At 69.1% G+C, this 54,691-nt stretch carries 57 protein-coding genes and 1 pseudogene (1 of these 58 cut by a window edge); 23 read left to right on the forward strand and 35 right to left on the reverse strand.

Features of this window, described 5'->3' with window-relative positions; genetic code table 11:
- Together ACLBX9_RS14190 and ACLBX9_RS14195 are read right to left on the reverse strand one after the other, a co-directional pair.
- Window positions 1-335, reverse strand: a 335-nt coding sequence (locus tag ACLBX9_RS14190) for a helix-turn-helix domain-containing protein (RefSeq protein ID WP_447719371.1), incomplete at its 3' end; no start/stop codon positions are given.
- A 715-nt stretch (window positions 336-1,050) separates the two neighbouring features.
- Window positions 1,051-1,374, reverse strand: coding sequence for a hypothetical protein (locus ACLBX9_RS14195; protein ID WP_447719372.1), 324 nt, complete (start codon window positions 1,372-1,374; stop codon window positions 1,051-1,053).
- 361 nt (window positions 1,375-1,735) lie between these two features.
- Between ACLBX9_RS14195 and ACLBX9_RS14200 the strand changes: the two genes are divergently transcribed.
- The 4 genes from ACLBX9_RS14200 to ACLBX9_RS14215 all read left to right on the forward strand — a co-directional run bounded on the left by ACLBX9_RS14200 (window position 1,736) and on the right by ACLBX9_RS14215 (window position 6,068).
- Complete coding sequence (locus tag ACLBX9_RS14200; protein ID WP_010683064.1) at window positions 1,736-2,353, forward strand: glutathione S-transferase family protein; 618 nt, start codon at window positions 1,736-1,738, stop codon at window positions 2,351-2,353.
- A gap of 58 nt (window positions 2,354-2,411) precedes the next feature.
- On the forward strand, window positions 2,412-4,475 hold the full coding sequence (locus ACLBX9_RS14205) for a 2Fe-2S iron-sulfur cluster-binding protein (RefSeq protein ID WP_447719373.1): 2,064 nt from the start codon (window positions 2,412-2,414) through the stop codon (window positions 4,473-4,475).
- A 105-nt stretch (window positions 4,476-4,580) separates the two neighbouring features.
- A complete protein-coding gene (locus tag ACLBX9_RS14210) occupies window positions 4,581-5,471 on the forward strand; it encodes a LysR family transcriptional regulator (RefSeq protein WP_447719374.1) in 891 nt (296 codons plus the stop codon).
- 90 nt (window positions 5,472-5,561) lie between these two features.
- Window positions 5,562-6,068, forward strand: a complete 507-nt coding sequence (locus ACLBX9_RS14215; protein ID WP_447719375.1) for a peptide deformylase — start codon at window positions 5,562-5,564, stop codon at window positions 6,066-6,068.
- A 33-nt stretch (window positions 6,069-6,101) separates the two neighbouring features.
- Here ACLBX9_RS14215 and ACLBX9_RS14220 read toward each other — a convergent pair whose 3' ends face one another.
- From ACLBX9_RS14220 to ACLBX9_RS14245, 6 genes are read right to left on the reverse strand one after another with little or no spacing between them, the layout of a single operon-like run.
- Window positions 6,102-6,875: a GntR family transcriptional regulator gene (locus ACLBX9_RS14220; RefSeq protein ID WP_010683060.1), complete on the reverse strand. Its 774-nt coding sequence runs from the start codon at window positions 6,873-6,875 to the stop codon at window positions 6,102-6,104.
- Complete coding sequence (locus ACLBX9_RS14225; RefSeq protein WP_447719376.1) at window positions 6,872-7,879, reverse strand: Gfo/Idh/MocA family protein; 1,008 nt, start codon at window positions 7,877-7,879, stop codon at window positions 6,872-6,874. The genes ACLBX9_RS14220 and ACLBX9_RS14225 overlap by 4 nt, the downstream gene beginning before the upstream one ends.
- Window positions 7,876-9,039, reverse strand: a complete 1,164-nt coding sequence (locus tag ACLBX9_RS14230) for an ABC transporter ATP-binding protein (RefSeq protein WP_447719377.1) — start codon at window positions 9,037-9,039, stop codon at window positions 7,876-7,878. Before ACLBX9_RS14230 ends, ACLBX9_RS14225 begins: the two co-directional genes overlap by 4 nt.
- 9 nt (window positions 9,040-9,048) lie before the next feature.
- Window positions 9,049-9,909: a carbohydrate ABC transporter permease gene (locus ACLBX9_RS14235; RefSeq protein ID WP_447719378.1), complete on the reverse strand. Its 861-nt coding sequence runs from the start codon at window positions 9,907-9,909 to the stop codon at window positions 9,049-9,051.
- 1 nt (window position 9,910) lies between these two features.
- A complete protein-coding gene (locus ACLBX9_RS14240; protein WP_447719379.1) occupies window positions 9,911-10,879 on the reverse strand; it encodes a carbohydrate ABC transporter permease in 969 nt (322 codons plus the stop codon).
- A gap of 4 nt (window positions 10,880-10,883) precedes the next feature.
- The gene (locus ACLBX9_RS14245; RefSeq protein WP_447719380.1) at window positions 10,884-12,170 is read right to left on the reverse strand and encodes an ABC transporter substrate-binding protein; all 1,287 of its coding nucleotides are present in this window, start codon (window positions 12,168-12,170) and stop codon (window positions 10,884-10,886) included.
- A 711-nt stretch (window positions 12,171-12,881) separates the two neighbouring features.
- Here ACLBX9_RS14245 and ACLBX9_RS14250 point away from each other — a divergent pair.
- On the forward strand, window positions 12,882-13,121 hold the full coding sequence (locus ACLBX9_RS14250) for a hypothetical protein (protein ID WP_447719381.1): 240 nt from the start codon (window positions 12,882-12,884) through the stop codon (window positions 13,119-13,121).
- Window positions 13,122-13,233: 112 nt separating this feature from the next.
- On the opposite strand, the pseudogene ACLBX9_RS14255 reads toward ACLBX9_RS14250, so the two are convergent.
- Window positions 13,234-13,645 (reverse strand): annotated as a pseudogene (locus ACLBX9_RS14255) (efflux RND transporter permease subunit); the annotation flags it as partial.
- Between the two features lie 461 nt (window positions 13,646-14,106).
- Here ACLBX9_RS14255 and ACLBX9_RS14260 point away from each other — a divergent pair.
- A complete protein-coding gene (locus tag ACLBX9_RS14260; protein ID WP_447719382.1) occupies window positions 14,107-15,252 on the forward strand; it encodes a Hint domain-containing protein in 1,146 nt (381 codons plus the stop codon).
- 386 nt (window positions 15,253-15,638) lie between these two features.
- On the opposite strand, the gene ACLBX9_RS14265 is transcribed toward ACLBX9_RS14260, so the two are convergent.
- Together ACLBX9_RS14265 and aqpZ are read right to left on the reverse strand one after the other, a co-directional pair.
- Window positions 15,639-16,055: an SUMF1/EgtB/PvdO family nonheme iron enzyme gene (locus ACLBX9_RS14265; RefSeq protein ID WP_447719383.1), complete on the reverse strand. Its 417-nt coding sequence runs from the start codon at window positions 16,053-16,055 to the stop codon at window positions 15,639-15,641.
- Window positions 16,052-16,786, reverse strand: a complete 735-nt coding sequence (gene aqpZ, locus ACLBX9_RS14270; protein WP_447719384.1) for an aquaporin Z — start codon at window positions 16,784-16,786, stop codon at window positions 16,052-16,054. Before aqpZ ends, ACLBX9_RS14265 begins: the two co-directional genes overlap by 4 nt.
- 407 nt (window positions 16,787-17,193) lie before the next feature.
- Between aqpZ and ACLBX9_RS14275 the strand changes: the two genes are divergently transcribed.
- On the forward strand, window positions 17,194-17,805 hold the full coding sequence (locus ACLBX9_RS14275; RefSeq protein WP_447719385.1) for an HdeD family acid-resistance protein: 612 nt from the start codon (window positions 17,194-17,196) through the stop codon (window positions 17,803-17,805).
- Window positions 17,806-18,042: 237 nt separating this feature from the next.
- Here ACLBX9_RS14275 and ACLBX9_RS14280 read toward each other — a convergent pair whose 3' ends face one another.
- Window positions 18,043-18,222 (reverse strand): hypothetical protein, encoded by a 180-nt coding sequence (locus ACLBX9_RS14280; RefSeq protein ID WP_447719386.1) that lies wholly within the window; start codon window positions 18,220-18,222, stop codon window positions 18,043-18,045.
- A gap of 116 nt (window positions 18,223-18,338) precedes the next feature.
- Between ACLBX9_RS14280 and ACLBX9_RS14285 the strand changes: the two genes are divergently transcribed.
- Together ACLBX9_RS14285 and ACLBX9_RS14290 are read left to right on the forward strand one after the other, a co-directional pair.
- Window positions 18,339-18,620: a hypothetical protein gene (locus ACLBX9_RS14285; RefSeq protein WP_447719387.1), complete on the forward strand. Its 282-nt coding sequence runs from the start codon at window positions 18,339-18,341 to the stop codon at window positions 18,618-18,620.
- A gap of 143 nt (window positions 18,621-18,763) precedes the next feature.
- The gene (locus tag ACLBX9_RS14290; RefSeq protein WP_447719388.1) at window positions 18,764-20,050 is read left to right on the forward strand and encodes a TAXI family TRAP transporter solute-binding subunit; all 1,287 of its coding nucleotides are present in this window, start codon (window positions 18,764-18,766) and stop codon (window positions 20,048-20,050) included.
- A gap of 33 nt (window positions 20,051-20,083) precedes the next feature.
- On the opposite strand, the gene ACLBX9_RS14295 is transcribed toward ACLBX9_RS14290, so the two are convergent.
- Together ACLBX9_RS14295 and ACLBX9_RS14300 are read right to left on the reverse strand one after the other, a co-directional pair.
- A complete protein-coding gene (locus ACLBX9_RS14295) occupies window positions 20,084-20,692 on the reverse strand; it encodes a hypothetical protein (protein ID WP_447719389.1) in 609 nt (202 codons plus the stop codon).
- An 84-nt stretch (window positions 20,693-20,776) separates the two neighbouring features.
- Window positions 20,777-21,280 carry a DUF892 family protein gene (locus ACLBX9_RS14300; protein WP_010683043.1) on the reverse strand — a complete coding sequence of 168 codons (504 nt, stop codon included), beginning with the start codon at window positions 21,278-21,280 and terminating at the stop codon, window positions 20,777-20,779.
- Between the two features lie 390 nt (window positions 21,281-21,670).
- Between ACLBX9_RS14300 and ACLBX9_RS14305 the strand changes: the two genes are divergently transcribed.
- Together ACLBX9_RS14305 and ACLBX9_RS14310 are read left to right on the forward strand one after the other, a co-directional pair.
- Window positions 21,671-22,093, forward strand: coding sequence for a hypothetical protein (locus tag ACLBX9_RS14305; protein WP_447719390.1), 423 nt, complete (start codon window positions 21,671-21,673; stop codon window positions 22,091-22,093).
- Between the two features lie 104 nt (window positions 22,094-22,197).
- Window positions 22,198-22,611: a hypothetical protein gene (locus ACLBX9_RS14310; protein ID WP_447719391.1), complete on the forward strand. Its 414-nt coding sequence runs from the start codon at window positions 22,198-22,200 to the stop codon at window positions 22,609-22,611.
- Between the two features lie 66 nt (window positions 22,612-22,677).
- On the opposite strand, the gene ACLBX9_RS14315 is transcribed toward ACLBX9_RS14310, so the two are convergent.
- From ACLBX9_RS14315 to ACLBX9_RS14340, 6 genes are all read right to left on the reverse strand, one after another.
- Window positions 22,678-23,031, reverse strand: a complete 354-nt coding sequence (locus ACLBX9_RS14315; protein ID WP_447719392.1) for a GCG_CRPN prefix-to-repeats domain-containing protein — start codon at window positions 23,029-23,031, stop codon at window positions 22,678-22,680.
- A 102-nt stretch (window positions 23,032-23,133) separates the two neighbouring features.
- Window positions 23,134-24,309, reverse strand: a complete 1,176-nt coding sequence (locus tag ACLBX9_RS14320; RefSeq protein WP_447719393.1) for an AraC family transcriptional regulator ligand-binding domain-containing protein — start codon at window positions 24,307-24,309, stop codon at window positions 23,134-23,136.
- A gap of 347 nt (window positions 24,310-24,656) precedes the next feature.
- Window positions 24,657-25,481 (reverse strand): DUF4344 domain-containing metallopeptidase, encoded by an 825-nt coding sequence (locus ACLBX9_RS14325; protein ID WP_447719394.1) that lies wholly within the window; start codon window positions 25,479-25,481, stop codon window positions 24,657-24,659.
- Window positions 25,482-25,505: 24 nt separating this feature from the next.
- On the reverse strand, window positions 25,506-25,901 hold the full coding sequence (locus tag ACLBX9_RS14330; protein ID WP_447719395.1) for a hypothetical protein: 396 nt from the start codon (window positions 25,899-25,901) through the stop codon (window positions 25,506-25,508).
- Between the two features lie 715 nt (window positions 25,902-26,616).
- Window positions 26,617-27,174 carry a hypothetical protein gene (locus tag ACLBX9_RS14335; protein WP_447719529.1) on the reverse strand — a complete coding sequence of 186 codons (558 nt, stop codon included), beginning with the start codon at window positions 27,172-27,174 and terminating at the stop codon, window positions 26,617-26,619.
- A 486-nt stretch (window positions 27,175-27,660) separates the two neighbouring features.
- On the reverse strand, window positions 27,661-28,311 hold the full coding sequence (locus ACLBX9_RS14340; protein ID WP_010683034.1) for a BON domain-containing protein: 651 nt from the start codon (window positions 28,309-28,311) through the stop codon (window positions 27,661-27,663).
- A gap of 178 nt (window positions 28,312-28,489) precedes the next feature.
- Between ACLBX9_RS14340 and ACLBX9_RS14345 the strand changes: the two genes are divergently transcribed.
- Window positions 28,490-28,780 carry a hypothetical protein gene (locus tag ACLBX9_RS14345; RefSeq protein ID WP_158168856.1) on the forward strand — a complete coding sequence of 97 codons (291 nt, stop codon included), beginning with the start codon at window positions 28,490-28,492 and terminating at the stop codon, window positions 28,778-28,780.
- 53 nt (window positions 28,781-28,833) lie between these two features.
- Here ACLBX9_RS14345 and ACLBX9_RS14350 read toward each other — a convergent pair whose 3' ends face one another.
- Genes ACLBX9_RS14350 through ACLBX9_RS14375 form a run of 6 tightly spaced genes read right to left on the reverse strand, consistent with a single transcriptional unit; the run spans window position 28,834 to window position 36,612 of the window.
- Window positions 28,834-29,031 carry a hypothetical protein gene (locus tag ACLBX9_RS14350; protein ID WP_447719396.1) on the reverse strand — a complete coding sequence of 66 codons (198 nt, stop codon included), beginning with the start codon at window positions 29,029-29,031 and terminating at the stop codon, window positions 28,834-28,836.
- Window positions 29,028-30,194: a VWA domain-containing protein gene (locus ACLBX9_RS14355; protein ID WP_447719397.1), complete on the reverse strand. Its 1,167-nt coding sequence runs from the start codon at window positions 30,192-30,194 to the stop codon at window positions 29,028-29,030. Before ACLBX9_RS14355 ends, ACLBX9_RS14350 begins: the two co-directional genes overlap by 4 nt.
- Window positions 30,191-32,536: a DUF5682 family protein gene (locus tag ACLBX9_RS14360; RefSeq protein ID WP_447719398.1), complete on the reverse strand. Its 2,346-nt coding sequence runs from the start codon at window positions 32,534-32,536 to the stop codon at window positions 30,191-30,193. Before ACLBX9_RS14360 ends, ACLBX9_RS14355 begins: the two co-directional genes overlap by 4 nt.
- 10 nt (window positions 32,537-32,546) lie before the next feature.
- A complete protein-coding gene (locus ACLBX9_RS14365) occupies window positions 32,547-33,656 on the reverse strand; it encodes an ATP-binding protein (RefSeq protein WP_010683030.1) in 1,110 nt (369 codons plus the stop codon).
- Window positions 33,653-35,251, reverse strand: a complete 1,599-nt coding sequence (locus ACLBX9_RS14370) for a DUF5691 domain-containing protein (RefSeq protein WP_010683029.1) — start codon at window positions 35,249-35,251, stop codon at window positions 33,653-33,655. The genes ACLBX9_RS14365 and ACLBX9_RS14370 overlap by 4 nt, the downstream gene beginning before the upstream one ends.
- Window positions 35,251-36,612 carry an SWIM zinc finger family protein gene (locus tag ACLBX9_RS14375; protein WP_447719399.1) on the reverse strand — a complete coding sequence of 454 codons (1,362 nt, stop codon included), beginning with the start codon at window positions 36,610-36,612 and terminating at the stop codon, window positions 35,251-35,253. Before ACLBX9_RS14375 ends, ACLBX9_RS14370 begins: the two co-directional genes overlap by 1 nt.
- 1,041 nt (window positions 36,613-37,653) lie before the next feature.
- Here ACLBX9_RS14375 and ACLBX9_RS14380 point away from each other — a divergent pair.
- The 10 genes from ACLBX9_RS14380 (at window position 37,654) to ACLBX9_RS14425 (ending at window position 45,996) form a co-directional block, all read left to right on the forward strand.
- Window positions 37,654-38,463: an N-acyl homoserine lactonase family protein gene (locus ACLBX9_RS14380; RefSeq protein WP_447719400.1), complete on the forward strand. Its 810-nt coding sequence runs from the start codon at window positions 37,654-37,656 to the stop codon at window positions 38,461-38,463.
- Between the two features lie 12 nt (window positions 38,464-38,475).
- Complete coding sequence (locus tag ACLBX9_RS14385; RefSeq protein WP_447719401.1) at window positions 38,476-38,802, forward strand: NIPSNAP family protein; 327 nt, start codon at window positions 38,476-38,478, stop codon at window positions 38,800-38,802.
- Between the two features lie 50 nt (window positions 38,803-38,852).
- Window positions 38,853-39,725 carry an NAD(P)-dependent oxidoreductase gene (locus ACLBX9_RS14390; protein ID WP_447719402.1) on the forward strand — a complete coding sequence of 291 codons (873 nt, stop codon included), beginning with the start codon at window positions 38,853-38,855 and terminating at the stop codon, window positions 39,723-39,725.
- A gap of 4 nt (window positions 39,726-39,729) precedes the next feature.
- Window positions 39,730-41,166: an aldehyde dehydrogenase family protein gene (locus tag ACLBX9_RS14395; protein WP_447719403.1), complete on the forward strand. Its 1,437-nt coding sequence runs from the start codon at window positions 39,730-39,732 to the stop codon at window positions 41,164-41,166.
- A gap of 58 nt (window positions 41,167-41,224) precedes the next feature.
- Window positions 41,225-41,626, forward strand: coding sequence for a carboxymuconolactone decarboxylase family protein (locus ACLBX9_RS14400; protein ID WP_010683022.1), 402 nt, complete (start codon window positions 41,225-41,227; stop codon window positions 41,624-41,626).
- A gap of 87 nt (window positions 41,627-41,713) precedes the next feature.
- A complete protein-coding gene (locus tag ACLBX9_RS14405) occupies window positions 41,714-43,090 on the forward strand; it encodes an MFS transporter (protein ID WP_447719404.1) in 1,377 nt (458 codons plus the stop codon).
- Entirely contained in the window at window positions 43,087-44,022 is a 936-nt protein-coding gene (locus tag ACLBX9_RS14410; protein WP_447719530.1) for an NAD(P)-dependent oxidoreductase, read from the forward strand. The genes ACLBX9_RS14405 and ACLBX9_RS14410 overlap by 4 nt, the downstream gene beginning before the upstream one ends.
- Window positions 44,023-44,031: 9 nt before the next feature.
- A complete protein-coding gene (locus ACLBX9_RS14415; RefSeq protein WP_447719405.1) occupies window positions 44,032-44,421 on the forward strand; it encodes a cupin domain-containing protein in 390 nt (129 codons plus the stop codon).
- Window positions 44,418-45,182 carry a carboxymuconolactone decarboxylase family protein gene (locus ACLBX9_RS14420; protein ID WP_010683018.1) on the forward strand — a complete coding sequence of 255 codons (765 nt, stop codon included), beginning with the start codon at window positions 44,418-44,420 and terminating at the stop codon, window positions 45,180-45,182. Before ACLBX9_RS14415 ends, ACLBX9_RS14420 begins: the two co-directional genes overlap by 4 nt.
- A 121-nt stretch (window positions 45,183-45,303) precedes the next feature.
- Window positions 45,304-45,996: a GntR family transcriptional regulator gene (locus ACLBX9_RS14425; protein ID WP_447719406.1), complete on the forward strand. Its 693-nt coding sequence runs from the start codon at window positions 45,304-45,306 to the stop codon at window positions 45,994-45,996.
- Window positions 45,997-46,163: 167 nt separating this feature from the next.
- Here ACLBX9_RS14425 and ACLBX9_RS14430 read toward each other — a convergent pair whose 3' ends face one another.
- The 8 genes from ACLBX9_RS14430 to ACLBX9_RS14465 form a co-directional block, all read right to left on the reverse strand.
- Window positions 46,164-47,126 (reverse strand): amidohydrolase family protein, encoded by a 963-nt coding sequence (locus ACLBX9_RS14430; protein ID WP_447719407.1) that lies wholly within the window; start codon window positions 47,124-47,126, stop codon window positions 46,164-46,166.
- Between the two features lie 29 nt (window positions 47,127-47,155).
- Window positions 47,156-48,094, reverse strand: a complete 939-nt coding sequence (locus ACLBX9_RS14435; protein ID WP_447719408.1) for an amidohydrolase family protein — start codon at window positions 48,092-48,094, stop codon at window positions 47,156-47,158.
- 13 nt (window positions 48,095-48,107) lie between these two features.
- Window positions 48,108-49,028 (reverse strand): SMP-30/gluconolactonase/LRE family protein, encoded by a 921-nt coding sequence (locus tag ACLBX9_RS14440; protein WP_447719409.1) that lies wholly within the window; start codon window positions 49,026-49,028, stop codon window positions 48,108-48,110.
- A gap of 34 nt (window positions 49,029-49,062) precedes the next feature.
- On the reverse strand, window positions 49,063-50,382 hold the full coding sequence (locus tag ACLBX9_RS14445; RefSeq protein WP_447719410.1) for an MFS transporter: 1,320 nt from the start codon (window positions 50,380-50,382) through the stop codon (window positions 49,063-49,065).
- A gap of 87 nt (window positions 50,383-50,469) precedes the next feature.
- Window positions 50,470-51,144: an RraA family protein gene (locus ACLBX9_RS14450; RefSeq protein ID WP_447719411.1), complete on the reverse strand. Its 675-nt coding sequence runs from the start codon at window positions 51,142-51,144 to the stop codon at window positions 50,470-50,472.
- 38 nt (window positions 51,145-51,182) lie between these two features.
- Window positions 51,183-52,091 carry a DUF1932 domain-containing protein gene (locus tag ACLBX9_RS14455; protein ID WP_447719412.1) on the reverse strand — a complete coding sequence of 303 codons (909 nt, stop codon included), beginning with the start codon at window positions 52,089-52,091 and terminating at the stop codon, window positions 51,183-51,185.
- Window positions 52,092-52,108: 17 nt separating this feature from the next.
- Window positions 52,109-52,255: a hypothetical protein gene (locus ACLBX9_RS14460; RefSeq protein WP_447719413.1), complete on the reverse strand. Its 147-nt coding sequence runs from the start codon at window positions 52,253-52,255 to the stop codon at window positions 52,109-52,111.
- A 73-nt stretch (window positions 52,256-52,328) separates the two neighbouring features.
- The gene (locus ACLBX9_RS14465) at window positions 52,329-53,654 is read right to left on the reverse strand and encodes an MFS transporter (RefSeq protein ID WP_447719414.1); all 1,326 of its coding nucleotides are present in this window, start codon (window positions 53,652-53,654) and stop codon (window positions 52,329-52,331) included.
- 173 nt (window positions 53,655-53,827) lie between these two features.
- Here ACLBX9_RS14465 and ACLBX9_RS14470 point away from each other — a divergent pair, with 173 nt between their 5' ends.
- A complete protein-coding gene (locus ACLBX9_RS14470) occupies window positions 53,828-54,532 on the forward strand; it encodes an IclR family transcriptional regulator (RefSeq protein WP_447719415.1) in 705 nt (234 codons plus the stop codon).
- Between the two features lie 91 nt (window positions 54,533-54,623).
- Here the strand turns inward: ACLBX9_RS14470 and ACLBX9_RS14475 are convergent, their stop codons facing one another.
- Window positions 54,624-54,691 carry the final stretch of an HlyD family type I secretion periplasmic adaptor subunit gene (locus tag ACLBX9_RS14475; protein WP_447719416.1) on the reverse strand. The gene runs 1,261 nt beyond the window's last position, so 68 of the gene's 1,329 nt are visible here — the last part of the coding sequence; the start codon falls outside the window, past its right edge; it ends in the stop codon at window positions 54,624-54,626.

Here is a 54,691-nt window from a genome sequence, read left to right on the forward strand (position 1 = left end):
GTCTCGTCGGCGATGCTGGTGAACGCCATGACGAGTTCCATGACCTGCGGGTCCTCGAAGAACGTCCGCGTCCCCGTCTCCTCGGAGTCCGACCCCGCCTGCCCGACGAAGAACGTCTCCACCGGCACGTGGAGCACGTCGGCGATCGCCTGCAGCCGGCCGACCCCGATCCGGTTGCGGCCTTTCTCGTACTTCTGGACCTGCTGGAAGCTGACGCCCAGCGCCTGACCCAGCGCGGACTGGCTGAGACCCTGAGCCTTGCGCAGCGCGGCGACCAGGCCGCCGATCGTGCGGTCGGCCTCGGTGGTGAGCTTCGGGCTATTAGTCGTCGTCATGTCGGGTGAGGCTTCCTGCAAGAAGGCTCGTCTCGCGGTCGAGAAAGGCCACGCTCAATAACATGCGATTGTGCTGTGCACCACACAACAATCCTAAGATGCGCCAGCAAGGTAGCTTAAGTATCCTCTACCCACAATCCGTCCGTGCCTGTCGGTCTCCGATCCGCCATTTCGTAGGCTCACCGCAGGCACGACCGACGCCGGGCCTCTCCCAAATCTGTCAGCCCATCGGCAGGCCGGCTGCGGAGTTGGTGATTTCCAACCAGAATGAGGCTCCGGGCGCATGTGCACCATTCGGGTAAAGGAACGGTATGTCCGGGCCGCGTCCGGGCGCGGCGAAGATCCGTCGCACGCGTACGCTCAGGGCTGAATCGTTGCAGACGTGGCTGACCGGCAGGCCGACGCGGGACGGGGGTCTCCCACTCAGCGGCATCGCTGCGAGCAGGTATTGGTGCTGTCCAACCGATGTTTCCAAGTGGTCGGGTAATCGATCGGGATAGAGATGTCGAGTATATGAATCATCACGCCCGGGTTTAGGTGCGTCGGAATTTCAAAGACAACTGCGCAAGAAAATCTTCGGTTTGAGCACCTCGATCCTTAAGCGAGCAGCATGCCGTGAAGGCAATTTCAAGTCGAAACGTCGTCGTTATTAGGCGACCCTGCCTCCAAAGTTCCGCTCGACAGTAATGTGCGCGCGGTCGCCCTGACGTTTGGTCTAGGCCTGATCGGCTGCCGCCTCTGCGAGGCGCAAAATGCGCTGACGCGTCTCAGGGTCGCCGATACGTCGAAAGGCCTCGAGCAAGGCGATGCCTTCGTTCTCGCGTTCGGCGCTCTCTGACGCATCAGGCGCCGACGACCGAACCGACGGGCGCGCGTTCGGCAAGTCGTAGAGCGCGGCCTCCGGGACTTGCAGCACCTTCGCGATGCGGCTCACGAGACGCCTTGCCGATGAGCGGGCCGGCGCGGTTTCGCTGCCCGGAAATTCGTCCTCCGGCCGATCAGCGTCCAACTCGATCGGGGGCGGAGACTTCGACATCATGGAACCCCCGTTCGGACGCGCGTGATCGCCTCCTGCGAGAGCGAACTTCGCTCGCGTCCTAATTGATCGCGCGCCACACGCCAGGACTGCAATTACTTAGGCGCACTTACCTCCAGTCGCATGATCACCCGTGCGGCGCGGCTCCGAAATGCCGGGTCGTGCGGCGGACACGCAGAGCTGACCACTCATGGCCCCATCGAAAGGGTGATCGGCCTGCAACGGCGCGGTCCAGCGCCGACGATTATTCCGCTGTCGACAACAATGAACTGTCTAGAAGGAGCATTCCGCCGCTTGTCCGGCAAGGTCACTCTATGACGGCGGTTCGGGACGGATCCCGGCCGGCGCGTCAGGGAGCACGATCATGAAACTCTATCACCATCCGCTGTCGGGCCACGCCCACCGGGCCCGGCTGTTCCTGTCGCTGCTTGGCGTGCCGCACGACGCGATCGAGGTCGATCTGAAGGCCGGCGCTCATAAGCGTCCGGAATTCCTGGCGCTCAATCCGTTCGGCCAAGTTCCGGTGCTCGACGACGACGGCACTGTCGTTTCCGACTCGAACGCGATCCTCGTCTACGTCGCCCGCAAGCTCGGCAGAACCGATTGGCTGCCGGAGGATGCGGCCGACGCGGCGGCCGTGCAGCGCTGGCTCTCCGTCGCGGCCGGCGAACTGGCCTACGGTCCGGCTGCCGCGCGACTCGTTACGGTCTTCGACGCCGATTTCCGGCCCGCGGAGGTGATCGGCCGGGCGCATACGCTGCTGGGCCGCCTGGAGAGCCATCTCGCCGGCCGTCACTGGCTGGTGGCCGAGCGGCCCACCGTCGCGGACGTCGCGCTCTACAGCTACCTGGCGCGGGCGCCCGAGGGCAACGTCGACCTCTCGCCCTACCCCAACGTGAAAGCCTTCCTTCGTCGGATCGAAGGTCTGCCGGGCTTCGTGCCCTTCGCGCAGACGCCCGCCGGGCTCACGGCAGCCGCGTGACCGAGCGAGTCCGGGTCTGCCGAACGGCCGGCCCGACCAAGCAGGATGGGAGAGCATCATGAGCGAGGGTCTGACGCTGTCGAAGCTCCCGACGTGGCACCCGGGCGAGACGGCCATCCAGGAGCAGGTCGGCGTGTCCGCGCGGATGGCAGAGGTCGGCCGGCGCGTGGTTCGGGATTACATGCCCGACCAGCATCGGGCATTCTATGAGCAGATCTCCTTCATCGTGGCCGGCAGCGTCGATCCTCAGGGCGATCCCTGGGCGACGCTGATCGCCGGCACGCCGGGCTTCATCCGCGCGCCGACCTCCAGGGAACTGGATATCGCAGTCCAGCCCGATCCAGGTGACCCGGCGCGCGCGGGGATGGCCGACGGCGATGCGCTCGGGCTTCTGGGCATCGAGCTGCACACGCGCCGCCGCAACCGCGTCAACGGCCTCATCCGCGCGTCGGACGGCGGCAACCTCCACGTCGCGGTCGATCAGAGCTTCGGCAACTGTCCGCAATACATCCAGCTGCGCGATTTCGCCTTCGTCCGCGAGCCGCATTTGCCCTGTGCGGGATCCGTCGAAGAGAGCGTCGGCCTCGACGGGACGGCACGAGCCATGATCGAGGCCGCCGACACGTTCTTCGTCGCCTCCTACGCCGAGCGCGACGATCGGCGCCAAGTCGACGTCTCCCATCGGGGCGGAAAGACCGGCTTCGTGCGCGTCGCCGCCGACGGGACGCTCACGGTCCCGGATTTCGCCGGCAACCTCTTCTTCGCCACGCTGGGCAACATCCTGTCGAACGGCCGAGCGGGTCTGGTCTTCGCCGATTTCGGCACAGGCGACCTGCTTCAAATGACGGGTGACGCGCAGGTCATCCTGTCCTCGCCTGAGATCGCTGCCTTCCAGGGGGCCGAGCGACTCTGGACGTTCAAGCCCCGCCGGGTGGTGCGGCGGCGGGACGCGCTGCCGGTGCGCTGGACTTTCCGGGCGGATGGCTGGTCGCCCAACGCCCTGATGACCGGCGACTGGCAGCAGGCAGCCGAACGCGTGCGCGCCGCCGACCTTGCCACGCAATGGCGTCCGCTCCGGGTGACCAGGATCGTGGATGAGAGCCGATCCATTCGATCCCTCTACCTCCAGCCGGCGGATGGTTCCGGTCTTATCCCGCACCGCGCCGGGCAGCATCTGCCGATCCGCGTCACGCTGCCGGGGTCCGATGCGCCGGTCATCCGGACCTACACCCTGTCGGTCGCGCCGTCCGACGCCGTGTACCGGATCAGCATCAGGCGCGACGGCGTGGTGTCCGGCCATCTGCACGACGGGGTCCGGGTCGGCGACGTGATCGAAGCGCGGGCGCCGGCCGGTGCCTTCACCATCGACGCGCGAACGGCGCGTCCGGCCGTCCTGCTCGCTGGAGGAGTCGGCATCACACCGCTGCTCGCGATGCTGCGCCACATCGTCTACGAGGGCCTCCGGACCCGGCGCGTCAGGCCGACAATCCTGATCCAGGCCGCCCGCACCGGGAAGGACATGGCCTTCCGAGATGAATTGGCTGAACGTGCGGCGGCCGCCGGCGGCGCCGTCCGGATCGTGCGCGTGCTGAGTCGACCGGGCGATGCCGTAGAGGGCGTCGACTACGACGCCGCCGGACACGTCGACATGGCGCTGCTCGCGCGCATTCTGCCCTTCGGCGATTACGACTTCTATCTCTGCGGGCCGCCGACCTTCTCGCAGGCGCTCTACGAGGGCCTGCGCGGGCTCAACATCGCGGAGGACCGGATTCACGCGGAGGCGTTCGGCCCCGCCTCCCTCGTGCGCCGGGTGGAAGCTGCCAAGACGGCACCGAAGCGACCTCCCGCGTCGGAGGAGCCGATTCCGGTCGCGTTTCTGAAGTCATCGAAGGAGGCGCGCTGGACATCGGACGCCGGAACGCTGCTGGAACTCGCCGAGGCCCGCGGCCTCAGCCCGGAATTCAGCTGCCGGACCGGCAGCTGCGGGACGTGCAGGACGAAGCTTTCGGCCGGGGCGGTTGCCTACGTGCGAGAGCCCACGGCGCCGGTCGGACCGGACGACGTGCTGATCTGCAGCGCCGTTCCGGCCAAGGGCTCAGGACTTGTCCATCTCGACCTCTGACGTCCGGCATGTCGGGGAGCGAAGTGAGCTAGCCCTTTGACCCGCAGCCCGACAGAGACATGACGGCGTCATCTTCGAACCGCAGACGCCGACAGGAGCGCGATCATGGACCGCTGGCAGGCCATGCGGATCTTCGCGAAGGTGGCCGAGACGGCGAGTTTCGCCGAGGCTGCGCGCCTGATGCACATGAGTCCGCCGGCCGTGACGCGCGCGGTGGCGGCGCTTGAGGAGACCATCGGCGCACGGCTGTTCGTTCGGACCACGCGGTCCGTGAAGCTCACCGAGGCGGGCGGGCGCTATTACGAGGATTGCCGGCGTATCCTCACCGATATCGCCGAGGCCGAGGCCGCGGCCGCCGGTTCCTACACGACGCCGTCCGGAACGCTCTCCGTAACGGCGCCACTTCTGTTCGGCCGCATCCACGTGCTGCCGATCGTGATCGACTATCTGGACGCCTACCCGACCATGACAGCGCGGACGCTCTTCGTCGATCGTCAGGTCAACATCGTGGAGGAAGGCATCGATGTCGCCGTCCGCATCGGCCATCTCTTGGATTCCGGCTTCACCGCCGTACGGGTCGGCGCCGTGCGGCGCGTCATCTGCGGCGCGCCCGCCTATCTCGATCGGCTCGGAACTCCCAAACGGCCGGCGGACCTGAAGGATCACCGCATCGCGGTCTCGACCGGCGCCTTCGCGGCGTCGGAGTGGCGCTTCGCGGATGACGAGCGCGTCGCCATCCGCCCTGCCCTGCAGAGCAACACCAACGAGGCCGGCATCGCGGCCGCGCGCGCCGGCTGGGGCCTCACACGGGTCCTGCATTACCAGATCGGTTCCGATCTGCTCGACGACCGCCTGCGCATCGTGCTCGCCGACTTCGAGGAGCCGCCGCTGCCCATTCACGTGGTGTATCCGGAGGGACGGCGGGCACCCGCGAAGGTCAGGACCTTCGTCGACCTCGCCGTTGCGCGGCTTCGTGCGAGCTCTCTGCTCAACTGACCGGAGAAGCAGGAAGCGTGGCATCGCTTCGGCCTCGGACTGCGATAAGAGTGGCGGAATCCCGCCTCACCGCCGTTGGACTGACCGACCATGCCGGCCCGCCCCCTCGTTCTCTATCCCGATCCCGGTCTGTCTCGCCCCGCCGATCCCGTTGAGACGTTCGGGGCAGGCCTGAAGGCGCTCGTCGAAGATGTGTCGGATACGCTCCGTGCCGCGAGCGCCATCGGTCTTACGGCCCCGCATATCGGCGTTCCGACCCGTGTCGTGGTGATCCGGATGTCCCCTGAGGAGCGCCCGCGCTGTTACGTCAACCCGATGCTCCTCTGGACGTCCGCCGATACGGCCACGCACGAAGAGGGCAGCGTCAGCATGCCGGGCATGCGTGAACGGATCACGCGCCCCGCCGCCGTGAGGTTCGGCTACAGCGACCTCGACGGATCCGTCCACGAGGCTGAGGCGGACGGATTTCTGGCTGCGGTCGTCCAGCACGAGATCGATCAGCTCGACGGCATCTTCTGGATCGACCGCCTGTCCCGCCTGAAGCGCGAGCGACTGCTGAAGCGGTTCAGCAAGGTGCGACCGAGTATGGAACGGTGATTCGAAGCCGGAGGAGAACGGCTCAAAACCGGATCATGAGGTTTGGGTCACCATCGATGACTGCTTCCGGGCGGGCGCAGTCGAGGACGCCCCACGCGACGGGGGCGTCGATGACCGAGCGCGCCCGCACGCGTCGTCAGCGATGCGCGCAAGGTAATCGACCTTGCTCGCCTGCATGTGTTCGACGCAGAGCTGCGCGAGCGCCCAGCGGTCGCGCCCGCCAAGAAGGTCGATCATGGTCCGATGATGATCGATGGAGACGCGAAGACCCTCGGCATCCGCCAGGTTCTTGGCGCGCATCGCCAGGGTCAGGCCCATGTAGTCGATGAGCGTCCGCACGAGGTACGGGTTCCCGCACGCCTCGAACAGGGCGACGTGGAAGGCGTCGTTCGCCTCATGAATGCCGCGCAGGTCACGCTTCTCCACCGTGTCGCGGTAGGCGTGCTGGAGCGCTTCCAGCTGGGCGATCAGCGCGGGCTCGGCCGGCAGCGCGATCATCAGCATCGCCTGCCGCGTCAGCATCTCCCGGACCTCGTAGATCTGCCGCACCTCCGCGGCGGAGTAGGAACGGACCGTCGCGCCGATGTTCCGCTCCCGCCGTACGACGCCCCGACGCTCCATCTCGACCAGAGCCTGTCGGATGAAGTGGCGAGACGTCCCGAAGCGGGCCATCAGGGCGTCCTCGGTCAGGCGGGCGCCGGGGGCCAGCCGACCGAAGATGATGTCCTCCTCCAGACGCGCCAGGATGACGCCGATGCCCTCGCGCCGGAGAAGCGGTACGGGATCTCCTGTCCCATCGCCGGTCATCGCGCCTCCGCCCGGCCCGCGAGCCGGTAGCAATCCTCCACGAGCCGCAGAGTCTCGAGATTGTCGGCCGGTGCCGTCTCGAACGGCGCGCCGTCGTCCAGGCGATCGATGAAGTGGGCGATCGCGGCCGCATAGGAGTCGGTGTAGGCGGCGGCGAGGTCGAAGGTCCGCGTCCGCGGTTCCCGCCCCGTCATCGACAGTTCGGCTCCCTGAAGGCGGATCGCGCCGTCCCGGCCCAGGATCTCGAGGCGATCGGGGGACGCGGGCGGAGCGCCATGAGCCGCGAAGGTCGCGAACACCTGCACGGCGACCCCATCGGGGCCGGCAAGCTGGATCAGCGCCGTGTCCTCGCCGGCGAGGTCCGGACAAGTGCGGCTGGTCGCGCAGGCGACGACCCGCAGCGGCCCGAGCAGAAGGCGCAGCGTGTCGAGGTGGTGGATCAGGACCTCGGCGACGAGCATCCGGGCTTCGTCGCGCATGAACGGCTGACGCTCCAGGGCGGGAAACAGGCCCGCCTCATCCGGAAGGGTACCGCTCGTCACGAGCTCCAGCCGCGCCGCGAAGGGCTGCCCGATGCAGCCCGCGCGCAGCCACGCCGCGGCCTCCCGGTAGTAGGCGCGGAACCGCCAGTTCTCGTGCACCATCAGGCGCGCCCGGCCCTCCACCGCGGCGACCAGCGCCCGCGCCTCCGCGAGGGTCGGGGCCAGGGGCTTCTGGCACAGGATCGGCAAACCCCGCTCGGCCGCCAGTCGGACGAGCTCGGCATGCACCGCCCGGGGCGCCGCGACATCGATCGCGTCGAGCCCGCCCGCGTCGAGCATCGCGCCCGCGTCCGCGTAGGTGTTCGGGATGTCGAACGCCTGGGCTCGATCCATGCGCCGCTCGGCCGACGGGTCGGCGATCGCGACGACCTCGGCGCGCCCCCTCAGGGTAGCCCAGCCCGCCAGATGATGCTGCGCGACCCATCCGGCCCCGATCAGGCCGATCCGCCGGACGGCGCTCACGGCATCGCTCCGGCAGACACCGGCCCGCCCGCCGGCACGGTGCCGGCGGGCCTGACCTGCGCGGGAATGGCCGCGGTGGTCCGCGCGTCGAACAGGAAGGCGGCGTCGGGCCGGAAGAACAGGTCGACGACCGCGCCCACGTCGGCCCGCGTGTCCCGCAGCAGGCGCGCCGTGCATTCGGCTCCGCCCTCCGTCTCCACGGCGAGGAGCGTCTCCGCGCCGAGCGGTTCGACGGCGAAGACCCGTCCGCGGATGCGGCCCGCCTCCGCGCTCCCGGTGGCGGCGGCCGCGAGGTGCAGGTCCTCCGCCCGGACGCCGAGGACGACCTCCTGGCCGGCGAGCGGAGCCAGCGCGGCCGGCGTCCAGCGCGTGAGCGCGGTGTCGATCGCGGGCGTGCGGATCCGGTCCCCGGCGGGCAGCGGCACGGTGAACAGGTTCATGGGCGGCGAACCGAGGAAGCGGGCCACGAAGGTGTCGGCCGGGTTCCAGTAGACGTCGAGCGGCCTGCCGACCTGGGCGACGCGCCCGCCGTTCATGACGCAGATCCGCGTCCCCATGGTCATCGCCTCGACCTGGTCGTGGGTCACGTAGATCATCGTGGAGGCGAGCCGGTGATGCTGCTTGATCAGCTCGTTGCGCGTGTTGACGCGCAGCGCCGCGTCGAGGTTCGACAGCGGCTCGTCGAACAGGAACACCATCGGCTCGCGCACCATCGCGCGCCCCAGGGCAACGCGCTGGCGCTGCCCGCCCGACAGGGCCTGGGGCTTGCGGTCGAGGTAGGGCACGAGCCCCAGCATCGCCGCGGTCTCGCCGACCCGCCGCTTGATCTCGGCGGGTGCCGTGCTGCGGCGCTTCAGGCCGAAGGCGAGATTCTCGGCGACCGTCATGTGCGGGTAGAGGGCGTAGGACTGGAACACCATCGCGATGTCGCGGTCCTTGGCGGGCACGTCGTTCATCGTCCGGCCGTTGATCGAGAGCGTGCCGGACGAGATGGTCTCGAGGCCCGCGATCATGCGCAGGGTCGTGGACTTGCCGCAGCCGGACGGGCCGAGCAGCACCATGAACTCGCCGTCCCCGATCGTGACGTCGACGTTGTCGACCACGACAGGCCCGCCGGAGCCGTAGCGCTTGCAGATCTTCGAGAGCTGAACGACGGCCATGCCGGCCCCTTACTTGACGGCGCCCGCGGTCATGCCGCGGATCAGCTTCTCGGAGAAGAAGACGTAGGCGACGATCACCGGCACGACCGAGATCATGACCCCGGCCGCGATCATGCCGATGTCCTGGAAGTGGTCGCCCATGAAGGCCCGGATGCCGATCGGCAGGGTGCGCTTGTCCGGATCGGTGATCAGCACCACCGCGAACAGGAACTCGTTCCAGAGCTGGATGAAGTTCAGGATCAGGGTTGTGGCGATCGCCGGCATGCCGATCGGCAGGACGATGCGGCGGAAGATCTCGATGTCGCCGTAGCCGTCCATCTTGGCGGCGTCGAAGAGGTCCTGCGGGATCCGGGCGAAGAATCCCTCCAGCAGGTACACCGTCAGCGGCAGCTGGAGCGAGACGTAGACGAGGGTCAGCCCGAGGAGGCTGTTGTAGAGCCCGTAATCGACCAGGATCTGATAGAGCGAGATCAGGGTGATCTGCGGCGGGAAGATGATCGACGAGAACAGGATGCCGTAGAGAAGCCGGTTGCCGCGGAAGCGGTAGCGGGCCAGCGCGTGGGCGGCTGCGGCGCCGACCAGCGTCACCACCGCGACCGCGGCGACCACGACCACGGTCGAGTTCCAGAAATACGTGGCGAAGTCGGAATCGACCCAGGCGATCCGGAACTGCTCCCAGTGGAACGGGCGGGGCCAGGCGTAATGGTCGGCCGAGATCTCGCCCGTGGTTCGGACCGACATGGTGGCCAGCCACAGGAACGGCCCCAGCGTGTAGGCGGTGTAGGCGGCGATGGCGACCGCGAGGGCGGCCCGGCTCGCCAGGAAGCCGCCGCGCCCGGCGGCCGGGGGCAGCGTCGCGTCGGCGCTCACGTCAGTACTCCAGCCGTTCGCGGGACTTGAAGATCCGGTTGAGGACGATGACGGCGGCGCAGACCACGCCGAACCAGACCGTCGCGATCGCCGACGGGTAGCCGAGATCGAACGTGTTCCAGTTGAAGGCGCGCTTGTAGACGTAGGTCGAGACCGTCTCGGTCGCCCAGAGCGGTCCCCCGCCGGTCATGATCCAGACGAGGTCGAAGACCTTCATCTTGCCGATGAAGGCGAGGACGTAGAGGTTGAGCAGCGTGGGCCGCAGCATCGGCACGATGACGTGGCGCAGCTTCGCGGCCCAGCCGCAATTGTCGAGTTCGGCCGCCTCCAGCACCTCGGACGGCAGGGCGTGGATCGCCGCGAGGCAGACCACCATGTTGAACCCGGCCCACTTCCAGGCATGCGTCACGATCAGGGATGCCAGCGCCGTGTTCGGGTCGCCGAGCCAGGAGCGGGCCAGGGCGCCGAGCCCGACGGCCCGGAGGCCCTCGTTCACCACCCCCCAGTCGTAGTTGTAGATCCACATCCAGAGGATCGCGACGACAACGTAGGAGAGCAGGACGGGCGTGAACCACGCGACCCGGAGGAACCGCGCGAAGGGGACCCCGGCATAGAGGGCGAGCGCCAGGAGGAGCCCCGTCGCCACGTCCAGGATCGGGGCGACGAAGGCCCACACGAAGGTATTGCGGACCGCGATCCAGAAGGTCTCGTCGCTGAGGAGGTCGCGGTAGTTGGCGAGCCCGACAAAGCTGCGCTCCGCCCCCTCGATCGTGAACAGGCTGTCGTAGATCGTCCGGAAGGCCGGATAAGCCGTCAGGCCGAGATAGACGACGAGCGCGGGGGCGAGGAAGACCAGCAGGACCGGCCAGGAGGCCCGCCGCGGATCCGACACGCGACCGGAGGCCGGCACGCTCTCCGGCAACCCCGTCTTCGCCGCGAGGGCCGACGTGCCGGCCACACTGCCCGCCACCGCGTCAGCTCCCCTTGCGGCAGGCCGCATCCATCTTGTCAGCGGCCTCGTTCACGCCGATCAGGCCGGCCGGGAAGGCGTTGTTCATGACCTGCGTGTAGGTCTCGGCACACTTGGAGCGATAGTACATGAGCGGCGTGCCGAAGAAGTACGTGGCGTCCTTGTTGCGGGCATTCAGCTCGGCGAAATACTCCGCATGACTTGATCTGATCTTCGTCGGATCGGATCTGAGGCCGGTCTGCAGGGAGACCTGCTCGACCCACTTGTCGCCGTTGCCGGCCGTGGCCATAGAGTCGAGCAGCGCGCCCGCACAGGCCTTGTTCTTCCCGCGCGCGTACATCACGAAACTGCCGGCCACCGCCAGCGTCTTGCAGGTGGGGCACTGGCCCTGGTCCATGGCCGGGAATTGCATGATCCCGAGCGGGAAGTCAGCCGGCATGCCCCCGCTCTCGGGCGACGCGAAGGCGCGGCCCGTGAACCAGCTCGGATCCGGGAATGTCAAAGCTCCCGGCTTCTGGTAGAAATAGTAGTGGGACTCGCCGAGCTTCAGCGTCGCGAAGCTCTTCGGATAGGCGCCGGCATCTACCAGTCCCTTGAACCAGGTCATCACTTCGAGGACACGCGGGTCCTTGAAAGGCAGCGTCCCATTCAGGAGCTTGCCGTAATCCTCCGTGCCGAGCTTACGCAGGAGGGACTCGAAGAGCAGCAACCCGCCGGGGAATGGCCGGTCGCCGACGCCCTGTGATATAGGCGTAATGCCGGCGGCGGCACCCTTCCTGACCAAGTCCGCGAAGTCGGACTGCGTGAGCTGGAACGAGGGCGGGACCTCGACCCCGACTTTCTTGACCAGATCCTTGTTGTAGTACAACTCGACCGTGTAAGCCTCGACTGGCAGGCCGTAGATCTTGCCTTTCGAAGTCCAGGCCGGCTTGGCCCAGTCCTCGAATTTTGCCAGATCGACATAGTTGTCGAGCGGTTCGAGGAAGCCGCCCGCCAGGAATTCGGGCTGGTCGGGCTCCAGATAGAAAACGTCGGGTGCCTGGCCGGTGCGGACGGCGGATTTGGCCTGCGTGTAGATGTCGGCCTTCGGGATGAAGCTCAGCTTGACCGCGCACTGCTTGTTCGCGGCCTCGAAGTCTCGGACGCGTGCGCTCACCCACTCCTTCTTGGCCGGCTCGTCGGGCCAGTTCGACCACATCGTGATCTGAACGGGCTCCGCCGCCGCGACAGACCCGGCCGCCATGAGGTTCAGGCCGAACAGGGCCGCGATCCCGGTGCCCGCTCTGCGCATCACACCTTCCTCCCGTGTCGTTGTTGTGCCGGATGGTCCGCGACCGGTTGAAGGTTGTCAATAAAAATGCGGACTCGCGGGCTGGACTCACCGATGCAGGCCCCTGTTTCCCGCATTTTATCGATAATCGGGCCACGGGCCGAGATCCGCGGCTGCCAGCCACTCTTGAGCCAGGGCTCCGGCCTGATCGGACGCGGAGCCCCGTTGGGCATCATCGAGCCATTGCGGACAAACGCCGTGGGCGACCATCGACGGATGCTGCGATCATCCGCGCCGCTTCATGAGGCCGTGAGCCCTAGGGCTTCGTCCGCACCTCAGGGTGTGTCCCGCGTGAAGACATATCCCGGCTCCCGACGCGCGCCTCATGGCAGGCGAAGCAGGTTCGGTGCTGCGCTTCGTCTACCGCTACACCGTTGCCGATACGGCAGAAGCCCCCGCGACCGGTCGCGACAACCATCGGGACTGGTGATGCCGAAGATCGGCGCGACCGATTTCCCGTCTCCCCCGCCGCCCAGGCGGCCGCGACGGGAAGGCGTGGGGCGGCGCATGACAGGAGAAAACCGCGACGCCTGCGGAGGCGTCAGTGAAAGGGCATCGACAACCACCATGGCCTGCGAAGGCCTGCGGGGGCCTCCTGCGGAAGGTTGTGACCGATGCCAATGGAAATCATGCGGTGCTGAGCCCGCCCGGGGAACATCTTGGCGGCCGGAAGTGAAAGCCTTCGCGGATCGCCTGTGCAAGGAGATCGTCACGGCGCTCGCGCGCCTGACCGGCCTGTTCGTGATCGCGCGCGACTCCGCGTTCACAGACGAAGGCTTGGCGATTGACGTGCGCCGCGTCGGCGCGAGGCTCGGCGTCGGCGACGTGCTTGAGGGCGATGCACGCCGCAGCGGCGACCGGTTGCGCATCGTCGGGCAGTGCGTCGACGCGGTTACGGGCGCCCACCTCTGATCCGGCCGGTTCGACGGTGACGTTCAGGACGCCTCCGCATCAGCCCATCCCGATCGCGGGGACGTAGGGCGCGTCTGCATCGCGGCGCTCCGCACGCACCGTGCTGCAGCCTTCAATGACTATGCGCGACAGCGACAGCAGCAGGTTGCGCGATGGTGGTTTCAGAGCCGATCGACGCGCCGCCATGTTGCTTCAGCGGCCGGTTGCCCGAAAGGCGGCGCAGCAGCACGTAGAAAACCGGGGTGAGGAACAGGCCGAAGGCAGTCACGCCGATCATGCCGGAGAAGACCGCGACACCCATGGCCCTGCGCATCTCCGAGCCGGCCCCGGTGGCGGTGATTAGCGGCAGCACGCCCATGATGAAGGCCATCGAGGTCATCAGGATCGGCCGCAGCCGCAGCCGGCTCGCCTCGATGGCCGCCTGAATCGGGCTCCGGCCGGCGAATTCCAGCTCGCGGGCGAATATCCACGATCAGGATGGCGTTCTTGGCCGAGAGGCCGACCAGCACGGACAGGCCGATCTGGGTGGCAGGCGTGCAGCCGAAGGACGATCGATGCTTTGAGTTCCGCTCTTGGTTCAACGGCGCAGCGACGATCGAACCAGCATCGGCCTCGCACCCATGGGCCGAGCTGAAATCGAAGGGCCGGTCGCAAACGGCTCGCGAGGGCCCGGCGGCAGAACCTTCCTCTCGGCCTGCTCGCTGGCTACCCACCCGATACGGCGCGCCGGCTGTCAATTATATCACAGCCGGACACTTTACTGATCTTCGTTAAAGCTGCGATTTCTTATTGTGTAGACTTAGTTCACAAACAAACCCATATATGTCGCCTTCCAGATCTCTGGCCAAATTCAATCGACGACGGGATTGTAACAAATTATTCTGCGGGGCGCGCTATGGATGACACAAGATTCTTTAATGATTCTCCCGTCGATATCTACATACAGATAAGTCGGGGCGACGAAATTATAGACCGGACCAAGCTCATGCCGGGGGGCGTTTTGGCTTTCCGCGCACCCGAGAGTGCCAATTTCTATCCGCCATCGACGGAATTCCGGGCGGAGTTCTCCACGTCCCCGCTGAGCCAGAACGACCCGAACACGATCGGCATCGCTTTTTTGCCGAGATCCAACGACATTTTCACGGTCTCCCAGACCTTCAATCGAGAACTTACGGTCAAGGAAACAAGAGCGGCGTCGGACGCTGCCGGGATCGATCCTGTTGGCAGAGTTCCTTGCTTTGTCGCGGGGACATCGATCTCGACGCATGGCGGACCGTTCGCCGTAGAGCGCATGGCAGTCGGAGACATGGTCGTCACGCAAGCCGGCGAGTTTCGTCCCATCCGTTGGATCGGCTCGAGGCACTATGGGGGGCTTTCTGCGCCGGCCGCTGACCGACCCGTGCGTGTCCGGGCGAACGCCATTGCCGATGGCGTGCCCTGTCGCGATCTGCTGGTCTCGCCCGATCACGCGCTGTTCGTCGACGGTCTGCTCGCGGCCGCCGGGCACCTGGTCAACGGCACGAGTATCACGCGCGGCGAGGCGATGGCGGACCTGACCTACTGGCACATCGAGTTGGACAGCCACGACCTCCTTCTGGCCGAGAACATGCCGGCCGAGAGCTTCCTAGCATCCCCGGGCGTGCGAGCGGGCTTCGACGCGGTGCAGACCTCGGATGCGGGCTCGGCGCCCAAGGCTTATGCCATGCGGGCAGGGCTCGGTCCTGAACTCGCGGCTCTACGCGGACGGCTCGCCCGTCGCGCCACCGCCGTGCAGGAGGCCAGCGACCTCGGCCCCGTACGGGCATGGTTGGACCGGTGCGTGATCGGAGCCGACGACGTGCTGCACGTGGGCGGTTGGGCGCAGGATGTGACCCGACCCAATGTCCCGGTGTGCCTGGATCTCGTGGTCGACGGGGCAATCGTCGCGTTCACCGTGGCAAACGAGCTTCGGGCCGACCTCGCCGCCGCCGGGATGGGCGATGGCAGCCACGGCTTCGACCTCGGCGTGGATGTCAGGCTGTCTCCCGGGATGTCGCACGTCGTCGAGGTGCGACGGTCCGCCGACGGAGCCCTGGTCTGCGCCAAGCAGATCGATGCGGCGGGCGCATGGACGCCGTTACTGGCGGCCTGAGTCACACCTGCCGCGGTCGTCAGCGTCGATGGGGGCCGCGTCAGCTTCCAGACCCACGCTTACGACGTGATCGGGCCCGTCGTCCGCGAGCGTTGCAGGGAGGCGGTTTTGACGAGCAACGGCGCGGTCCACCTTCGGGCTGACTGATCACGGCTGGGGGTTGGCGTCGACCCGTTCGAGAGGACTACCCGCTTTGAGCAACCGCCGCAGGGGATGCCCCCCTGGCGCTGGATCGAGGTCACGCCAAGCGACCAGCCGCCTCTGAACGGCCCCGTGGCGCCCGCGCAGAGATCTCGATGAGAGCCGAGCAGGCTCGGCGACCCGAACGGAAGGGTCGAAGCAGCGCTTCGCGTGGCTCTCGAAAGCCGAGTCTCTCTGACCGTGGACTATCCCGGTGGCTCCGAGAGCGTGTCACCGGCTCGGAACGTCCATGGCCTGCCTCGTCGTTTCGGGGAGTTGCTCGATGCTGAAGTTCGCCGCCGCTGGCAGGAAAAAATTTCGCGAGACCTGGCGCGACACCGCCCGGCCGGCGGATCATGCACGGTACCCGGAAAGCCCCCTGGGTTTCGCTCCGCGACCGTCACGTGGCCTGTGGCGCGGACGAGGACACGGAACCGGGCGTTGGTGACGGGCGCTCGGTCGATCCAGAAACCGTCGTCGGTTACGCGGTGTGCGGGCGCCGCTTCCGGGTCGTAGCGGTCCGAGCCCGTGCGGGAGGTACTGCCCGGGACGAAGACCATGTCGTCGCCCGGAGCAGGACAGGTGGATCGGTCGAGGCCGGCTGCGCGACCCATGCGGCTCATTCCGCTGGCGTCGGCGGCGCCATGCCGGTGACTTGAACCGACGGCTGCTCGCTCAGCCAGCGATAGAGGACGCCTCCGAGCACGCCGCCGACGAGCGGGGCAACCCAGAACAGCCAGAGCTGGGCGACGGCCCAGCCGCCCACGAACAGGGCGGGCCCGGTGCTGCGCGCCGGATTGACCGACAGGTTCGTGACCGGGATGCCGACGAGGTGGACGAGGGTGAGGCAGAGCCCGATGGCCAGCGGCGCGAAGCCGACGGGCGCCTTGCCGTGGGTCGCGCCCATGATGACGAACAGAAACATCATCGTGAGCACCGCCTCCGATAGGAAGCAGGCGATCAGGGAGTAATGCCCCGGGGAGTGATCGCCGTAGCCGTTGGCGGCGAAGCCCTTCGCGAGATCGAAATCGGGCGCGCCGCTCGCGATGGCGTAGAGCAGGATCGCGCCGACGACGCCGCCCACGACCTGGGCGAGCACGTACGGCACGATGTCGTGGATCGGAAACCGGCCCCCTGCCGCGAGGCCGCAGGTGACTGCCGGATTGAGATGGCATCCCGAGATGTGGCCGACCGCGTAGGCCATGGTGACGACCGTCAGTCCGAAGGCCAGCGCCACGCCCAGGAGGCCGATGCCGACCTGTGGAAAAGCTGCTGCGATCACGGCGCTGCCGCAGCCGGCGAAGGCGAGCCAGAAGGTGCCGATGGCCTCGGCAGCGCACTTGCGGATGTCCATGGAAACCTCCAGCGGTGGGACCGGCCGAACATTCCGCGACTTCCGCCAGCGTCGACGGGCGTTCGCGCGCGGGACCGTTCTCGAAGGTCGGCACGCCGCGGTATCGGCGTGTCGGGAGCGTCACGTGCCGGGTATGGACGGCCCTCGGCAGCCGGCGCGGCGCCCTCAGCCTCGGGGCGGTCCGGCGACTGTAATCGCGCTCTGACGCGGCCGGGTTGAGATAGGTCAAGGCACAGCCGTGCGATCTGGGGATCGAACCAGGCCAGGCCTCAGAACTTCGGCGTCGCCCGGCGCCAGTGGCTGTTTTGATTCACATCAATCCGTTGGGCAGTCCTTCGCGCTGAATAAGCGAGTCAGTTGTGTGTTCGTCTTTGACCAACATTCGTCAAACATGATGGAGGTCTCGCATGGCCAGCATCGCGACCTTTGATGGCACGACCGATGAGTCGGGGCGCGGCCGATGGTGGTTCGTCGGGATCGGCACCCTGCTGCTCGTTCTCGGAATTGCCGGCCTGTTCATGGTGATCACGCTCACGATCGCCAGCACGCTCTGGTACGGGGCGCTCCTGCTCACGGCCGGGATCGTCGAGATCGTCGAGGCCCTGGTCAAACCGAGAGAGGCCGAGGCCTGGGGCTCGCGCGCCGTCCGGTTCCTGGCGGGCTTGCTCTACCTGCTGGGCGGGCTCTACGCGGTCTTCCGGCCGCTCGAAGCCTCGCTCGCGCTCACGCTCGTTCTCGGCGCGATCCTGATCGCCTCGGGCCTCGCCCGTGCGATCTGGGCGATCGCGCACGAGGTACAGGCCTCCCGCGCCGCGGTGATCCTGTTCGCTCTGCTGTCGGTGCTCCTGGGCGGGGCCATCATCGCGCAATGGCCGTATTCCGGTCTCTGGGCGATCGGGCTGTTCGTTTCGTGCGACCTGCTGGCCGCGGGCCTGTCATGGCTCTGGGTCGGCCTGTTCGGAAAGCCCCAGATCGCACCGGTCGCCGCACCGTATCGGATCGGCATGGGCGCGCGGTGAGGATCGCCAGGGGACGAGAAGGACACGAGCCATGAGTTCGATGATCGAATCTATGAACCGGCGTGCCGTCCTCGTCGGCGCTTCGTCCGCCGCACCGGCGACGGTCGGCGCGGCCCCGCTGACGGGTGCGGCCCGGATACGGGCCGGCGATGCCGATCCGGCCCGGCGAAGCAGCGATCGCGACCTCCGGTGCCGCGGGGGCAAGCCGATGATCGGCTGAGCGTCCGTCGGCGAAGATCACGCGCCGATGTGCAGCTGGGCATGGAAGCTGAACGCGACCGCACCGGCGAGCAGGCACTGTTTGAGCGGCTCACGCACGAGGGCGGCGTTCCAGGAAGCGGCCCGCGCGTCTTTCGCCCGGCCGATGCGGTCCGCCCCGGTCGCTACGGCCGGGGCGTGTGCAGGGCCGAGCGGCATGAGCCTAGTCGTACCGCTCGAGCGGCCCCTCCTGTCTCGTTCGGTCAAGCGGCGCGCGGCGTCGCCGGCTAGGTTGGCCGCCATCCATCCGTCCCGCGGCTGCCCCGGAGGCCGTCATGACACGCTGTCGGGTCTTCATCGCCGCCCTGATACTGTCCTTCCCCGCCGGGTCACGGGGCGGGTCTGTCGGCGTGGAGGCGCGTGACCGCCCCGCACAGGGCACCGTCACCATCCCCAGCGATGCGGACCTCAACCGGCTCGAACGCGAGGCCATCACCACGCCGCCGCTCGACGTGAGCGATACGCCGCCGCGTGGTGGAACCGGGGCACCGGACAGGCGGCAGCGCCACATCGAGCGGCCATCGCCGGCACGCGGCAGCGCCTGCGACGATTGCTGACCGGACCCGGGCGCGAGATCGCCATGCAGGACGCCGAGCCCGTATCCGCCGGTCACGACCGGATGTGGTCGCGAAGTCCTGCACGTCGTGCACCTCGGAACCGGCGGTGGAGCCGCGCCCTCCTGGCCGCGGGTGTCCTGCTCGTGGCCGCGGCCGGCTTCGCGCTCGCGCATGTCTGGTCGCCGCACGCCAACCTGCGCGTCACGATCGGACCGCCCGGCAGCACGGCCGAGCGTTTCATCACGGCATTCGCGGCCGTCTCCAAGGCGCAGCATCCCCGCGTCAACCTGGATCTCGTCCGGGTCGATGACCTCACCGGCAGCGCCAGGGCGCTCGAGGAACGCAGGACCGACCTGGCCATCGTCCGCAGCGACGCCGCGGTGCCCGCCAACGCCCAGACCATCGTGATCCTGCGCCGGGACGTCGTCGCCTTCATCCTGCCGCCGCACAGCGCCGTGACATCGGTCGCCGGCTTGGCGGGCAAGACCGTCGGCATCGTGGCCGGGCCCCTGCAAACCGCCAACGCGCGCCTCCTCGACACGGTGCTGAGCTATTTCAACATCCCGGCCAAAGATGTCGGCAGGACGGTTCTGCCGGTCGACGCGCTGGCCCAATCCGTCCGAGAGAAGAAGCTGGCGGCCGTTCTGGCGGTTGGTCCCATGGCGCCCGGCGAGGTCGTGGACGTCGTCGGCGCGATCGCGCGCGCCACCAGAGGGACTCCGAGAGTCCTCGCCCTCGACGAGGCGGAGGCGATCGGCAAGCGGTTCCCGGGCTTCGAATCGATCGACGTGCCCATGGGCGCGTTCCGGGCGCGTCCCGCGACGCCGAGCGAGACCGTCACGACGCTGGCGGTCACCTTCCGCTTCGCCGCTTCGGAACTGATGCCCAACGTGGTCGCGGCGGCGATCGCCCGCTCGATCCTGACGACCAAGACGAAGCTCATCGCGATCACGCCGCTGGCCGCGCAGATCGAGGCACCCGATCCGGACGACAAGAGCCCGATTCTGCCTGTCCACCCGGGCGTGGCCGCTTACCTGAGCAATGGAGACCAGACCTTCTTCGATCAGGTCCAGCAGTATTTCTATCTCGGCGGCCTCGTGGTCAGCCTCGCCGGATCGCTCCTCGCCGCCGCCTCGGCGGGCTGGAACAGGCGCCGGTCGGAGGCGGGGTGGCGTCCGGTCCGGCGCCTGGTCGAGATCGCCGACGCGGCGGCAGGGGTCGACCGCGCCGGGCTCGCCGCGCTGGAGGACGAGTACCGGGCGATCGTCGCGGCGATGCTGAGCTGTTCGTCCGGGCTCGTCGGCACCGATTGCCTGTCGGCTTTTTCCACGGCCCTGGCGCATGCGCGTCACGCCCTCGATCACCGCCGCGCGAGTCTTGAGCCGGAGACGGCGGTTCCGTCCGGGCCGACGCTGGTCGTCGCGCGGTGACGGCGCGCCCGGCCGGAGCGCCTCCGAGGGGCCTCACTCGGTCGCCGGCACACGCAGCAGCAGGTCGCGCAGGCGTCCGGCGCCCAGCACGCGGTCGATCTCTTGGAATGCGAAGTACGGGAGCAGCACCACGAACATCACCCAGGCGAAGGTGAGAACACCCCGCGGGCCGCCGGCCATCTCCGGGAGCACGGCGCTCGGTGCCCGTCCGTGCCACGCCCCCACCAGAACCTCCTCCAGCCCGTAGGCGGCTACGAGGACGACCGTGAACAGGAGCGCGCGGTACAGAACCACGTAGACCAGGGGCCTGCGTACGAGCCGCCGGCCGAGGCTCAGGGATCCGAGCTTCGTCGCCTCGGCGATCAGCATGAACTTGGCCAAGACCAGGGCATTGATCAGCCCGAGCGCGTAGAAATGGTAGCCGGGATAGTGCGGGATATCCTGATCGATCCGGGCGTAGATGTTGATGCTGAACAGGATCAGGGTGCCGAAGACCACGATCAGATAGGTGGCAAAGGCAAGGTAGCGCTTGGCTTCGGCGGTTGCTCTCTGCCACAGGGATCCGGCTCCTTCGCGCGCGTCGGCGCGCGGAAGACCTTGCGGGCCGGTACCGGCAGCCTCCCGGGACGTGGCAGGGGGCATGGCGCAACCTCCGTGGGTCCGGTCCGCGCACCGTCCGGCGCAGGTCCGGATCGCTTGAGCGATCCGGCGCCGTCCCGGCTGTAGTCACGCCGCCAGCTTGACCGCGTGCTTGCTCTCGATCGTGCGGCGGATCAGGCGGCGGGTCCGCTCCGTGAACGCGAGCTTGTCCGCCAGGCAGCTTTCCAGCAGGACCCCGACCCCGAAATGCCCGCTCACGTCGGCCATGGCGACAAGGGCCACGTACTCGGCGATGCGCAGATGCATCAGGTGATTGGCCTTGATCAGGATGAACAGGGCCTTGGCGGCGGGCGCCTGGATCTCGGCCAGCTCGCGCCGGAAATCTTCAAGGAAGACTTCTTGGAGCCGGCCGTTCGCGGTGATCGGTTTCTCGCCGATCAGCTGAAAGCAGCGGTCGAGCGACTTGATCGTCTTGTCCTGGATGAAGGCGCGCGACTGGAGCGCCTCCTGGATCGCCGGATCCTGCGCGACCTGTCCCAATTCCTCGTAGATCTTCGTCGCGCGTTCCGCATGGTGCCGCGCATCGCTCAGCATGCGCACGAAAAGCTCCTTCGGCGTCTTAACCGGCATGGCAACCTCCTCACCTTTCTTGGCTGTCGATCGAGGCATCTCTCGAATGCCGACTTCGCTTCGCGCGCCCTTGGCGCGACCGAAAGCAGCATCCTGCCGGTCGCCGGGACGAGCCGTTCGCTCACCGCGCTGAAGCGTGGGGCATTATGCGTCCGCGCCGAGTGCCTGCTTGATCGGGCGAGACACCGGCCGGGCCGGGCATCCGCCATGCCCGGCGGCTCAAGCGCAGCAGGGAAGGGGCACGCTCCGCGAGCCGGGCGCGTCCCCGCGGATCAAGCGGCGTCGCCGGCTCGGCCTTACTGTTCGGTCGGTGCGTATCCGAGGGGCTGAAGGCTTGATGCCGCACTCAGCCCATCTCGGCAGGTCCTTCTGCAGAGCGGAGATCATCCCATGAGGATTCTACGGATTGCGTCCTTGGCCGGTGCCGCCCTCGTCCTGAGCGGTCTGACCGTCGAGGCGCGTGGCTTCCACGGCGGGGGCGGCTTCCGCGGCGGCGGAGTCCGTGCCGGCGGCTTCCATGGCGTAAGGGCCGGCAGGGTCGGCGGCTATCGCGGGGCGGTGGGGTATCGCGGCCGCTACGGCGCCGTCGGACGTTACGGCGGGGTCGGGCGCTACGGCGCCGTCGGCCGCTACGGCAGGGTCGGGCGCTACGGTTACGGCTACGGCCGCTACGGTTACGGCGCCCGTCCCTACGGCTACGGTCTGGGGGCGGCTGCCGTCGGAGCCGCGGCCGCGGGCTACGGCGCCACCTACGGCCGCTGCGGTCCCTACGCCTATTACGATGCCTATGCGGGCGTCTGCCGTCCGTACTGAGCCCGCTGAACATGGCCGAGGCCGTCAGGCCCCGGCTCCCTCATCCGGCCTGAACCGATCGTCCGCTCCGGCACAGGGTCTGAAAACAGGATTGGTCGAACACCATGACCTTCCGTTCTGTCGCCCCGCTCCTGGTGATCTGTTCAGGCGCGCCCGCGCTGGCACAACCGTACGGCCTGCAGCAGCCGGCCGCCCTGTTCCACGGCAATTACTGCGGCTTCGGCAACAACGGCCCCTTGCCGCCCATCGATGCGCTGGATGCCGCCTGCGCCCGCCACGACGCCTGTTCCCCCTTGGGCCGATTGCCATCCCTGGCGTGCAATGCTCGGCTCTCTTGGGAAACCGGCCGCATATCGCGCGATCCGCGGCAACCGGACGATCTCCGGGCGCTGGCGGGCTTCGTTGCCGCGGGCGCCGCCCTTTTGCCGTTCGACCCAACTGCGCCAGTGGTCGCCGTCGGGATCCCCGCCACCGCGCGACCGGCTCGGTCCGACCGGGCCGTCTATCACGCTTATTAGCGCACGCTGCCGGATCCGACCGCGAGGAAGCCGGGTCCGGCGTCCGGTAAAGGCGTTCAAAACCGGTCAGCGGCGGAATCCGCCGCGGTACCCGCCGACGCGGCGTCCGTAGACCGCCCGGCCACCGTAGGCACGGCCACCCCGATAGACTGCTCCGCCCCGATAGACCGCACCGCCCCGATAACCGTACCGGACGGCGCCCGGATGACCGTAGATCGCCCTGCCCCGGTATCCGTAATAGCCGGGCGCCCCGTAGACGTTGGGTCGGCAGCCTCCGTAGGGGCCGCGGTGTAAGCCAGGGCCGCATCCGCCGGCGGCTTGAGCCGGCGCGATCCCAAGGACACCCGGCCCGGGAGCGTTCAGGCCCAGCATGACACCGAGCACGAGAGTAGCGAGCGAAATAATCCGTATCGATGGCATTGTTTCCTCCTTTAAGTCCTTTTGGCAAAAGTCAAAGTGAGTTTGTCGATATATTTTACAATGAATTTTTAATACTGATCGTTGGCGCTAAATTCGATACGATTATTCTCGAGAATGCTGGAAACCATATGCTCGATCGGGACCCGTTGCAGGTCGAGAGAGGCTCGGGAGCATCGCTTCGGCTGCCGTTTCCAGAGGCCGGCACCGGTGCCTCCAGATGCTCGGTGACAGGCCGGACCAGCGTCGGAACGCGTGCGTGAATGCGGCCGCTTCGGAGAAGCCCAGACAGGCGGAGATTTGCGCCAAGGTCATGTTGGTCTCGGCCAGGAGCTGCTTCGCCGTCTCGAACCGGATCTGTGTGGTCACCGACCGGAAGCTCGTGCCTTCGGCCCTCAGGCGACGGCTGAGCGTGCGCCGATGGACCGCCAGATGGCGCGCCACGGCTTGGCCTGACCACGGACTCTGGATGAACTCCATGCGGAGAAGGCACCGCAGCTGGTCGGATATCTGGATCGGCGCCGCCTCGCCGATCTGGCGGATGCGACGTTCCGCGGTCGCGAGCGAATCTCGGTCGGCGCCCGCGATCGGTTGTTCGAGGATACTTGATGGAAACGCGATGGCTGCCCATTCCTGATCAAAACGGAGGGGTGCGCGGAAGAAATGCCGATAGGGATCCGTCTGACGCGGTGGCGCACGCGGCAACAGGACTTCCGATGGCGACCATTGGGCACCTGACAGGGCGCGCACGATATTGACGATCGTGGCGAGTGCCCCCTCCGACTGGAGGCCCACCGCTGTCGCCCCGGCTTCGTAGGGAAAGTAGTGAAGCAGAGCCAGATCGGTCTCGACGCTGAGCCTGACCGCAGAGCCGCACGTCCAGGCCCAGGGACGATTCTCCAGAACACGCAGGGCGGCGCCGACGGTCCCAGCGTTCCGCACCAGCGTGCCGCTTGGTCCGAGCTTGGCGAGAGCGATACGCCGTCCCACGAGCAGGCCGAGATGGCCGCACCGCGTGCGATTCGCACCCAGCTGAAGCAGCCGGCCGAGCGCGGCATTCGAGACCGGCGTATCGCCGTCCCGGGATGCCCGCGGGTCGCAGCCCGCGTTCCGGAGGATTTCGACAGGATCTGAACCGAGTTCCGAGATAACGGCGCAGGCTGCGCTCGCAACGTCGCCATGGAAGTCGTCGGCGCCGGGGGTGCGTTCCGCATCCAGCCGCCGATCGGGCTCAAGTCGATCGCAAGTGTCTTCGCGCGCCAGCGCCAGGCGGTTGGCCATCGCAGGACTCCGTTCCTTCCCGATGCGCGAAGAATTCACAGCCGTCGCAGGATCCGCACATTGCGCTGGATCAATCTGCCTATCGTCGACTGCACGCGCCGCGGACCTGCTCGATCAATACAAGATTGGAATTAGAGGGATCGGTCCAAGCTGCCGTCTCGTGTTGCGGATCCGGGATTCGAGGGCGTGGCCAGTTGTCCTCAAGATCCGCGAAGCTCGGGTGCGATCGAGGGCGGTTCGCGCCGGACGTCGGGGCGTGTCGATCCTGGTCGAACCGATCGTTCGTCTGACGATTTCATACGGCAGACGGGGTGCGGGTCGCGGCGTTGGCCGATCCCTGCACCGCTTCAGAACATCCATCGGAACGCGCGCCGGACGCGCGCGCGCCCGATCCGGCCATCGCGCAAATGGGGCCGGAAGAGCTTCTGCAGGGCGTAGGCCGCGAGGTCGTACTCGGCCCGACAATTCGCGGCGCGTGCCTTAGGCAGGGCACCCGCTTCGACGAGATAGCCGAAGGCCCTGCGGTCGGCGCCGTAGGCGAGGCAGAGCAGGTTGTAGAGGCGCTGCCCGGCGAGGCTGTGATCATCGGCCAGAACCGCTTGATCGGGCGTCTCCTCGGCGGCTTGGGTGCGCAGGAGATAGGCCGCGCCGTCGATCGCGTGCCGTGCCTGAGCGGGCGGCAGTTCGAGCAGGACGAGCGCGGCGAACTGGTCGGCCGCGTCCTCCTCGCGGCCGAGTACGGGCACGTCGAGGAGATCGTACAGGGCATGGCCGAGTTCGTGCAGGAAGATCTGTGCGACGGGGCCGAAGATCGCGTCGCGTTGGGTGACACCGGTCTCGGGGTGGTTCCTGGACGCACGATCCCGCACCTCCCGGACGTACTCGTAGCAGACCGTGACCGTCCGGCTTCTGGGTGCATACCAGGCGTTGGCCTCGCCGCAGGCAGCCAGTCGCAGCGTCAGCGAGCGCGGCGGACGCATGGCTTTGACGATCGCCTGAAGGCCTTCCAGGACCCGGCGCGCCTTGAGCTCCCGGTGGAGCGCGCGTGTCTCCTCGTCAATGGGACGCTGATAGGCGATCCGGATCGCCGCGCCCGTCGAGCGGGCCGCATGGGTCGGCGGAGCGCCGATCACGAGCGCCAGGCTCGCCGCGAGTCCGACGGCACGCCACATCCGGCACCCTCTGGGCCACGGGTTTCACTGCGTCAGGACGCGCACGATCCGGTGTGATCCAAGATCGACGATGACGGCCTTTCCATCCGGCGAGATGAAGTAGCCGTAATGACCCATTGGCGTGAGGCCGGGGATCGACTGGTTGCGGAAGGATCCCATCTCGATCCAGTCGGGGATGCTGCTGCCGATCCCGACCCGCCGGCCGATCCCGTTCTCCGCGGTGTATCGGGGTCCCGTCTCGAACAGGGCGGCGATCGTGACCGGGACGCCGCCGAGTTCGATCTCCCCGGTCAAGCCGCCGCGCGGATTGACCTGCAGGGTGAGCGGCTGCGCGTGAAGCGGCGCACAGATCGCCACGGCAAGGATGCCGACAGTGACCTGCGGTAAAATTCGTCGCTTGCTTTGTGTCTCCATTGACATGGCAACCTCCAAAACATGCCCACTGAGGAGCGGGTGTCGTTAAATCCTCCAGATTATTAGATCATCCCAAAGCACGTGCTTGATCGCCTGCGACAGGATCCCCGCTCCGCCGCTCCGATGCTCGCCGACCGCGGCCTGCACCGTCCTGCTGGATGAGGGTCGCGATCATCTGCGCGGCGCCGGAGCCCTCACGTCCGAGAGCCGAAGCCTGATGACGAGCGGCCGGCCCTGCGCTGAATCAAGGCTGGAGCTTCAGCGGCGGGTACGATCGGCGGGCAGCAGGAGGCGAAGCCATCATGAAGCGCGAGCTCCCCGCGAGCCTGAGCGAGGACGACGTGAACTCCACCCATCTGGATCGGGATTACGCCGCAACGGACTCGTTCAACGGGGTGATCGCGCACAGTCTGTGAAGCGGATCGCTGATCTCGGCGGTAGTCGGCACGGAGCTGCCCGAGCGCGCTCCGCCGAAAGGGGTGCCGGTTCGGCGGAGAGCGCGCGGCGGCGCGAGGGCGCGAGGGCGCGAGGGCGTTCTCCGAATTTGAGCCTGACGCGGCGAGCGACAAGCCTCTCACCAACTGAGAGATGCGCACCTGACGGTGGACCTCGCTCGGACCCCCACCAAGCCTGGAGCCGTTCCCGATCGGGAACGGCTCCAACGTCCTGACTCGACGGACTCCTTAGCATCGAGCCGATGCTCCCGGTGGCCGAACGCGCTCTAGCTGCCCGCGAGCGTCTCGGGCTCCGTCTCGCTCGCTTTCCCGAGACCCAACCACGCCTTCATGGCTGCAGGTAACGAGCGGATATGCTTCTTCGTGAGCTGGTCCAGCGCGCGCGCCGCGTCCAGCCGGGACGCCGCCACGTCCATGCCGAGCGGGTCCGCCTGTCGGCCGATCGCCAGGACGCCTTCGAGGATGGCGAGCCCCCTGTCGAAGGAAGATGGGTCCCAATGCATCCGGTCGTTGCCGACGCGCCTGTCGATAAACCGGGCGCGCTCCAGCTCCACTTGGCGCGAATCCGCGCAGGCCAGGCGGGTCACGAACGGCAGCAGCCGCTGCCGGTCCGCATCGGTCGCCTCGTCGTTCAGGCGCAGGGCCAGTTGGCAGATCGGACGCGAGAAGCAGTTCGGCATGCGGCTGACCGAGGCGACCGGTTGGTATGGGAAGCCGCAGGCGACGATGGCCGCCTCGTTGATGCAAGTGCCGCCGTCGGGGCCGGGAAACCGGTGCGAGCCTCGCAGGAGCTTCCAGTTCAGGAGATGATCGAAGCCGTCCATGGCGAAGAACTCCTTCGGCTGCATTCCAACATCACATCCGCTCGGGCCGGACGGGGTCTCAGATCTCCCGCCGGGTCCAAGCTACCCGTTCGCTGCCGTGGCTCATCCGGCGCGCGCCGTCGTCGGTCCGATGCCAGTGCTGGCTGAAAATCAGCCAAACCGAAGCCGACGCCACCGGCCGCGCACAACGCCGTCAGCGCGGCCGGATCCCGGCCGTTGTCCATGCGGCGGCTCGACGGGCGCTCGTGCTGTCTCGACAGCATCGCCTGCCGCAGGGCGTTGGGATTCCTCACAAGGTCCTGCAGGCCCCGTCCGGCAGGGTCGGAGATCCGGCCGGCCAGCTGGTCGTCCCCGGGGTGATGCGGGCCGCGTCTGCCGTCAGGCTTTCCGACCTCGCGGGAATGGCCGTTCGTCATAGTGCGTCTTCGTGGCTGTCTGCGGATAAGGCGACGGCCGGTCGGGTCTCGGCCTGTCGGAACGCTCGCGTCAGGCAAGGGCGACGATACGGTCCTCGACGGCGCGCACGCCCGGCACCGACCAAGCCGCGCGTTCCGCCGAGTCCCGCTCCGCCCAGGCCGAGACGGCCCCCTCTAGGATGACCCGGTCACCCGAGACGCTGACCTTGATCGCGTCGGCCTCGAACATCGCGCTGCGCCGGAACGCCTGAAGGATCTTGTCCTTGACCGCCGTCGGCGGAATCCGCGGCCTGACCTCGATCAGGTTCGTCACCCCGTGCACGCCCGACAGCTTCCGAACCGCCGCCTCGGCGCCGGCCATCTGGTACTGCCAGTCGACCGTCCCGGTCAGCGTCACCCAGCCACCCGAGACCTTCACCTGGATGCAGTCTTTGGGCAGATGCACCGACCAGTCGATGATGGCCAGCGCCCGCCCGGCGATCTGGTCGTCGGCGACCTTCCTGTCATCTGCGTAACGGACCGCGATGTCCTGGGCGATGGCGCGCACGCCCCGCACCCGGCGCACGGCGCGCTCGGCCGCCACCTTCTCGGCATAGCTTCCGACGTGGCCCGTAAGGGTGACGACACCGTCAGCCACCGCCACACCGATGTCGCCTGCCTGGAGGCTCGGTTCGAAGTCGAGCTCGTCGAGCACGTCGCGGCGAAGATCCTTGTCGATCATCGCGTCCCTCCTGGCATTCCTCCGGGAGGTTTCTCGCGGAGTATGCCGCGGACTCTGCCCGCCCCGCGCCGATGGGCGTTGATCTAGCGCAACGTCGACGCCTTCAGCCTGAGCGGACACGCACCATCCGCCAGCGCCCCCTGCGCGGCAGCGCAGTGCCACCAGTCCGGGCCCTGACTTGACGGAGATCAAGGCTGCCGGATCGCGCCTCAGCTTCAAGCCATCCTGTCAGGAGGACGCCAAGAGGACAAACGCAATGTCGCCAACCGATATTCGTCTCGCGGTCGAAGCGCACAGAGAGGCGGTCGACGCATTGGCCGGATACTGCGCCGATTATCCCATGATCCCGCGGTACATCATCGCGAACCACATCGCCTTCGAGGTGGCTCATCGGATCCGCTCGGGCATCAGATCGCGGGAGCGGCTGGTGCGCTACGGGATCGAGGCGGTTCTGATGGACAAGTATTGAGCGATTGCGTCCAGCCGCTGCTCTGCGCGTAGGGGGTATGCGCCGGTGCCGCGTCAGGTCAGTGGCGGTTCGGATTCGCCGCGTAGGGCCGCCACCGTCCCGGCGAAGCCGTCGAGCAGGGCGGCGCGGCGCAACCTCAGGGTGGAGGTGAGCGGGCCGGCCTCGACGGTCCAGGGCGTGTACAGAGCCGTACGGCTTGCACCCTGGGGGCTGCTCGCGCAGTCCCGCTTTCGCCACCGGGTCGCGGTCACGCGGTGCGGGGACCGGCATCGGCCGCCACCGCCGCGATGCCGGCCGACGCCGCCCAGGCCTCAAGGTCCGCCTTTCGGATCGCGGCCGCCATGAGGTCCGGGAAGAGATCGGGCGTGCACGCGAAGGCGGGCACGCCGAGGGCGGCGAGGCGGGCCGCCAGCGACCGGTCGTAGGCGGGCGCGCCCTCGTCGGAGAGCGCCAGCAGCGCCACCACCTGCACGCCCGACGCCACGAGGCGCTGGGCCTGCGCCAGCAGGCCGGCCTCCACCCCACCCTCGTAAAGGTCGGAGATCAGCACCAGCACCGTGTCCTCCGGCCGCGTGATCCGCGACGCGCAGTAGCCGACGGCCCGGTTGATGTCGGTGCCGCCGCCGAGCTGCACCGAGAACAGCACCTCCACGGGATCGTCGAGGTCGTCGGTCAGATCGACGACTTCCGTGTCGAAGACCACCAGCCGGGTCGCGACGGCGGGCAGCGATGCCATCACGGCGCCGAAGATACTGGAATAGACCACCGAGTTGGCCATCGAGCCGGACTGGTCGATGCAGAGGATCACGTCCTTGAGCGAGCCGCGGCTCTTGCGGCCGTGGCCGAGGCGCGTCTCGGGGATGATCGTGCGGTACTCGGCCTGATAGTGGCGCAGGTTCGCGCGGATCGTCCGGTTCCAGTCGATCTCGGCGTGGCGGGGACGGCGGTTGACGCTGGCGCGGTCGATGGCGCCGTTGACCGCCTGCCGCAGCGGCTCCTCCAGCTTGGCGAGGAGCGCGTCCACGACCTTGCGGACCACGAGGCGGGCCGTCTCCTTGGTGCGGCCGGACAGCACCCCGCGCATCGAGATCAGTGTCGAGACGAGGGCGACGTCGGGGACCACCGCCTCCAGCATCTCGGGCTCGGTGAGCATGCGCTTCAGGTCGAGCCGGTCGAGGGCGTCGCGCTGCATCACCTGCACGACGGCCGCGGGGAAATAGTCGCGGATGTCGCCGAGCCAGCGCGGTACGGAGGGGGCCGAGGAGCCCAGTCCGCCCTGGCGGTCGGAATCGTAGAGGGCGCCGAGCGCCCGATCGAGGCGCAGGTCGCGCTCCGCGAGGGCGTGGCCCGTCCCCTCCGCCGGGCCGCCGCCCAGGACGAGGCGCCAGCGGCGCAGGCGTTCGGTCTCGCTCATGGGGCCGCCTCCGGCGTCTCCAGGCCGGACTCCGCCGGCACGGGCGCGAACAGCAGGCGCAGGATCGGCATGACCGTCGCGGCCCGCGCGGCATCGTGGAAGCGACCGGGCAGCGCCTCTCCCGCGCCCGCGCGTCCCGGATTGCCCAGGACGGCCCCGATCGCGCGTCGCTCCGCGGGCAGGATCGTCGCGAAAGTGCGGCGCAGCAGGGGGAGGAGCTCGGTGAAATGCTCCTCGTCCAGGGCGCAGAGCCAGTTGTCGAGGACGGCGAGCAGGTCCTGCCCGTGGAGCAGCGCCGTGCCGCTGTCCTCGAGAAAGCCCTCGATCCAGGCGGCGGCCGCGGCGGCACTGGCCGCGCGCGACAGGGCACGGCCGAGGCGCGCACCGGCCTGCGCGGCGTCGAGGACCCGCGCGTCGAAGAGCAGGCGCACGGCCCGGCCGACGACGCGGCCATGCACGTGCTCCTGGTCGGCGAGCGCCCCGAGCGCCTCGCGCCAGGGATCCGTGAGCTCCGGATCGTCGAGGAGGGCGAGCGCGCCGGTGACGGCGGCGATGCGCGCCTTGGCGGCGGCGGCCGCGTCGTCGTCGAGGCTCTGGCAGGCGGCGACCAGTCCCGCAGCGGCGCGCGGCACCAGACCGCGCACGGCCGCGCGCACGGGGGCGGTGTCGGCACTGCGCACGGACCCGTAGCGGGCGAGCTCGGCGAGCGGCGGCAGGGCCTCCATCAGGTCGAACACGTCGGCCGACAGGGCGGCGCGGTCCTCGATCGCCCCGATCACCGCGGCGGTGGCCTCCGCCAGATCGGCGTCGAGGAGGGTTCCGATAAGCGCCGCGAGGTCGGCGACCCGGGTCGCCTCCTTGGCCCGGCGGGTCACCTGCGCGGCGGCGGCCTCGGCCACCGTCCCGCCATCCGCCGAAGCCGCCACGAGGTCCACCACCCATTCGGGCTGCCAGCTGAGGAACCACGCCTCCTTGAAGGTGCCCCGCCCGCGCGCCGTCCGCCGGGTGCCCCAGGGTATGCCGAGCAGCGCGAGCCGGTTGAGGAAGTGGCTGCGGGCGAGATCGGTCTCCTTGCGCAGGTCGAGGACGATCTCGCCCGCATCCGAGCCGGGCTTCAGGCGCAGGCTCTTGCAAGCCCGCGCGAAGTCCATCTCGACGGGGGTACCGGGGCTGTCCGGCGGCGTGGCGCCGAGGCGCTCGCCGATCACCAGCTTGCGCCGGATCAGCGCCATCGGCGCGGGGTCGGCGAAGCACAGCGTCGCCTGCGCGGCCTCGTCGAGATCCTCCAGGGAGGGGCGGGCCCGACCGCGGAGGCCGGCGAGCGCGTCGGCAAGGCGCGCGGCCTCGATCACCGAGGCCGGCGAGGCGTCGAGATCCTCCGCGCGCAGCAGCGCGGCGGCGCGCGCCAGCCAGCGGGACGCGATCTGCTCCCCGTGGTTCCAGAGCGTGTCGTACCATTCGGGGGAGAGCACGCCCGCGCGGTAGCCGCTCGCGGTGGCCAGCCGCTCGTAGGACCAGGGCGCCCAGGCGCTCGCGACCTTGGTCTTCGGCAGTCCCTTGAGGGTCGCGGCATCGGCGGCGGATTGCCCCCGCGCATCGTGGCGCGCCAGGGCCGGCACGTGCCATGCGCCGCACACGACGGCGATCCGCGCGAAGCCGTCTCGCCCGGCCCGGCGGATGGCGCCGCGCATATGCGCCTCGCGCGCCTCCTCGCGGGCATCCGGCTCCGATCCGGTCTCCCGCGGCTCCGGCCCGGTCGTCGCCCGCAGGGCCGCCATCGCCTCTCCGATGGCGGCAAACACGTCCGCGTCGGTGCCTGAACGGCTCTCCACGAAGGCGTCCCACCAGCGCTCGCCGTCGGGGTAGCCCGCGGCCTGCGCGAGTTCGCCCAGCGGGTCGCGCCGCAGCGCGGCCGAAGCCGCCTCCGCCGACGCGACGGCCGCGCCGGGCGGCCCGGCCCCGTCGGGCGCCTCACCCGGCACCGCCTCCGCGGAGTCTTCTTCCGCCGGCTTGCCGAACCCGTCCGCGAGCTGGATCGCGTGCGGCAGGTCGATGAAGCGCACTGCCGCGCCCGCCGCGATCCCGTGGCGCAGCGCGACCCATTCGGGGGAGAATCCCGCGAAGGGGAAGAACGCGCAGTCGCGGGGCCGGTCCGGACGGTAGACGAGGATCGCCACCGGCGGCGCCATGCCGGCCTGCGCGGCGAGCGGGATCAGACTGTCCGCGTCCGGCGGCCCCTCGATCAGGACGCAGTCCGGGACGAAGGCGTCGAGGGCCGCCGCCAACGAGCGCGCGGAGCCCGGCCCGTGATGGCGGATCCCGAAGAGGCGGATGTCGGGCATCGACCCCCGCTCACGCGCTCGCGCGGGCGGCGCGGTAGAAGTCGCGCCAGCCCTCGCGCTCCTTGACCACGGTCTCGAGATACTCCCGCCAGACAACCGCATCCTGCACGGGATCCTTCACCACGGCGCCCGCGATGCCCGACACGAGGTCTTCCGCCGAGAGCCGGCCGTCGCCGAAATGGGCGGCGAGCGCGAGGCCGTTGCCGACGACGCTGATCGCCTCGGCCGTCGAGAGCGTGCCGGAAGGCTGCTTCACCTTGGACTTGCCGTCCTCGGTGACACCCTCGCGCAGCTCGCGGAAGATCGTGACGACGCGGCGGATCTCGTCGGCGCCCGGCGGCTCGGCCGGGATCTCAAAGGCGCGGCCGAGCGAGGCCACGCGGGTCTCCACGATCGCGATCTCCGCCTCGATCGTGGCGGGCGGCGGCAGCACCACGGTGTTGAAGCGGCGCTTCAGGGCGCTGGACAGCTCGTTGACACCGCGGTCGCGGTTGTTGGCCGTGGCAATAAGGTTGAAGCCCTTCCGGGCCGACACCTCCGCGTTGAGTTCGGGAATCGGCAGGGTCTTCTCCGAGAGGACCGTGATGAAGCTGTCCTGCGTCTCGGACGGGATCCGGGTCAGCTCCTCGACGCGGGCGATCGTCCCCGCCTCCATGGCCCGCATGATCGGCGACGCGACGACCGCCTCCCGGCTCGGCCCCTTGGCCAGCAGCAGCGCGTAGTTCCAGCCATAGCGGATCGCCTCCTCGCTCGTGCCCGCCGTGCCCTGCACGATCAGCCGCGATGTGCCGCAGATCGCGGCGGCGAGGTGCTCGCTGACCCAGCTCTTGGCCGTGCCGGGCACGCCGAGGAGCAGGAGCGCCCGGTCGGTGGCGAGCGTCGCCACCGCCACCTCCATCAGGCGCCGCTCGCCGATGTATTTCGGCGTCACCTCGAATCCGGAGCGGAGACGGCCGCCGAGCAGATAGGTGACGACCGCCTGGGGGGAGAGCAGCCAGTTCGGCGGGCGCGGCCGGTCGTCCGCGGCCTTGAGCGCCGCGATCTCCTCGGCGAAGGCATCCTCGGCAGCCTGGCGCAGCCGCGCCCCACCCTGCTGCGTCTGCGTCACGTCCGTCGTCATGTCCGAAGCGCCCTCCCCTCCGCGATCTGGTTACCGAACTCGCGCCGCATGGCGGCGCGCAGTTCCAGGGTCTCGGCCAAGCTGGCGAGTTGCCCGCGCAGGCGACTGCCCTCCCCTTCCGGCAGCCCGGCGAGGATCGACGCGGCCGCCGCAGCGGCCCGCTCGGTCGGGGCCGCGCTGTTGCCGAAGCGCCCGATGATCCAGGCGCGTGTGAGGGCCTCCTGCGCCGCGCCGGTGCCGCGGCTGACGGCGGCGATCCACGACATCAGCGCGTCGGTGAACGTGGGTGAGAAGTGCGGCGGTGCCTTGGCGAGCAGCGGGAGCGCGCCGACCCCGTGGCTGTGCAGCAGGGACGCGACGGCCTCCTCCCACGCCGGGGCCGGCATCAAGCCCACGCTCCTTGCCCACAGGTCGGTGAGCGCGTCGGCCCGCTTCACGCCCGGCAGGCGCCCGTTCCAGGCCATGAACAGGCCTTCGGCCATGGCGTGGATCCACACCGGGTCGCGCTCCCGGCTGACGCAGCGGAGAAAGCCTTCGAGAAGCGGGATCGACCACTCGCTCTGCAGGGCGAGATCGACCCAGAGCCGCGGCGGGTGGTCGGCGAAGGCGCCGAGCGGCGCCGCCGCCAGGATGTCGCGGAGCAGCCCGGCCCGCCGGCCGCCGTCGTCGCGCGCGTAGGCGTTCGGCTCGATCCCGTCGCGGACCAGGTCCGGCGCCTCCTCTGGCAAGGTGACGACGAGCGCGTGCCGCGTGCGGATGAGGAGGTGGCGCCGGCTCTCGATGGCGAGGGCCGTCCGGGCCCGCTCGGCCATGCGAGCCCCCAGCCGTGAGCCTGGCAAACGCGTGAGCAGCCTTTGCGCGCAGGCGCGCACCTCGGCCGCACGGTCGTCGAGGCAGCCTTCGAGGAACGGCTCATCCGCGGGGTTCAGGCCCTCGTCGAGGGCCGACAGGAGTTGGGCGCGCAGCTTCGCCTTCTCGGCCTTGAAGCCGGAGACCAGGGCGTCGCGAGCACCGTCCGGATCGCGTTGGCGGAGGGCGATCAGGGCCCGATAGCGATCGGCGGGTGAGTCATCGACCCTGTTCTCAGCCTCGCCTTCGGCCGCAGCCGCGGCCGCGTCCGGCGCGGCGATCTCCGCGCCGCAGGCTCGCGCGAGCCAGTCGAGTTCCGCACCGGCGATGGATCGGGCCAGCGCGGCCTCGCCGCCGCGCACGCCCGCGAGTTCCGCATGCAACCAGGACGGGGCGCGAAGGCCGGCCTCCGCGGCGAGCGCGAACCACTCCCGCCGCCGCGGTTCCGCGGACGATCCGGCAGCCAAGAGGGCCTGAAGGCGTCGCGCCGCGGCCGGCGGGCATTCCGGGCCGTCCACCGGCCGCTCCGGTGCGGCCCGCAGGGCCTCCGGTCCGAGGCCGGCGGCGGCACGGTGGACAAGGCCTTGCACGGCGATCTGCGCCAGGAGGGCGCCTCCCGGCGCGCCGACGGGATCGAGGCCGGGCAGCGGGGCGTTCGACGCGGCGGATGGAACGCGGTCGGCGCCAAGCAGTGCAGCGGCCAGGGCTGCATCCCAATCCGGATCCGACGCGGCGACGGCCTCCATCAGGCCGCCTGAAGCAGGATCGGACGCATCTCCTGGGGCGGCACCGTGTAGAGCCGCCCGTGCGCGACCAGCGCCAGGGGCGCGAGTCCGATCCCGTCGTACAGGCCGAACAGGTCCACCGGATGTCCTGCCGCGACGGCGAGGAGTGCCGGCAGGTGCGGTGATGCGCGCAGGGGCAGGCAGCCGGTGGCGTCCCCGACCGCGAAGGCCGAATCGTCCGCGAGGCGCCCGAGGCGAACGCCGCAGAGGCGCAGGGGCCACCGCTCAGTCCAGGGCGCCCGTGCCAGCACCGCGGCGAAGACGTCGCGGGCTACTTCGACCGTGCCGCCCCCCGGCAGCGCGACCGACGCCGCCGCGACGGGCCTCCCGTCGCGCAGGACCGCGCGCAGGGCCGGATCGCCGGGATGGAAGGCGAGCGTACCGGAAAAGTCCTGGCCGGCAGCGGGGGTCTCGGGAAGCGGCGTCCCCGGCGGCCCGTACGCGATCACCTGCGCGACGGCGCCCGTGCGGCGGCCCGCGAGCCAGACCGAGCGGGCGACGAGCCGATCCTCCTCCTCGACCGAATGGGCGAGCACCGCCCAGTCATCGTCGTGTCCCGGGCGGGTCGCCAGGGTCTCCGCCGTCACGGGCAGGCCGAGCGCAGCGCGGACGCCGGCAGCCTGCTCGGGGTCCAGAAGGCTGAGGCGACGCGCGGCACGGACGAGGAGGGCGATCTGGCCGACGGCCAGCGCCAGCGCCGCCTCGGGTTTGGGCGCGCCGGGTACCGGGCCCGCGGCTGCGAGCCCTGGCAGGGCCCGCACCCGCCGCGCGAGGCCGGGCACCTGTCCATCCACGAGCCGACCGGCCATCCGGTCGAATACCGCGTAGGGCTCGGCACGCGCTGCCGCGAGCCCCCGGCGCATCAGGTCGGAGAGCCAGAGATCGAGCTCGTCCAACGCTGCGGCGACGCGGTCGGCGCGCGCCTGCCGCCGCTTGGCCTGTGCCTTGAGATCCACCGGCCGATCCGGCTCGCGAGCCCGGCTCTCTGCGGCCGCGGCGCGGTTCTCGCGCCCGGCCATCCAGGCGCTCACCCAGTCCGGCGGCGGGACCTCCGGGAGCGGCGTCGCGGCGTCGATCAGCATCAGCCCGAGGGCATGCTTGCAGGGGAACTTGCGGCTCGGGCAGGTGCATTTCGAGGTCGCCTTCGCGGGATCGGCGACCGTGCGGTAAGGGCTCGCGCCGCTGCCCTTCACCTCGCCGAAGATCGCCGCGCCCGCCCGGCCGAGCCCGCTCCACGTCGCGGGCTTCGCCAGACCTTGGCCCGCCTTGCGGCTCGACGCGTCCGGGGCGAGCGCGAGGATCTGGTCGACGGTGAGGCTCATGCGTCGGCGGATCAACTCATGTCGGGCAGCGTCCGGCGCGACAATCTGCACAATCCGCCTCGGGCGGCAAGCGGAACCGTGAGCAACGTGCAAGATCAGCCAGACTTTGGATCGCTTCCAATAAGGATGTTCGACACGCACATGCGCTGATGGCGCTGACGATGTGGCTCGCTTTGCCGGCAAGCTTGTGAGGCGCGGCGGCCTCAAGCTGCCGATACAAATCTGTTCCGGACCCCGCGACTTTCAGGGCAGCGAGGAGGCGGGTCGAGCGAGTCCCAGGGCTGATGGATCGTCAAGCTCAGGATTTGCAGGCGACGCCGCGCGAAGCCCGGGGCAGTCAATTCGATCTTGGGTCGGCGTTCAGCCAGATCGTGACCTACGCGCCCTGCTGAGATCCAAGAAAAACGAAACGGAAATTGCAGGGTCGGCCCAGATCCAGACAACTTGCTCGAAAGCTGATGTATTCGTAGCGGGAAGGCATGATCAAGTCGGTTCGCTACTTTTAAACTTCGCCGTCTTTCATGGCTCTTTTTCCAAAGCATCTTTGACCTTAGCGCAGACGGAGCAGGTTGGCCGAGGCGCGCACGTGCCGGGTTATCCGGCCCATGCCGTCGTCGATCACAGCGGCGCGCTCATCAATCCGCGCTGCTTCAATGGGTTGTCCTCACCGTGCGCAGAGCCGGCCGGATGCATGTCCGTCCGCGAACGATCCAGAGTTCGCTGATGGGGTGCGCATTTGAGAGCGTCCCCGATCCTGAGCGGCGTCGGTGCGCCGACGGCGTTTCACCAATCCCTCCACGGGGATGCTGGCTCAACACGCGGCCGCGTCAGACTTGGCGGTCCTGTCATGCACGCAGGACCGGACCGAGATCTCGGTTGCCGAAACTCTGGGAAGCCCGGTCAACCCCGAGAACCGATCCCACTTCAGAACCAAAATGACTGATTGACAGATTGTCTGACGAAATGCTCTTTAGCGGTTGCGGATGGCACGCATCCGCGAGGGAGAGCCGAGCGAATTGGCCGCCTGAAGGAAACGCCCGCATGGACGCTGAGATCTTCGAGATCTACGCGATCAAATACGCTCATCATCACCGTATGGCCCGCGAGAACTTCATCGGCGGGGATATCCACGACGGTCCGATGCCGATCGATTATTTTGTCTGGGTCATTCGTGGAGGCGCCAGGACAGTCGTTGTCGACACGGGCTTCGACCGAGCGATGGCCATGAAACGAGGTCGCAACATCGTCAGGCCGATCGAGGAGGGCTTGGCGCGGATCGGCGTCGACCCGCGAAAGGTCGAAGACGTCGTCCTGACCCATCTGCACTACGACCACGCCGGAAACCACGACCTGTTTCCGAACGCCCGCTTCCATGTCCAGGAACGCGAGATGGCCTTCTGCACCGGCCGGTGCATGTGCCACCCGGAGGTGCGCCACCCCTTCGCCGCCGAGGACGTGAAGGCGATGGTGGACCGGCTGTTCCAGGACCGCGTCTGCTTCCGCGAGGCGACCGACACGCTCTATCCGGGGATTACCCTCCACCGGATCGGCGGCCACTCGGACGGCCTACAGATCGTCCGGGTCAGGACCGCCCGCGGCTGGGTCGTGCTGGCCTCCGACGCCGCGCACTTCTTCGCCAATATCGGCCGCCGGCTCGCCTATCCGATCGTCTACAACGTCGGCGACATGTTCGAGGGCTACCGGACGGTCCGGCGTCTGGCCGAGTCCGAGGATCACATCGTCCCGGGTCACGATCCGCAGGTTCTCGCGATCTACCCGCAGGCGTTCGAAGACGCCGCAGGCTGGATCGTGCGCGTCGACCAGCCACCGACTGCCTCACCGACCTACTGACCGGAGGATTCCATGATCGTCGAGATGCGCGTCTACTACTGCGCCCCGACACGACTGCCGGCCCTGCTGGAGCGGTTCCGCTCCACGACGCTCGGCTTTTTCCAGAAATACGGCATCGAGCAGATCGGCTTCTGGACCACGCTCGTCGGTCCCGACAACCACGCGCTCACCTACCTGCTCAAGTGGGACGACATGACCCAGCGCGAGGCGCGCTGGAACGCTTTCCAGGCCGATCCGGACTGGATCGCCGCCCGCGCTGAGACCGAGAAGGACCGGCCGATCGTCGCCCGGATCGAGAACACCTTCCTCGCCCCCACGGACTTCTCCGCCCTGCGCTGACGGGCACACGCGACGCCAGTCGGGTGATCGCCCAGAGGGACATTTACGGCATGGAACAGAGAACCATCGGCGTCGTCGGCCTCGGCATGATGGGCGACCCCATGAGCCGGTGCCTCGCCAAGGCGGGGCACGCGCTCCGCCTGCTCGACGCGGATACGGCCCGGACCGACGCGCTCGCCCGGGACCTCGGCGCGACGGCGCTCACGCGGGAGAATGCGGCCGGGCTCGACCTGCTGATCACGATGCTGCCGAACTCGGCCATCGTGGAGGCGGTGCTGCTTGACGAGGGCTGGGCCGACGCGCTCCCGGCCGGCGCCACCGTGATCGACATGAGCTCATCGGAGCCGGTGCGGTCCCGGGCGCTTGGCGAGACGCTCGCCGGGAAGGGGCTCGGTTATCTCGACGCGCCGGTCTCGGGCGGCGTGCGGCGGGCGGTGGACGGCACGCTCGCGATCCTCGTCGGCGGCGAGGCGGATCTCCTCGCCCGCTGGCGGCCGGTGCTGGAGGCGATGGGCTCATCCGTCCTGCATATCGGCCCGGCCGGGTCGGGCCATGCCGCCAAGGCGCTGAACAATTTCGTCTCCGCCGCGGGCCTGCTCGCCACCGTCGAGGCGCTCCACGTGGCGCAGCGCTTCGGCATCGCGCCGGAGGCCATGACGGACGTGCTCAACGCCTCGTCCGGGCGCAGCAACACCTCCGAGAACAAGGTCAAGCAGTTCATGCTCAGCGGCAGCTTCGCCTCGGGCTTCTCGCTGAAGCTGATGGACAAGGATCTCGGCATCGCCGGAGCTCTGGCCCAATCGGTCGACTACCCGCTCGGGTTCGGCCGGCACTGCATCGAGACCTGGCACGCGATCGCCGGCGGGGTCGGGCCCGCGGCCGACCACACCGAGATGTACCGCCTGCTGGCCGAGGGAGCCTGACACGATGGCGCTCCCGGACCTGAGCCGCTTCTACATCGACGGCGTTTGGGTCGAGCCGGTCGCGGCCCGGCCGTTCCCGCTGATCGACCCCGCCACCGAGACGGCGTTCGGCACCCTCGCGCTCGGCAATGCCGAGGATGTCGACCGGGCCGTGCGCGCGGCCCGCGCCGCCTTCCCGGCCTTCTCGGAGACGGCGCCCGCCGAACGCGTGGCGCTGCTGCGCCGGATCCTGGCGCTCTTCGAGGAGCGGTTCGAGACCTTCGCCGAAACGATCCGGCAGGAGATGGGCTCGCCCATCGGCTTCGCCCGCAAGGGGCAGGCGGCGCGGGGACCGGCGCACCTCAACGCGCTCATCGCGGTGATGGAGCGCTTCGCCTTCGAGGAGGATCGCGGCACCACCCGGATCCGGCGCGAGCCGATCGGCGTCTGCGGCCTGATCACCCCCTGGAACTGGCCGATCAACCAGATCGTCGTGAAGATCGCCCCCGCGCTCGCGGCCGGCTGCACGATGGTGCTCAAGCCCAGCGAGTACTCGGCGGTCAGCGCGATGCTGTTCGCGCAGGTCCTGCACGACGCGGGCGTGCCGCCGGGCGTGTTCAACCTCGTGAACGGGGAAGGCCCCGGCGTCGGCGCCGCGATCGCCGCCCATCCGGGGATCGACATGGTCTCGTTCACCGGGTCGACCCGCGCCGGGATCGAGATCGCCCGGGCGGCGGCCCCGACCATCAAGCGCGTCGCGCAGGAACTCGGCGGCAAGTCCGCCAACATCCTGCTGGAGGACGTCGACTTCGATCAGGCGGTCCGGCGCGGCGTCGCGGCCTGCTGCACCAATTCCGGCCAGTCCTGCTCGATCCCGACGCGGATGCTCGTGCCCCGGGCCCGGATGGACGAGGCGGCCGCCATCGCGGCCGAGGCGGCGGCAGACTTCCGGCTCGGCCCGACCGCGGACCCCGAGACGGATCTCGGCCCGGTGGTCAACCGCACCCAGTACGAGCGCGTCGTCGGCCTGATCCGCACCGGCATCGCGGAGGGCGCGCGGCTCGTCGCCGGCGGTCCGGACCGGCCGGACCACCTCGACCGCGGCTTCTACGTCCGCCCGACAATCTTCGCCGACGTGACGCCCGACATGACCATCGCGCGGGAGGAGATCTTCGGCCCGGTCCTGTCGATCCTCGCCTACGACAGCGAGGACGAGGCGATCGCGATCGCCAACGGCTCGCGCTACGGGCTCGCCGCCTACGTCCAGGGGCGGGACCGCGACCGGGCGCGCGCCGTGGCGCGGCGGCTCATCGGCGGCCAGGTCCACATCAACTACCCGCCCCCGGACGTCCACGCGCCGTTCGGCGGCTACCGCCAGTCCGGCAACGGCCGGGAATGGGGCGAGGCCGGTCTCCAGGAATACCTCGAGACCAAGGCGATGATCGGCTTCGGCCTCGACTGAACCGCCCCGCGCGATGCGGCCGGCGCCCGCGCGCGTCGGCCCCGACCAGGAGAATCAGATGTCCGACGAGAGCGAGCTGTTCGGCCAGGGTTTCGAGAACCGCAAGACCGTCCTCGGCGCCGCCCATGTCGAGAAGTCCTGGGCCAATGCCGACGCGTTCAACCGCCCGGTCCAGCGCCTGGTGACCGAGTATTGCTGGGGCGCGGTCTGGGGCGACGAGACGCTGCCGTTCAAGACCCGCAGCATGCTCAACCTCGCGATGCTGACGGCGATGAACCAGCATCACGAGCTCGGCGTCCACGTCAAAGGCGCGCTCAACAACGGCGTGACCCGGGACGAGATCCAGGCCGTGCTGATGCAGGCGCTCGTCTATTGCGGCGCCCCGGCGGCCCTGGCCGCCTTCCGGACCGCCTCCGCGGCGATCGCCGCGTGGGACGAGGAACACGCCGGCGGGCGCTGATCCCGCGAACGCATGCGCGGGCGCGAGCCCGCACACGGACCGACGCAGTCAAAAAATGCGCGGCACGATCACAGGGAGGGAGACGCCATGACGGTCACGTCGGCAGCCTTGGCAACGGACGCAGCGGGCGCGCGCCCGGCCTCGTCCCAGTCGATCGAGGAGAAGCGCAAGAGCGCCATCCGGGGCGCGTTCTTCTCCGAATACATCGACATGTTCGACATCTACCTGCCGGTGGTCGCGCTGGCACCGGTGATGTTCATGTTCCAGCCGAAGAACCTGTCTCCCCAAGTGGAGACGGTGCTGGCCTCGCTGGTGTTCATCACCACGCTGCTCGGCCGCCCGATCGGCGCCCTCATCTTCGGCCTGATCGCCGACAAGGTCGGACGCCGGGCCGCCTCGATCTATTCGGTGGCGGGCTTCGGCGTGATCACGCTGCTGATCGGCCTGCTCCCGGGCTACGAGACGCTCGGCCTCGCCTCGTACATCCTGCTGGTGCTGCTGCGATTCCTCGACGGGATCTTCCTCGGGGGCGGCTACACGGGCGCGATGCCGCTCGCCATCGAGTATTCCAAGAAGGACAAGCGCGGCTTCGTCGGCGGCCTGATCATCGCGGGCTTCCCGGCCGCCTATGTGAGCATCAACCTCATCACGATGCTGATGTTCTACCTGTTCCCGCTCGACGGGCCCGGGTCGCCCTACACGGTCTGGGGCTGGCGCATCCCCTTCATCGTCGGCGCGGCGCTCGCCGGCCTGCTCGCCCTCTACTACGTCCACAAGGTCTCGGAATCGGAGGTCTGGAAGAAGGAGGCCGCCGCCGGGGCCGAACAGGCCGAGGCATCGCCCATGGCGGGCCTGTTCTCCGGGAAGGGCGGCCGCGACCTCCTGCAGGTCCTGCTGCTGATGACCGGCTTCTGGACGACGCAGAACATCATCACGATCTACATGCCGACCGGGTTGCTGGTGAAGACCCTGCACCTCAACGGCTTCGCGCTGACCGCGACGCTGATGATCTGCTACACGATCCTGTTCTTCAGCTACATCGGCTCCGGCCTGCTGGGGCAGGTCATCGGCCGCCGGCGCTTCTTCGTGATCGTCGGCCCGCTGATCGCGACCGTCGGCGCGTACATCCTCTACACGCTGACGGTCACGCCCGAGATGGCGTTCGGCACCCGCGTACTGCTGGTCAGCCTCCTGGCGGTGATCGTGACCTCGCCCTGGGGCGTCATCGTCACCTACATCAACGAGCGCTTCGCCACGGATGTCCGCGCCACCGGCTTCGGTATCGGCTTCAGCCTCTCGGTGGTGATCCCGTCCTTCTACGCCTTCTACATGGACTGGTTGAGCGCGCTGATGCCGCTCGCGCTGACGCCCGTGGCCCTGCTGATCGTCGGTGGCGTAATCGGCACGGTGGGCGCACTGATCGGGCCGGAGACCAGGGACGTCGATTTCGGCACCGGCCACTGAGCCGGACGCCGCGCGGAGGACGCAGCATGCACCAGAACCGGATCGGCTTCATCGGGCTCGGCAACATGGGCGGCCGCATGACGCGCCGCCTGACCGGGGCGGGGATCGATGTGGTCGGCTTCGACACCGACCGGGAGGCCGCTTCGCGCTGGGGCGCGACGGACGCGGCCTCGATCGCCGCGGTCGTCGGTGAAGCGGACGTGGTCCTGATGTCCCTGCCCGACAGCAAGGTGGTCGAGCGCGTCGTGCTCGGCGAGGGCGGTGTCCTGGCGGGCTGCCGGGACGGGCAGATCGTCGTCGACCTGAGCACGGCCTCCGCCAGCTCGACGCGCCGCATCGCCGCGGCGCTGGCCGAGCGCGGCGTCGCCTACGTGGACGCGGGCATCTCCGGCGGCGCCGCCGCGGCCGAGAAGGGCACGCTGACCCTGATGGTCGGCGGCGATCCGGCGGTGATCGACCGGCTGGACTGGGTCTTCGCGCCGATCGCCCAGAAGGTCGTCGTGATGGGTGCTTCCGGTGCCGGCCACACGACCAAGCTGCTCAACAACTTCCTGAATGCGGTCAGCCTCGCGGCCACCGCGGAGGTCATGGTCGCGGGCCGGAAGGCCGGGCTCGACCTGCACCGGCTCCTGGAGGTGCTGAACGCCTCCAGCGGCGTCAATTTCGCGACGCTGAACCGTTTCCCCAAGATCGTGGACGGCGACTACCTGGAAGGCGGCCTGACCGGCAAGCTGATGACCAAGGACGTCGTCCTCTACACCGATCTCCTGCACGAACTCGGCGTCGCCTCCCTCAACGCGTCCGGCCCGATGGCGAGCTTCGGCCTCGCCACGGCGCTCGGCTACGGCGACGTCATCTCCAACCGCGTCGTCGACGCCATCGGCGACGTCTCCGGCGGCGTCCGGCTCCACGGCAACCGACACGAGAACTGAGAGGATACGATGCAGATCTTCCACGGTCGCGAGACCAGCGCGAAGTCCGAGAGCCGCGGGCCGACCTTCACCGGGCAGGTCTGGGCCGACCCGGTGATGCCGTCGACGGGCGGCGTGATGATCAACAACGTCTTCTTCACGCCCGGTGCGCGGACCTTCTGGCACGCGCACGCGCAGGGCCAGATCCTGCAGGTGACCGCCGGCAAGGGCTGGATCTGCGTCGCGGGCCAGAAGGCGCAGCCGATCCGGGCGGGCGACACCGTCTGGATCCCGGCGGACGAGCGGCACTGGCACGGCGCGGCCGCCGACAGCTACCTGCTCCACACGGCGATCTCGCTCGGCAAGACCGACTGGCAGGACGAGGTGATCGAGGCCGACTACGCCGGAGCCACGGCATGACCGGGACCGCGCCGAACCCGGACACCCTTCGGCACACGGTAACGGAGCAGCTCGGCTACTGGGACGCCGAGCAGGCGGCCTTGGCCGAGCTGGCCCCGGGCTTCCTCGACGCCTGGGCGCGGCTGGCGACGGTCCCGGTGCGCAAGAACCATCTCGGCGCCAAGGACCGCGCCCTGATCGCGCTCTCGGCCGCGACCGCCGCGACGCATCTCTACGCGCCCGGGACCCGTCGCCAGATTCGCAACGCCCTCGACGCGGGCGCGACGGCCGACGAGATCACGGAGGTTCTCGCGCTGACGGCGACCCTCGGCATCCACGCCTGCAACATCGGCGTGCCGCTGCTGCTGGAGGTGCTGGAGGAAGCCGGCCAGCGGAGCGGCCCCGCACCGCTGACGCCGCGGCAGGAGCGGCTGAAATCCGACTTCACCCGCGACCGGGGCTACTGGCACGCGTTCTGGGACGGTCTCCTCGAACTCGATCCCGACCTGTTCGAGGGCTATCTCGACTTCTCGGCCTGGCCCTGGCGTCACGGCGTCCTGACCCCGAAGATGAAGGAGTTCGTCTACTGCGCCTTCGACGCGGCGGCGACCCATCTCTACGTGCCGGGCCTGAAGATGCACATGAAGAACGCGCTCGGCTACGGGGCGACCAAGGAGGAACTCATGGAGGTTCTCGAGATCGTCAGCCTGATCGGCATGCACGGTGCGGAACTGGCCGCGCCCATCCTGCGCGACGAATTGGCCGCACGGCGCCGGGGCTGATGGCCGGACTGGCCGGCCGGATGACGGGCGCGACGAAGCACGTCCCGGGGGGCATGCCTTGCCACCCGACGGTGCACCATGTCACCCGTCTAGCTCGACGTCGGTCCGCGAACGCCAAGCGATGAACAAGATCAGGGCCATCCAGCCGGATACGCTCCGCCAGAAGGTCGAGGACGCCGTCCGCGAGGCGATCACCTCGGGCGTCTACGCGCCGGGCGAGCGGCTGATCGAGCGCGAATTGTGCGAGGGGCTTGGCGTCAGCCGCGCCTCCGTGCGTGAGGCTCTGCGCAAGCTGGAGGCCGAGAAGCTCGTCCATACGGTGCCGCACAAAGGCCCGGTCGTGGCATCGATCTCGGTGGAGGAAGCGCGTCAGCTCTACGCGCTGCGCGCCGTCTTGGAGGGCTACGCGGCGCACGAATTCGCGGCTCAAGCCTCGAACGCGGCGATCGCGGAATTCGGGCAGGCAGCCGGGCATCTGCGCGAGGCGGCTGATAGCGGCGACACGGATCGCGTCTTGCGGGCAAAGGGCGCCCTGTACGATGTCATGCTCAGCCATTGCGGGAATGCGCTCGTCCGCGAGATCCTGCGCGGCTTCTACTCCCGGATCAATCTGCTGCGCGCGACATCCCTGATGCATCCTGAGCGGCTACCGCACAGTCTGGCCGAGATCGATGCCCTCGTCGAAGCCTTTCGGGCCCGCGATGCCGCGAAAGCGGAGCAGCTGGCCCGGCTCCACGTGACCAATGCGTGCGCGGTCGCCTTGAAGCAACTCGCGTTTCGCATCCGCCAGCAGGCCCTCGATGCCGCGAGCTGAGCCGGCCCCGAGTACCGCGCGAACGTCCGGCTGCTCCTCGGATCCGATAACCGTCTGTACTGCTGGCCGCTTCGCGGGCGATTTCGACGTCCGGTTCGGCATGGACAGCCGCGGAAAGTGAAACCGATTACCAGGGCTCCCGTCCTGAGCGGGATCGACACGCCTATTCAGGCGAACCCGTAGAGCTCCGCAGGATTGTCGACCAGAACCCGCGCCCGCGCTCGGTCGTCGGGCACCCATGCGGTCAGAATGTCGAGCAGCCGGGCATCGTCCGGCATGTGCTTCTCGCCCCGGTGCGGCCAGTCGCTGCCCCAGACCATCCGCTCCGGGGCCGCCGCCGCGAAGGACTTCGCGACTGCCGTGGCATCGGCGTAGGCGGGCGGTCCGCTGGCGGTGTTGAGATAGGCGCCCGACAGCTTCATCCACGTGCGACCGCCGTCGAGCAGCCCACGCACCACGGCGTAGGCGGGATGATCCACGCCCCGGTCCGGCGGAAGCCGCGCCAGGTGATCGATGACGAGGGGCGTCGGAAGGCGCCGTAGCACCGGCTCCAAAAGAGCGATCTGGTCGCCGGTCGCGTAGATCTGGACGTGCCAGCCAAGGGGCTCGACCTTGCGGGCCATCGCCTCCAGGCGCTCGGCGGTGGTCGGTCCCCAGGATTGCGGCGTGCCGAAATTCACGCGGATGCCCACCGCGCCCTGGGCCGCCATGGCCCGGAGCTCGGCCTCGGCGATGTCGAGATCGACCACGACCACCGCGCGGGCCGAACGACCGAACTGCGCCACGCCGTCGAGGGTCGCGCGGTTGTCGGTGCCGTAGGTCGAGGGCGTCACCACCACCACCCGGCTGGTCCCGAGGCGCGCCTGCAAGCGGCGGTAGGCGGCGACGTCACTGTCCAGCACCGGCTGGCCCTTCCAGTGGGGCGAGGCCGGGAAGCGGGTCGACAGGATGTGGATGTGGCAGTCGCAGGCGTTCGGCGGAACGGCGGTCGTCGGTGCCTCCGTCCCCGACGAGAAGGGGAAGTCCTCCGCTGCGCCAGCCGGGCGGTGACGCAGGCCGGCGGCCGCGGCCAGAGCGAGCGTCGCCCCGCCCTTGAGGATGGTGCGCCGGGATCGGGTTTGGCCGCGCATGTGCGTGATCCTCACTCCAGGGGATCGAATCAGAAGCCGTAGAGCTTGGCCGGGTTGGACACGAGGATCCGGTTCCGCACCGTCTCGTCGGGGGCCCAGCCGGCCAGGAGGTCGAGGAGCACGGCATCGTCCGGCTTCGCGTCGGCCGGGGAGGTCGGATGCGGCCAGTCGCTGCCCCAGACGAGGCGCTCGGGGGCGCATTGCACGAAGGCGCGGGCGAGGCGGCTCCGGTCGGCGTAGCTCGGCGGTCCGACCTTCGAGAGAATGTAGGCGCCGGTGAGCTTCACCCAGGCGCCGTGCGTCTCGATCAGGTTGGCGATGACCTTGAAGCCCGGATGGTCGGGGCCGGCGGGCTCGGGCAGGTGGCCCATATGGTCGAAGACGACCGGGACCGGCAGGCCCTTCAGGCTGTCGGCCAGTTCCACGATCTTGTCGCCGTCGGAGACCAGCTGGATATGCCAGCCGAGGTCGGCGATCTTGCGGGCGACCGGCGCCATGTCGGTGATCGGTGCGCCGCCCGGCAGGCGTGTCCCGAACCGGACGCCGCGGCTGCCGGCCGCGTCCAGGCGCTTCAGTTCCTCCGGCGTGACCGAGGCGTCGAGCATCGCGATGCCCCGGGCGGTCGGCCCGAACGCCTTCAGGGATTGGACCAGGAGGCCGTTGTCGACCCCGTAGGTCGAGGGCTGCACCACGACGTGCCGGGCGATGCCGAGGCGCTGCATCAGGAGGCGGTAATCCGCGACGCTGGCATCCGGCGGCCGCAGGGTGGCGCCGGGCGCGGCCGGGAAGCGCGCATCGTAGATGTGGTGGTGGCAGTCCGTGGCGCCCGGCGGCACGGCGAAGGTCGGCCGATCCGTGCCCGAGGACCACGGCACGGTCTGGGCCGAGGCCGGCCGCAGCCCGGCACCGATCGCGGCGCCGGCCATCAGGGCCGCGAGATGCGCGCGGCGGGTCGTCGAGGGGATCATCCGTCCGGTCCGTTCAGTGGTGCGAGAAGAGGGTCTGGCCGGGGGCCGGCATCCGCGCCGTCAGGATGCTGCCGGTCTGGGATTCGGTGATGAACAGGATCGCCCCGTCGGGGCCGCCATAGGCGACGTTGGTGGTCGAGATTCCGGCGGGGGACTTCACCCGCAGCAGCGGCTCGGCGACCGGCGACAGCCGCCAGATCGAGCCGAACCCGGTATGGGCGACGATCAGGCAGCCTTCGGCATCGAGCGCGATGCCGTCCGGGCCGCCGAGCCCGCCGTGCAGTTGCGCGAACACGCCGACCTTGGCGACGAGGCCGCTGGCGTTCAGGGGGATGCGCCAGATCTGCTGGGCACGGGTCACGGCCACGAACAGGCTGCCCATGGCATCGTCGATGACGATGCCGTTCGGGCTCGGCACCGTGTCCACGAGGCAGGTCAGCTCGCCGGAGGGGCGCAGGCGGTAGACCCGGCCGGTCGGATCCTGCAGCCCGGTCTGGCCCTGATCGGTGAAGTAGAGGTCGCCGGTCTTCGCGAAGGTCAGGTCGTTGACCCCGCGAAAGCCCTCCGAGCCCGCTGTGTCCAGGAACGGCGTCACCGCCCCCGTGTCGGGATCGAGGAGCATCAGGCCGCGCTTGTAGCAGGTGATGAAGATCCGGCCGTCTCGGTGGATCTTCATCCCGTTGGGCCAGCCGTCGTATTCGGCGACGAGGTCCCATTCGCCGGCCTGGTCGATGCGGAAGATCCGGCCGAAGGGGATGTCGGTGACGTAGAGGCGGCCGGCCCGGTCGAAGACGGGTCCTTCCAGGAAGGAGTCGATGGCGTGGCCGCCCCGGTTGGCGTTCGCCCAGGCTGTTGGCCGAACCTTGCGGAAGCGGTCGGGCAGACGCGTGAAGATCTCGGCCGTCACGGCCGGCGGGGGAGCGAAGAACGACATCGCGTGTCCTCGGTGTGGACGCGTGGGAGGTGGCTCAGGCGGGCAGCGCCGCGGCGTGGGCCTCGCGGGCATGGGCGCGGCTGATCAGGATCACGCTGAGCGCGGCGGCGGCGTCGAGCGCCGCGACCGGGAGCATGCCGAGGGGGAAGCTGCCGGTCGCGTCCTTCACGAGGCCGACCACGTTCACCATCAGGCCGCCGCCGATCAGGTTCGAGATCGCGTTGATCCCGGCGAGTCCGGCCGCCAGCGTCCCCGGCGAGAGCCAGCCGGCGGAGAGCGCCCAGAACGGCCCCTTGAACGCGTAGGCGCCGACGAGGGCGAAGGACACGGCGAGGACGGCCGTGGCGATGCCGCCGGTGAGGTTGAGGTACGCCAAGCCGGAGGCGGCGAGCAGCAGCGGGATCGCCGTGTGCCAGCGCCGCTCGCCCTGGCGGTCGGAGTGGCGGCCCCAGAGCACCATCAGGACCGTGGCGATGCCGTAGGGGATCGCGTTGACGAAGCCGGTCTGCAGGTTCGTCAGCCCGAACGACTTGATCATCTGCGGCTGCCAGACAGACAGGACGCTCCCCGTCGCCGAGGCGCCGGAACAGACGAGGGCCATGGTCAGGAAGTACTTGTTGCGGGCGAGCTGCCAGAGCGAGATGTGGCCGATCGGCTGGCGCTTGGCCGCCTCCTCGTCGAGGCGCCCGACGAGCCAGGTGCGCTCGTCGTCGCGGAGCCACGTCGCGTCGCGGGGCCGGTCGGTCAGCACGAACAGGCAGGCGATGCCGAGGCAGACGGTCGGCAGACCCTCCAGCACGAAGAGCCACTGCCAGCCCTTGAGCCCGAGCAGCCCGTCGAGTTCGAGGAGCGTCACGGAAAGGGGCGAGCCGAGGAAGGTCGCGAGCGGGATCGAGACCGTGAAGGTCGCCAGGATCCGCGCCCGGTACGCGCTCGGCAGCCAGTAGGTCAGGTAGAGGATGGCCCCGGGGAAGAAGCCGGCCTCGGCCGCGCCCAGGATGAAGCGCATCGCGTAGAGCGAGTGGGGACCGGTCACGAGGGCCATGCCCATGGTGACCAAGCCCCAGGTGATCATGATGCGGGCGATCCAGCGCCGGGCGCCGACCTTCTGCAGGGCGAGATTGCTCGGAACCTCAACCAGGAAGTACGAGACGAAGAACAGGCTCGCCGCGAAGCCGAACATGGCCGGGGTCAACCCGAGATCCTTGTTCATCTGCAGGGCGGCGAAGCCCACGTTCACCCGGTCGAGCAGGGCGCAGAAATAGCAGAGCATCAGGAACGGGACGAGCCGGATGATGACCCGGCGCATCGTCGCCGTCTCGAGCGGATGCTTAGCGTGCTCTTCGACGGTCATCGCCCTTTCTCCCTTTGCTGTGTTGTCGTCTCGTCGTTGCGAGCGTGAGCGAAGCAAGGACGGGTGAGCCGGCCGGATCTCGCGAGGTCAGATCCCCTCGCAGCCCGCCTCCGCGAGGGCGCGCTCGACCCAGGAGCGGTCGACGGTGCCGGCCTTGATCGCCGCCATGGTCTTCGCCTCGCCCTGCTGCTTCGTGTCGGCGGCGGCGAAGACCTCCTCGGTCCGGTCGAAGGGCACGCAGACGAAGCCGTCATCGTCGCCGACGATGAGATCGCCCGGCTCGATCACCATGCCGTCGATGGCGATGGTGGCGTTCACCTCGCCCGGGCCGTTCTTGTAGGGGCCGCGGTGGGTGACGCCGGCGGCGAAGACCGGGAAGCTGCCGGAGCGGATCCAGCCGTAGTCGCGCACCGCGCCGTTCACGACCACGCCGGCGACGCCGACATGCTGGGCCTGCGAGAGCATGAGCTCGCCGATGAGGGCGTTGGTCAGGTCGCCGCCCGCGTCGATGACGAGGACGTCGCCGGCCTTCGCGCGGTTGAGGGCGGCGTGCACCATCAGGTTGTCGCCGGGCCGCGTCCTGACGGTGAGCGCGACGCCGGACATGACGCCGCCGGCATGGAGCGGCCTGAGGCGCGGCCCGCCATGCGCCATGCGGTTCATGGAGTCGCTGATGTTGGCGACCGCGATGGCCCTGAACTTCTCGACGGTGGCGGGCTCGACCGTGCGGGTGCGCGGGTGGATCTTGAAACCGATGGCCATGGCTGTTCGTCCTGCGATGCGGGGAGTCGAGGGGTGCGTCAGGCGACGGGCTTGAGGCCGGCCTTGAGCACCATGGCGTCGAGGGCCTCCCGGTAGGTCCGCGGGACGACGCCCTTGAAGTGATCCTTCAGGCCGAGGCTCTCCTTCCAGCGCAGGCGCTGGGCGACGGCGCGGGCCATGATCGGCTCGACGCCGGCATCGGCGACGGCGTCGGCCGACATCTCGAGCTCCTCGGCCCGGCGCTTGGCGTGGATCGCCCCCGAAGGGGTCAGGCTCTGGACCGTGTCCATCCATGGCCGGGCGAGGGTCTTGGAGGCCGAGGCGAGGACGACCTCGTCGATGCCGTACTGCCGGGCGGCCAGCAGCATCTCGTCGGTCAGCGCCTCGATCCCCTTGATGAGGACCGAGCGGATGATCTTGATTCCCGAGGCGGTGCCGAGCACCGGGCCGGTGAACTCGATCTGCATGCCCCATGGATTCAGCAGGTCGCGGACCTGCTCGCCGGCCGGGCCGCTCGACAGCATCCGCATGGAATAGCCGTGGAGCGGCGTGCCCTCGATCGAGCCGTCGCCGAGCAGCGCGCCGGTGGCTTCGAGCTTGCCCGCGACGGTCTGCTTGATCTTCGGCGTGGCCGAGGCGAAGTCGAGGAAGGTGTGGCGGCTCGTCAGCACCGACGCAAAGGCGTCGGCGCTCTCCAGGGAAGACGCGCCCGGCGTGACGCTGACGATCAGGTCGGCGGCCTCGGCGAGGCCCGCGTTCGAGCGGACGAGGGTGACTCCGGACTCCCTGGCCCGTGCCTGGATAAGGTCCGCGTAGGGACCCTCGAAGGCGTACTTGTCGTAGCAGGCGATCGATCCGAGGCCGGCACCGCGCAGGCCGGCGCCGAGCGTGCTGCCGATCTCGCCGTAGCCGACGAGGCCGAGCCGGAATTGCGTGCGATCTTCCATGGTGTGCTCCTGTCGGGCTATGCGGTGAGGCCGGTGGTCCGCCCGGCGAGGCGCAGGCTGGCGGTGCTGGGGTCGCGGGGGACCTCGGCGGAGATCGAGATGTCCGTGGCCAGCACGGTGCGGTCGGCCTCGGTCATGGTGAGGTCGCCCGCGAAGCCGCGCACGCGCAGCCCGGCGCGGAAGGCCGCGTCCAGCGACGGGATCTTCGGCCCGGGGGGAGAAGCGGGATCATGACGGTCAGGCCAGGACCGCGGCCGGGACCGCGTCCCGGCGGACCTGCCGGCCGAAGGCCAGCATCGTCAGGGCGCCGATGAGGAGGATCCCCGCGACCATGAGGAGCGGAGCCGTGAACCCGCCCGAGACGTCGCGCACCAGACCGATCAGGTAGGGGCCGGCGAAGCCGCCGAGATTGCCGATCGAGACGATCATCGCGATCCCGCCCGCCGCCGCGCGTCCGGTGAGGAAGCCCGACGGCACGGCCCAGAAGGTCGCCACGAAGGCGTTGATGCCCATCACCGCGACGCAGAGCGCCGCGACGGTCAAAAGCGGCGTCGGCGTGAGGGCGCTCGCCGTCAGCGCAGCGGCGCCGACGAACAGCGAGATCGCGGGATAGATCGTGCGGTCGCTGCCCCGGTCGGACAGGCGGCCCCACACCACCATCGCCACAGCGCCGCAGAGGTACGGGATGGCGGTCACGAACCCGACCAGCGAGGTCGCGAGCCCGAGCTGCTTGATGATCTGCGGCAGCCACAGGCCGATGCCGAGGGAGCCGATAATGGCGCAGAAGTTGATCGCCGCGAGGGTCAGAACCCGCCAGTTCCGAAGCGCCTGCGCCAGGGTCATCGGATGTTTTCTCTCGATGGTGGCCTTCTCCTCGGCGAGCTTGGCGACGAGCACATCGCGCTCCGCGGGCGTGAGCCACTGCGCCTTCTCCGGCCGATCGGTGAGGACGAAGAGGCAGACGATGCCGAGGATCACCGCCGGCAGGGCTTCGAGGATGAGGAGCCACTGCCATCCGGCGAGGCCGAAGCCCTCGACCTGCACCAGCGCGCCGGAAATCGGCGAGCCGACGATGTTGGCGACCGGGATCCCGAGGAGGAACAGCGCGGTCGCCCGTGCCCGCACCGCGGAGGGAAACCAGAGGCTCAGGTAGAGGAAGACGCCGGGCACGAAGCCCGCCTCGCCGAGGCCGAGGAGGAACCGGGCGATGCCGAACTGGATCGGGCCGGTCACGAAAGCGGTCGCCGCCGAGACGAGACCCCAGGTGATCATGATCCGCGCGATCCAGAGCCTGGCCCCGACGCGCATCATGATCAGGTTGCTGGGGATCTCGGCGAGGAAGTAGCCCAGGAAGAACAGGCCCGCGCCGATGCCGAAGGACGTCGCGGTGAGACCGATATGCGCGTTCATCGTGAGCGCGGCGAAGCCGACATTCACGCGGTCCAGATAGCTGACCACGTAGCACACGAAGAGGAACGGCAGGATCCGCCGCATCATCTTGCGATGGAGGTTTCGCTCGTCGACCGCGTGGGCCGGAGCCGGGGCCTGTTGCCCTCGCGCCATGACGTCCACTCCCGAATCGTCATTTTTGAAACGACGTTTCGTTTTTACTCGCTCAAACGGCCGGCCCTGTCAACGATGCCGTGGGCAAGGCGGCGTCACGCCTTGGTGAGCGGATGACGGATGGCTATGGATCGCGCATCACGGACCCAGCGAAACCGGAACGGTGCGAGCAGATGGCGAAGGAGGCGCGGGCGCGGCCGAATCTCGAAGGCGTCGCTTCGGCCGACCGGGTGCTGACGGTGCTCACCGCGTTCCGCCGGGGGGACGATGCTCTGGAACTCTCCGAGCTCGCCCGCCGCACGGCGCTCGTGAAGAGCACGATCATGCGGCTGTGCATCTCGCTGGAGAAGTTCAACCTGATCGAGCGCCTGGACGACGGGCGCTACCGCCTCGGCGTCGAGGCGGCTCGCATCGGCTCCGTCTACCAGCAATCCTTCGCGCTGGAGGAGCGGATCGTCCCCGTGCTGGAGCGTCTCGCGGCCGAGTCCCTGGAGACGGCCTCGTTCTACATCCGCCGGGGCAACCAGCGACTGTGCCTGTTCCGGGCGGACTCGCCGTCACCGCTGCGGATGAACGTCCGCCCCGGCGACATGCGGCCGATGGACGAGTCGGCCATCGCCCGGGTCCTGCGGACTTTCAGCGACCGAAGGACTTCTGACCGCGCGGTCATGGAGGTCCCGCTCTACTCCTCCGGCATCACCGACCCTCACGTGGCGTCGGTGGCGATGCCGGTGTTCGGAACGGAGCAGCGGCTGATCGGTGCCCTCGCTCTCTCCGGCCCGTCCTCTCGGCTGACGATCGAGCAGGCTGAGATCCTGAAGCCGCGGCTCCGGGAGGCCGCCGAACGCCTATCGTCCGAGCTCGGCGCACAGCTCTGAAGACATGTGCCTTCGACGGGCCGGCGCGTGTCTTGCCCTGTCCTGCGGTCGCGGCCTCGGCCAACAGGTCAGGCCGGTTGCCCGAGCAGTCCTACTTTTCCCGGAAGGCGCGCCGGGCCTGATCGACGAGGGGCTTCGTGAGGTATGACAGGACAGTCC

It is taken from the genome of Methylobacterium sp. A49B, from assembly GCF_053346215.1.

Bases quoted from the DNA above. Each gene is read 5' to 3' on its own strand.
- ACLBX9_RS14195 (WP_447719372.1), bottom strand. From the start codon at position 1,374: ATGATGTCGAAGTCTCCGCCCCCGATCGAGTTGGACGCTGATCGGCCG.
- ACLBX9_RS14200 (WP_010683064.1), top strand. From the start codon at position 1,736: ATGAAACTCTATCACCATCCGCTGTCGGGCCACGCCCACCGGGCCCGG.
- ACLBX9_RS14205 (WP_447719373.1), top strand. From the start codon at position 2,412: ATGAGCGAGGGTCTGACGCTGTCGAAGCTCCCGACGTGGCACCCGGGC.
- ACLBX9_RS14210 (WP_447719374.1), top strand. From the start codon at position 4,581: ATGGACCGCTGGCAGGCCATGCGGATCTTCGCGAAGGTGGCCGAGACG.
- ACLBX9_RS14215 (WP_447719375.1), top strand. From the start codon at position 5,562: ATGCCGGCCCGCCCCCTCGTTCTCTATCCCGATCCCGGTCTGTCTCGC.
- ACLBX9_RS14220 (WP_010683060.1), bottom strand. From the start codon at position 6,875: ATGACCGGCGATGGGACAGGAGATCCCGTACCGCTTCTCCGGCGCGAG.
- ACLBX9_RS14230 (WP_447719377.1), bottom strand. From the start codon at position 9,039: ATGGCCGTCGTTCAGCTCTCGAAGATCTGCAAGCGCTACGGCTCCGGC.
- ACLBX9_RS14245 (WP_447719380.1), bottom strand. From the start codon at position 12,170: ATGCGCAGAGCGGGCACCGGGATCGCGGCCCTGTTCGGCCTGAACCTC.
- ACLBX9_RS14260 (WP_447719382.1), top strand. From the start codon at position 14,107: ATGCCGGGGGGCGTTTTGGCTTTCCGCGCACCCGAGAGTGCCAATTTC.
- ACLBX9_RS14265 (WP_447719383.1), bottom strand. From the start codon at position 16,055: ATGAGCCGCATGGGTCGCGCAGCCGGCCTCGACCGATCCACCTGTCCT.
- aqpZ (WP_447719384.1), bottom strand. From the start codon at position 16,786: ATGGACATCCGCAAGTGCGCTGCCGAGGCCATCGGCACCTTCTGGCTC.
- ACLBX9_RS14275 (WP_447719385.1), top strand. From the start codon at position 17,194: ATGGCCAGCATCGCGACCTTTGATGGCACGACCGATGAGTCGGGGCGC.
- ACLBX9_RS14280 (WP_447719386.1), bottom strand. From the start codon at position 18,222: ATGCCGCTCGGCCCTGCACACGCCCCGGCCGTAGCGACCGGGGCGGAC.
- ACLBX9_RS14285 (WP_447719387.1), top strand. From the start codon at position 18,339: ATGACACGCTGTCGGGTCTTCATCGCCGCCCTGATACTGTCCTTCCCC.
- ACLBX9_RS14295 (WP_447719389.1), bottom strand. From the start codon at position 20,692: ATGCCCCCTGCCACGTCCCGGGAGGCTGCCGGTACCGGCCCGCAAGGT.
- ACLBX9_RS14300 (WP_010683043.1), bottom strand. From the start codon at position 21,280: ATGCCGGTTAAGACGCCGAAGGAGCTTTTCGTGCGCATGCTGAGCGAT.
- ACLBX9_RS14305 (WP_447719390.1), top strand. From the start codon at position 21,671: ATGAGGATTCTACGGATTGCGTCCTTGGCCGGTGCCGCCCTCGTCCTG.
- ACLBX9_RS14310 (WP_447719391.1), top strand. From the start codon at position 22,198: ATGACCTTCCGTTCTGTCGCCCCGCTCCTGGTGATCTGTTCAGGCGCG.
- ACLBX9_RS14315 (WP_447719392.1), bottom strand. From the start codon at position 23,031: ATGCCATCGATACGGATTATTTCGCTCGCTACTCTCGTGCTCGGTGTC.
- ACLBX9_RS14320 (WP_447719393.1), bottom strand. From the start codon at position 24,309: ATGGCCAACCGCCTGGCGCTGGCGCGCGAAGACACTTGCGATCGACTT.
- ACLBX9_RS14325 (WP_447719394.1), bottom strand. From the start codon at position 25,481: ATGTGGCGTGCCGTCGGACTCGCGGCGAGCCTGGCGCTCGTGATCGGC.
- ACLBX9_RS14330 (WP_447719395.1), bottom strand. From the start codon at position 25,901: ATGTCAATGGAGACACAAAGCAAGCGACGAATTTTACCGCAGGTCACT.
- ACLBX9_RS14335 (WP_447719529.1), bottom strand. From the start codon at position 27,174: ATGGACGGCTTCGATCATCTCCTGAACTGGAAGCTCCTGCGAGGCTCG.
- ACLBX9_RS14340 (WP_010683034.1), bottom strand. From the start codon at position 28,311: ATGATCGACAAGGATCTTCGCCGCGACGTGCTCGACGAGCTCGACTTC.
- ACLBX9_RS14355 (WP_447719397.1), bottom strand. From the start codon at position 30,194: ATGAGCGAGACCGAACGCCTGCGCCGCTGGCGCCTCGTCCTGGGCGGC.
- ACLBX9_RS14360 (WP_447719398.1), bottom strand. From the start codon at position 32,536: ATGCCCGACATCCGCCTCTTCGGGATCCGCCATCACGGGCCGGGCTCC.
- ACLBX9_RS14365 (WP_010683030.1), bottom strand. From the start codon at position 33,656: ATGACGACGGACGTGACGCAGACGCAGCAGGGTGGGGCGCGGCTGCGC.
- ACLBX9_RS14370 (WP_010683029.1), bottom strand. From the start codon at position 35,251: ATGGAGGCCGTCGCCGCGTCGGATCCGGATTGGGATGCAGCCCTGGCC.
- ACLBX9_RS14375 (WP_447719399.1), bottom strand. From the start codon at position 36,612: ATGAGCCTCACCGTCGACCAGATCCTCGCGCTCGCCCCGGACGCGTCG.
- ACLBX9_RS14380 (WP_447719400.1), top strand. From the start codon at position 37,654: ATGGACGCTGAGATCTTCGAGATCTACGCGATCAAATACGCTCATCAT.
- ACLBX9_RS14385 (WP_447719401.1), top strand. From the start codon at position 38,476: ATGATCGTCGAGATGCGCGTCTACTACTGCGCCCCGACACGACTGCCG.
- ACLBX9_RS14390 (WP_447719402.1), top strand. From the start codon at position 38,853: ATGGAACAGAGAACCATCGGCGTCGTCGGCCTCGGCATGATGGGCGAC.
- ACLBX9_RS14395 (WP_447719403.1), top strand. From the start codon at position 39,730: ATGGCGCTCCCGGACCTGAGCCGCTTCTACATCGACGGCGTTTGGGTC.
- ACLBX9_RS14400 (WP_010683022.1), top strand. From the start codon at position 41,225: ATGTCCGACGAGAGCGAGCTGTTCGGCCAGGGTTTCGAGAACCGCAAG.
- ACLBX9_RS14405 (WP_447719404.1), top strand. From the start codon at position 41,714: ATGACGGTCACGTCGGCAGCCTTGGCAACGGACGCAGCGGGCGCGCGC.
- ACLBX9_RS14415 (WP_447719405.1), top strand. From the start codon at position 44,032: ATGCAGATCTTCCACGGTCGCGAGACCAGCGCGAAGTCCGAGAGCCGC.
- ACLBX9_RS14420 (WP_010683018.1), top strand. From the start codon at position 44,418: ATGACCGGGACCGCGCCGAACCCGGACACCCTTCGGCACACGGTAACG.
- ACLBX9_RS14425 (WP_447719406.1), top strand. From the start codon at position 45,304: ATGAACAAGATCAGGGCCATCCAGCCGGATACGCTCCGCCAGAAGGTC.
- ACLBX9_RS14430 (WP_447719407.1), bottom strand. From the start codon at position 47,126: ATGCGCGGCCAAACCCGATCCCGGCGCACCATCCTCAAGGGCGGGGCG.
- ACLBX9_RS14435 (WP_447719408.1), bottom strand. From the start codon at position 48,094: ATGATCCCCTCGACGACCCGCCGCGCGCATCTCGCGGCCCTGATGGCC.
- ACLBX9_RS14440 (WP_447719409.1), bottom strand. From the start codon at position 49,028: ATGTCGTTCTTCGCTCCCCCGCCGGCCGTGACGGCCGAGATCTTCACG.
- ACLBX9_RS14445 (WP_447719410.1), bottom strand. From the start codon at position 50,382: ATGACCGTCGAAGAGCACGCTAAGCATCCGCTCGAGACGGCGACGATG.
- ACLBX9_RS14450 (WP_447719411.1), bottom strand. From the start codon at position 51,144: ATGGCCATCGGTTTCAAGATCCACCCGCGCACCCGCACGGTCGAGCCC.
- ACLBX9_RS14455 (WP_447719412.1), bottom strand. From the start codon at position 52,091: ATGGAAGATCGCACGCAATTCCGGCTCGGCCTCGTCGGCTACGGCGAG.
- ACLBX9_RS14465 (WP_447719414.1), bottom strand. From the start codon at position 53,654: ATGGCGCGAGGGCAACAGGCCCCGGCTCCGGCCCACGCGGTCGACGAG.
- ACLBX9_RS14470 (WP_447719415.1), top strand. From the start codon at position 53,828: ATGGCGAAGGAGGCGCGGGCGCGGCCGAATCTCGAAGGCGTCGCTTCG.